Origin of the sequence: Halobacteriovorax sp. GB3, assembly GCF_028649655.1 — a bacterium.
In the GTDB taxonomy this organism is placed as follows: Bacteria; Bdellovibrionota; Bacteriovoracia; order Bacteriovoracales; family Bacteriovoracaceae; genus BSW11-IV.
The window spans coordinates 57,672-115,342 of the sequence record NZ_JAQSLN010000002.1 but is presented as its reverse complement, the minus strand read 5'-3'; the positions used below and the strand labels follow the sequence as shown (position 1 = coordinate 115,342).

The window sequence follows — 57,671 nt, the reverse complement described above, 5'->3', positions numbered from 1 at the left end:
CAACATTTGATACTTTAAATATTAAGGCAGCAATCTACGCTATAGAAAAGTTCTTCGACGACAAAGAAGAAAGACTTCCGGTAATGCTTTCTGTAACAATAACTGATGCTTCGGGAAGAACTCTTTCAGGACAAACAGTTGAAGCTTTCTGGAACTCAGTTCGTCATGCTAAGCCTCTTAGTGTGGGAATTAACTGTGCCCTCGGTGCAAAAGAAATGCGCCCTTACATTGAAGAACTATCACAAATAGCTGACTGTTTTATTAGTTGCTACCCTAATGCAGGACTTCCTAATCCCTTAAGTGATACCGGTTATGATGAAACGCCAAACGATACTTCTAGCCTACTTGAAGAATTCGCTGACTCTGAGTTTTTAAATCTAGTTGGCGGTTGTTGCGGGACGACTCCGGCGCACATTAAGGCCATCCGCGATAAATTATTTGATAAATCACCAAGAAAAATAAAGTCTATAAAAGAAGCCCTCTTTTTGAGTGGGCTTGAGCCTCTTAATATTTCACAAACAGAGAATAGACCATTCTATATGGTTGGAGAGAGGACAAACGTAACGGGCTCTCCGCGCTTTGCCAAACTTATTAAGAATAGTGATTTTGAGGCTGCGCTCGATGTTGCGAGAAGTCAGGTAGAAAATGGTGCCAATATCATTGATATAAACTTTGACGAAGGCCTGCTCGATTCTAAAGCTTGCATGATTAAATTTTTAAATCTTGTCGCAAGTGAGCCAGACATCTGTAAAGTTCCTATTATGATTGATTCTTCAAAATGGGAAGTCATCGAAGCAGGACTTAAATGTATTCAAGGAAAAGGAATTGTAAATTCAATCTCTCTTAAAGAGGGTGAAGAAGTTTTCAAGTATCAAGCTCAAGAAATTATGAGATATGGTGCAGCCACTGTCGTCATGGCCTTTGATGAAAAAGGGCAAGCGGCAACAAAAGAAGATAAAATAAGAATTTGCAAGAGGGCCTACGATATTCTTGTTGATGAAGTTGGTTTCCCTCCTACTGATATTATCTTCGATCCAAATATTCTAACTGTTGCAACAGGTATTGAAGAACACAATAACTATGCCGTCGACTTCATTGAAGCTGTTCGAGAAATTAAGAGACTCTGTCCTGGTGCTCTAACAAGTGGAGGGGTATCAAATATATCTTTTTCATTTAGAGGAAACAATGTCGTTCGAGAGGCCATGCATTCGGCCTTTTTATATCACTCAATTCAAGCTGGACTTGATATGGGTATCGTTAATGCTGGAATGCTTGAAGTTTACGAAGATATTGATAAAGAATTACTCACAAGAGTTGAATCAGTTCTTCTTAATAAGCACGACAATGCGACAGAAGAGTTGATTGAGTATGCAGAAAAAATCAAAGGTTCTGGTAAAAAGAAAAAAGAAGAAGAATCGACGTGGAGACTCAATTCACTAGAAGAGAGAATTTCACACTCAATTGTTAAAGGGATAACAACTTTTATTGAAGAAGATACTGAAGAGGCTCGTCAAAATCTTGAAAGACCTCTCGATGTCATCGAAGGGCCTCTCATGAATGGCATGAAAGTCGTAGGGGAACTTTTTGGTGCTGGAAAGATGTTTCTTCCACAAGTTGTAAAGAGTGCAAGAGTTATGAAACAAGCTGTTGCCTATCTCGAACCTTTCATGGAAGAAGAAAAGAAAAATAATGCCAATTCTCGTCAGCAAGGAACGTTTCTAATTGCTACCGTAAAGGGTGATGTTCACGATATTGGTAAGAATATTGTAGCTGTTGTACTTGCTTGTAATGGTTATAAAGTTATCGATTTGGGCGTTATGGTTTCTTGTGACAAGATTATTGAAGAAGCGAAAAAACACAACGCAACGATTGTTGGACTCTCTGGACTCATTACCCCTTCTCTCGATGAAATGATTCATATTGCCAAAGAATTTGAAAGAGAAGGCCTAGAGACACCTCTTCTTATTGGAGGGGCAACGACAAGTAAGGCCCATACAGCGATCAAGATTGCTAAACACTATAGTGGACCAATTGTTCATGTCGCCGATGCATCACTAGTTATAGAAGTATGTAATAACCTTGTTAATCCAAGTAAAAAAGAAAAATACATAAGTGAGCTGAAGGCTGCACAAGAAAAAACTCGTATTCACTTTCAATCAGGTACAAAAAAAGATCGAGTCATTGACTTTAACACTGCTCGTGAAAATCATTTCATTACAGATTGGAATAAAATAGAAATATCAAAACCTGATTTCACAGGTATTAAAACTTTAAAAAAGATTCCTCTAGAAGAGATCGTTCCCTATATTGATTGGTCTCCTTTCTTTTGGACTTGGGAACTGAAAGGAACCTACCCTAAAATTCTCGGTCATGAAAAATATGGGGAGCAGGCAAGAACATTATTTCAAGATGCTTCCAAGATGCTAGAGAGAATTATTGAGGAAAAGCGTTTTAACATAGAAGCAACTTACGGAATTTTTCCTGCTAATTCAGAAGGAGAAGATGTTCACCTCTATTTAGACGAATCGAGAAATTCTAAGATCGAAACGTTACACTTTTTACGTCAGCAAAAAGAAAAAGTTGAGCATGGACAAGCCTATCGCTGCCTAAGTGATTACATTGCTCCAAAAAGTAGTGATCGTCTCGACTATATTGGAGGATTCATTGTTTCCGCTGGTCGTGAAGTTGATGAATTTGCCAAGCACTTCGAAGATATGCACGATGATTATAACTCTATTCTAGTTAAGGCCATCGGAGACCGCGTTGCCGAAGCGACAGCAGAATATCTACATAAGAAAGTGAGAGATCATTTTCAATACGGTAAGAGTGAATCTCTCAGTAATGAAGAGCTCATCAAGGAAAAGTACAGAGGAATAAGGCCCGCTCCAGGTTATCCAGCCTGCCCAGACCATACAGAGAAAGAGATTTTATGGAAAATTCTAAACGCAGATAAAGAGAGTTCTGTCACATTGACTGAAAACTTTGCAATGAATCCTCCAGCATCTGTTTCAGGTCTCTATTTTTGTCATCCAGAGGCAAAGTATTTCAATGTAGGAAACCTAGGGAAAGATCAAATCACTGAATATGCCAAAAGAAAGGCCATGTCGGTTAGCGAAATTGAAAAATGGCTCGCACCAAATCTTGATTATGATCCGGAGTCCTAAGTGAATATTGAAGACGTTTTAAAATCGAAAGAGGAAAAAGAAAAGTGGGTTAATCTCTATGAAAAAGCTAGAGAAACCCTTCCTCTACGTGATGTTAAAGACGAAGAGCTTCTCAATCTTTTAAAAGAAAGTCAGACACTTGAACAATTTTCAACTCTCTTTCTCTATATCTTTCGTTATGGAAAATCGAATCCCAATGGAAGAAATGCCATCATTACCTTTTTTGAATACGTTGATAAATCTAGCTATTCCCTATCTGAATGGATTAAAACAATTCAAATATTTGATACATGGATAAAAGAGCAAGAACGATCAACAGATTTTTTAAAAATGATTGGCTACTTGCAATGTGCAGATCAAAGTCCCGACAATATCAAATTGACCCATGACTTTGATTATCTTGTGAGTGAAATGCTTGAAAGATATGGATATGATGGATAAAAGACTTATTACAGGAATAGGAAGTCTTAACTTTAACACAGTTGAAGAATCAATCCACTTTACAACAAAATTTGACATTCCCTTTCTCCCACAACTCCCTCACCTCGAAGGGAATATGATTGATCAAATGAATTCATTGACAAGTCTTTCTCTTATTGAATTTTCAAAGATTGAAGCACAGAAGGTTAAAATACAGATTCCAGGGCCGATTTCATCAGACCTAAATATAGATGCCATAAAAGAGTATTTCCTTTTTCTCTACAGAACTCTCAAGCATAAGGAGCTTATCATCTTTGTTGATGAACCCTATCTACCAGAGATAAATCAAGAACTTGAAGAACTGATTAGCTTTATAAGGCAATTTGGGGAGTGCGGTCTTCACAGTTGCTCTAAGCGCATAGTGGATCTAAAGAAATTAAATCTCGATTACTACTCTTTCGATGCCTCTCTTGAGGAAAGATTGGATTATGGGCAAGCTAAAACACTTGTTATTGGAATTATTCCTACAGATAAAAAGTATGATATTGAAAAGCTTAAAAAAATTAAGTTAGATGATAGAAGAGTCCTTTTAAGTCCAGCTTGTGGCCTAGCAGATAAAGGACTCGACTCCTATCAAATATTAAAAGATTTATTATATTTAAAAGCTAACATCTAGAGACTCTCCAACTTCTTTTAAAATCTCCTGATTGAATAAATTGAATTCATCATCAATAATAGAGTACTCTGCCTCATCATAATCGAGCCCGCGAATTTTGTTCTCTAAATCATGTGGTAAGCGACCTGACTCTGTAATTGCTGAGACGATTTCTTTTTTCCTAGAAACAAACTCTTTAATAATATCAATATACTTTCCTCTATACTTGTTATCGATCAAGTGAAGTCGCATTTCAACTTCTGTCTGATCTTTCCCTGTTAAAACATAAGCAATATCAGAAGCAATCTCAGGATGCTTAGGATTCAACTCACCTACTAAAGCAGAAAACTCATGAACAGCATTATGAGCATAATGAAGCGATAAAATAGAATTTGTTAGATTAAATAGCTCAGCCCCACGTACTTTCTTCTTCAAAGAAATCATTCGATGAGCATATTCTGTTACTTTCTTAATAACCTTAGGATCATTTCTAAATTGATAGCTATGGTCTTTAACCTTCGCTCTAGCTAGTTCAATTCCAACTTCTTCCTTAGCAAGTTCATTAAAACAAAGCATAAAAGAAAAAGATCTACCGCTAGCAGCACATTTCTCTTCGCCTAGGGTATAACCCTGATTTATAAAGCGTACAACTTTATTGAGGTTTATATTAGATTTAGCAGCTAGCTCAGCTAAACTGCCACCTGACTCTAGATAGCGGTAGGTAACATTTGTTGAAACTAGACCTAAGTTGGCAATGAGTAATGTCTTAAAGTGTTTTCCAACAAATCCAGTATTTTCAAATTGCTCTTTTGCTACACCAGTGAGTTTGAATTGCATCTTACTCAGTAGCTTCTCTTTTGATCTTAATCCTCTAATAAAATCTCTAAGCTCGGCCTTAAACTCTTTCTTCTCAAGACGATCAAGAGCATCTCTTCTAGGTCTTAATTTACTATCAGCAAGAAGTGATTCTGTTTTTACTAAAATATCATTTTGAGCTTTACTTAGTTCTGATCTACTACCTGCCTTTTTAAGTTCATCTCTTAAAAACTCTAGTCGCCTATAATCAACGGCCTGCATATCCATAACATCGTAGAGCCTACTTTTAGTAGAGAGTTCTTCAAAGCCATTTCTAGCAAACGAGTGAGTCGATACAGTTTTCTCTTTACGCAATTCTTCTTTGAGCTCATTTAATGATTGAAACTCGTATTTTTCTTTTATATCTAATCTCTTTCCATCTTTAAATTTAGTTAGATTTACAATTTGAGCTTTACCATTTTCAAATGATTCATAATTAAATTCTTCAAGGGCCTTTTCCAGTTCTTTTATCCGATCAAATGACTGCATTCCCTTATCCACAGTGACTGAAATTTCGTCTCTATAAGATGAGTAATCATCCATCCATTTTTGTACTTTCTTTAGTGCTTCAGCTCCATCTTCAGAATCGAGAAGCTCTTTATTTGAAACATGAGATAAAATCCCAAGAGTTTCCTCTCCAGATTCTCCATAGACATGAAATGCAGGGAGTTTAGATCTGTTCTTATCCATAAGATATGCAGTTTTTCTTTTTGTTTTGAATTTATCGACACGGAGCTCGTACGATTTTTCATAATACTCATGACGATTCCAAAGTCCTGTTAAATAAGCTTCACCGTCTTGTCTTATAATTAACTCTTGGTTTGTTTCTCCACGTTTTACACGAGAAAATTTAGTATTCATTGCTGATTCTTCAGCAGTATAGACTCTAGACTTAGCAGAATGCTTAATTAATTTTCCAATACCAGCTGTTGCGACAGTCAAAACGGCGTCTGTCCCACTATCAGAAAGAAGATCCGTTTTAATATTTTTCATTTCGATGACACTCTTGTAGTCTTCCCATCCACCGATATTAAGAACTTCTGATATTTTCTCTGACTTACTGGCAAGGTAAGCATTATGAATACTTTCACCTGTTAAAATAGCTCCACCAGTAGCGATGAGACCAGTTCCAACAATATTTCCTACTCCTACAAATAGTTGACTGATACCTCCAAGGGCCATCATAGAGAGACCAACACCAGTTTTCCAAGAGAAAGAACCGATCTCTTCGCGTGGATAGTTTTCAACGAGATGACAATATGCCCCCTGATCCTTTGCCATTTGAAGATCAAAATTTTTATCGTAAATATTGTCATCAAAAATGGCCTTAACTAACGAATCGTTGTGATGGAGGTTTTCTCCATTAGATTCACAAAGCTCCAGCATTCCTTCACGGATTCCATTCAAATAATCTGAAAGATAATCCTTAATCTCACTTTTAAATTTCTTTGAATTAATTAGGCCAAGAACATGATTATCTAAAACAACTTGATAAGAAGGACTTAAAATGACACTTGATAAATCAACAATAGATCCACTATTCTCAAGAGAATTCATAGCTTCACTTAGAAATTTTGTCGACAGACCGTCTAATAATCTCTTCGTCAATTCAGAAGCGACGATTTTAATATTCACCCAATCGGCAATATCAAAATCGTTCTCATATTCAAAAAGAAGCGGTGAGCTTTGAAAAATAGGAATCAATGTATCATTGATCACAGCTATTTTTGGATCAAATTCCTTTTCGATATCTTCTCTTCTTTCGGCCTTTTTATTGATTTGATAATAGCCCCTTCCCGAACTTCTAACGAGTAGATCTGAAAGTCTTTTCTTCTTTTGTAATTCCAATTTATTTCTCAAATCGAGAAAATACTTAACCCTAAGAGCATTGAAAAAGAGATTCGAGATAAAGGCATCACTTATTTCTTTGTCTTCTGTAATATCAGTTGGAAGAACAAGAGAGAGCTCTTTTAGTTTATTATTACTTTGAATACATTGATAAACATCTTTAACAATAGACTCATCTAGATCGAGATTGGAAACACCGTAGTAAGCTTCTTGTGCACTAGATGCTTTTTCAAGTGCTTTAATCGTAAGGTCACTTGAGAAGTGTTTAGAGTTTTCTATTTTTTTATATTTGAATGCTTGGTAGTAATTATCAAGTAGATCATTTACGCGAAACTGATGGGCAATTCCCTTACTTTCTAGTTTATGAAGAATCACCTCTCCATACTTTTCTCTAACACTTTCCCTTTGGGCACTAATCTCTAGGTTCTCATAGAACTTACAAAAGGCCGGTGTTGCCAGAACTGCCGTTTGGCTTAATGAGAATAGTAGAAGTGCAGAAAAAGTTTTCTTCAAAGACATAAGATCCCCCAAAATATTCATGGAAGATATTATGCAATAACGAAACCAACACTAAATAGCGAAAATCACGAAAAGACTATGTCTAAATAATTTACACTGGCTACATACGTGACATTTTGAGAAATCCATCTTTTGGCCAGATTTTATCGAGACTTGCGCTCTCTTTTTCAAGCCTTTCAAACAGATCTCCAACCTTAGCTTTATATCTCTTAGAAAAGTCTTCATTTGCTAAGATAAATTTTAAGGCCCTATCATGAAGAGATTTAACAATTTTTGGGTTATTCTCTTTAACAGACTTCTCTCCAATAAAAACATCTAAAAACTGAGAATCTTTCGAAGATTCATAGTAAGAATTAACTCTTCTTGAAACAAGGGTCGATTTTTTTAAATTAAGATATTCAGACTTCGCACTTTCAACCTCTAGATTATTTAAAGAGAGATTATATGACCCTTGTGACTTTTCATTCAAAACGAAAGTTTTGATTTTAATACTTGTCTCTAGATTCGATAATTGTGCACTTAACATATCATCGATATTCAATGAAAGAGAAGATATTGGATATTGCCCGATTGTTCCATTTACAGAAACGGCATTATTCTTACCTTTGTGTATAACCAATCGAAGATTGACTCCTCTAATGCCCTGATCAACGATATCACCTTGCATTCTAAAGACTGTTTTATCTGCATTTAAACTAGGATTAGATGTAAGGTTTTTGACACCAGCGACAAATTCTTTATTTTGATCTTTTTTCTTATCTCTAATCCAAATCTCTTTAAAAAGGATTTTGTGACTGATCTTTTTATCTGTATCAAAAAATGCTTTATGAATCGTTAGCATTAACTTATTCATCATACCGAGACGTTGGTCGAGAAGTGGTCTAAATGAAGCCGCTAAAAGACTTTCTTTTGTTGCAGAGATAGTAAAGAGACCTCTTCCACCTTCAGACATTGGTTTTTCAGCAATTTTTTTTATATCAATAAGCTCTAGAACTTTTGAAATTTTCTCTTTCTTAGCAAGTTTAATTTTTCGACAATTTCTCTTTGAGCGCTTACATGTTTTTAATTCACTCTTTGAGACCTTTAGTGATTCGATAATAGATGAAACTTGATCTCCATTAATTTCATTAATTTTATCTTGAAGCTCTAAGATAAACTTATCCATATTTTCTTTATTCAAAAGGTCTAGGTTAGCACTTACTCCTGGAGCAGCCCCTTCAAAGAAAGTTAGCTTTTTAATCCCTCTAAATTCTAAAAAATTAATTACTGTTTGGTCCTGCTCTTTCATTCCCAATCGAGCTTCACCTTCTTCAAATATAAGAAAAGGCTCTTCACCATGAAAAGCAATTGAAATGTCTTTCATCACTAAATGCTTACTCTTTTCATCAAGCTCGAATGAGCCAAGAGTAACATTGAGTCCAATTAGTGAAGATAGAGATTCTACAATTTGGCGATCGACAGGATCAGATTGAGTAAAGACTTTCTTTTCTGTCTTTAGAAAAACAAAGAGGCCAATAATAAGAATAAGAACCGATGCACAGATAAGTATAGTTTTGTTTATTTTCATAAACAAAGTATAACAAATCGCTTACTTGCCTGGGAACTGGACAGTTTTTACACCATTTTTATTTGTCACAATTTTGATCTCTTTTCCAGAGTTTGAAACGTAAAATCCTTTAGGATTTGTTGCTCCAACAACAGAGAGATCAAGTGTCCAATTTCCCTTATCAAATGTCTTCGCTACAGAATGAAGAAATTGACCATTTAGGTAGAGAAAGTCATCTCCAGAAGACTTGATATAACTAACTTCATCTTTTTTATTAAAAACAAGTCTCTCATTAAAAACTGGGTGTAAAGCAGGGTCTTGCTTTCTTGAATCCTTCTCTTTTTCAACCGAGAGAAGCTTCTTATTTACACCATCATTCAAATAGATTTCTTTACCATTTTGGCTAAAAGCAATTGAGTTAATCGGATTAATTTCTTTACCTGAAATAACCGACTGTGGTCGTATGTTTCCAGAGTATTTCGTTGAAAATACGAGAACTTGCTTACTAGAGCTGCCCCTATTGAGTACGGCAACCGTATCTCCTGAAGGGTCTACAGTGACAGCTTCAATAAACTTGAGGCCAGTTTTAGAACCGGCGTAGATATTTTCTTTACCGTCCTTTCTAACGACGAGAATATTTTCCAATGAAAAGACCTCAATCTTCTTTTCTCGGTTGATCTCATAATTCTTTGGAAAGGTATTATTTGAAAGAGATGCTGGAGCTCTATTGTTCTCATTTAAATTAGGAGCAATTGAATAGACTTGATCTAAACAATAAGATGAAATCGAATTGACGGCATCTTCACTTATTTGAGAAGAGTATTTTAACCCTTGATCATAACAACTCAGGGACTCTGCAAAAGCAGAGCCTGAGATAAGTATCGATAAGGCAAAAAGATTGATCTTACTATTCATTTTGTCTCCTAAGGATTCTTAGTTGCTTGGACAGTAATTGCACTTTGTCCCACATTAGCTCCACTCACTTGAAGTGATGTAGAGTATGTTCCAGCAGACTGGCTACCCGTCTGAGAGTTAAATCTTAAAACAATGTCACAAGTTCCTGATGCAGCAAGATTTTGACCTGTACATCCATCACTTGTAATCGTCCACATATCAGCAAAATCTGGCGTATTAGCAACAGTTAAACTACCAGAGCTCGTACCTGCTGTATCGGCATGTTTCACTCTAATCGTTACGTTATTATCAGAAGTATTTGAGAAAGCCCCCATATTAAGCGTAGTTGAGAGTGGGCTATTTCCACTATCAAGGAAGCTAACTGGTGGTAATTTCTCAGCATCGATCTGAATAGTCTGAAGACCAGCATCATTTGGCCCCTTAACTTCAAGAGTAGCACTATACGATCCAGCAGCTTCAGAAGAGTCAGCATGGAAGTTAACATCAACAGTACACGTTCCATTTGTTGCTAAATCTGTTCCAATACAATCAACATCAGTCAGTGACCAAATATTAGCGTTATCTTCAGTCAGTGTGAGACTTAAAGCACCAGAAGTAATTGAGCCAGTGTTTTTAATCTTCACAGTTCTTGAGAAAGTACCAGTATTTGTAATCTGACCAAGATCGTGTGGTGATCCCATTACAACATCAGCATTATCCGCATTTAGGAACTCAAATGTTGGCGTTGTCAGCGTCAGGTTAATCGTATCTGTATTCGATGCCCCATCAGCAATCACAATACTTTCAGCACTATTATTTGTACCTGCCGTATACTTCACACACTGAGCAACACTACAGCTTGGATCAGCACTTGTAACAATCACAGCCGTTGAAGTCGTCGTTGTCGTTAAAGACTGAACACTTAGTGGCGGCACACCACCACTTAACTCTATAATTCTCTCATCTTTAGAATTTACCGTAGCAGAACCAACAAGAGTTGTTGCTAATGGCTCATAGACAGAGAAACTATTTGTACAAACTGGAGAGATGGCCCCAGAAGAGTCTTTAATCTTGATCGACATTGTCTGACCAATTGCCGATTGAATTGCATTGAATGTTACAACTCCACTAGTTGGTGTTTTACCACCTGAACCGCCATTGTAAGAGAAGTTCGTGTTATCAATACTTGAACAACCAGCTCCTACGTGACCTTCTAGAGTAATTGTATTCGTAGCATCTGTTACTACATTTCCATCTGAGTCTCTTAGTTCAATCACAAGAGATTGAGATAGATTTGTATTTGTAACAACATTACCTACCGGCTGCTGAGTGATTACCATTTCAGATGGAGCACCACTTCCAAAGATCACTGTAAGTGTCGCAAATGTTGGACTTGGACCACTTGTAAAGACCTGACTGAATTCAATATCAACAGTTTGGGCCTTAGAAGAAGTAACTGTAAATTGTCCAACACCACTAGAAAGCGCTACGTTATCAGAACTATCATCGATTGAACCATCATTGATAACTGTTCCAGCACCATTTAACTTGTACGTAATGTTGTAGAAACCATTGAATGATGAAGCAAGCACACCATTTGACTTCTGCGCTCTCACATCAATTGTCACAGATCCACCAGCAACTGTATTTGAATCTGATCTAATGATGACATCAGGATCTGGTGCGCTGAAACTATAGTTATCACTATCAGCGGTTACACCAGTAAACGGTCCAACTGTTAAAGCATAACTTCCAGGCTCATTTGTCACAACATTAAGTGTTGCCACACCATTAGTGAACGCAATCTGATTAGAAGAAAGATTCGTAATTGTAGATCGCTTATCAACTCCACCGAGAGTAAACGTCACGTTAACATTATTGCTGAAGTTCGTATCAATGTTGTCGTTTGCATCCGTTGCATACACAGTAATCGTTTGAGTTGTACTGTCTGCAAATCTTGTTGTAGCAACGTCTTGATTGATGAACTTCGTTGCAGGATTAGGAACAAATGTCTTTGTTGGTTCATTATTTGTAAATGTCCAACCAGATGTTCCAGGATCTCTCATTCTAATCTTGATATCACCTGTTACTCTAGAGGCGATATTTACTGTCGCAATACCATTAACAAATTGAACAAGTTCACTTGTCGATTGACTGAATGAACCGGCATTATTTTTCTCTAGATAAACTTTCGATGTATCAATAGGATTTGCAACACCTGTAGTAATAATATCAACATAGATGAATCCATCTTCAGCTGTTGAAGTCGCTCCACTTGCCGTTTTCGCAGTCAGTGTCGCTGTAAAATACTCAGAGTTATCCTGCGTTGGATTAGGTGCAGCTGGGTTTTCAGTTACAGTCAACTCTACTTCAGTAGTTTGAGCTGGTGTAAAGTAAACCGTTTGAGTGTTTTGAATACTAATTGCACTAATTTGACCAGCGGTCCACGTACCACCAGTGTATTGGATATTTGCCATATTAATGACGACAAACTCTTCTTGTGTATTGTTAACAAAGAAATTTCGCTGACCGTCTGTTCCAGTTAGATCAAGTGTCCCACCAGAAGTATTAGCAGTTGCTTGATCGGCAGGATCAAAGATTCCATCATCATTTACATCTGTATAGTAGATTGAGTTAGGATTAATTGTTCCGCCATTATCACGTAACTCAATGTCGATAGTATAACCATCGGAATCATTGATTGCATTCCCCCAACTTCCAACTACTCCGCTACCAAAATTATCAGTTAATCTGTGATAACATCTTTCAACTCCATCAGTTGGAGCAACAGAATCATCTGGACAGTACAAATAAGCTCTAGTTGGAGTATTGTGGATTGTATTAAAGGTAATTGAATCCATAGCAATTGGTAATGCACCAGTGTAATCTTCGTGTTTAGAAACGGAGAATGTATCAGTAGCCTGGTATCTATCCCAACAAGACTTCGTACCAACACCATTTCGAACTTCTACATAACGTCCACCATTAAATCCGTAACAACCAGTTCCATATAAATCACCACGATAACTTGTAAAGACGTTGTCAGACTCATCATAAACAGTTGCAGTAAATGTAATATTATCCTGGCCGTTCGTAGAGTAAGCTCTAATCGTCGAAACATTACTTGTGAGCTTAACTTCTTTTGCTCTCGATCTCTTAACAACAAGAGTCTGCTGACAAGTATTTAAAACAGTACATTCAGCAAGAGTATCTCCTAGATTATCAGAAGATTGATCTTCAAGAGTAATCGTCACATCTTCAGGATATTCATTGAATAATTCAAATGATCCTTGACCACTTGTAAGACTGACAAGCTCGTTAGAAATTAATCTTCCGTTTCCAGAAACAGATACTTTAACAACCCCACCCCAAGTAGAAGCAACAGCACCTGTTACGTCTACGGCCTTTACTTGAACTGTTACAGGTACACCTGATACAGCGTGGGCAGCATCTCTATCTCCACTCGATACTGTCGAGTGGAAAAGAGCATCTGCTGGTTTTGCAGGTAGCTCAAGAGCATACTCAACTGGATCACCCGGCTGGAAGTGGAAATCGATTCCGTTAGAATTTTGCATACTCATTCCACCCGGAGGAGAAGGTACATAAACGTTAACGTAACCGTGAGTTGTCTTTCTAATTTTAAAAGTCGCTTGAGACTCATTTGTAAATGTAATTGCACGAGATGTTGGGTTCGTTGCAACATCATGATAACCATCACTTGCTGTAGGAGTTTGAGACTGAGATGCTCTAACATCAAAAGTGATTGTTCCGTTGTATTTCGACTCGTTACCAAATGAATCAAGAAGAATCGTCTGAACAGTCGTTGCTTGAGAAATAATCCCAGAACTTCCCGGAGGAGCAATAAAGATTTTAGATGGTGAAGCTGGTTCAACAACCATAACACCATTTGCATTTCCTGGACTTCCATCACCTGAAGCTTTAGAAGCTGTCAGCGTTAAGTTACCGGCACCATTACCAGAAAGGTTCCAAGCGGCTACACCACTTGAGAAGGCAACAGTTCCACCACCAGTAGGATCTGGTGGAGTGCTTCCATCAGGCTGAGTTGCACCAGCAAATGAAGTCGCAAGGTTTACACTACCACTATATTCAAGAAGAACGTTTGAGTTTGAATCCTCAATTTGAGCTTCAACCGTCCATACGTTTCCAACTTGAACAGGTGTTGGTAGAGTTTTCCAAGCAATTTTAAATGGAGCTCCCCAAACAAAGTTAATCGTTTGATTCGCAGGTATGGCATGACCGTCTCCAGAACTATCAACAACAGAAAGTTGAATATCTTGTCTTGTTGCTGACTTAACATTAAATCCAGCGACACCAGAAGCGAATTGAGTGGAAATTCCCGTTCCTGAAATTGTACCGGCAATACCACCAACACTTGTTCCGTTTAAAGTTACACTCTTAGAACTCTCTGAAGTACATGTATTTCCGTACTGGTCAGCAAGTCTAACATTTACTACTGCCGTTTGGTCCGTTCCAGGGTTTGTTGGAAGGGTTCCAAAGACATATTGAGAAGCTGCACCGTGAGCGAAGTTCAAGAAAATATTATGTGTAATATCAATAGAACTTGGAGTTGCCGAAGTAAATCCAATATTTGCATTTCCAACTTGTTGAGAAGTAATCTGTCTCGTTTGTGTTTCTGGAGTTGCACTTGTCCACGTAACAACCGTATCAGCAATGGCCGAGTCATTCCAAACAGCATTTGGACCAGAGTTTACACTCATTGTGACATTAACACTTCCACTTGAAGGAAGAGTTGGGTTGTCATACTGGTCAACAAGAGTCACGTTAACTGGAATACCTGGGTGGTCAACATTTCTACTTCCAACCGGAGTCGTTAAGTCTTCGATTCTAACTTTACTTGGAGGACCAGCTAAAACAGTAAGAACAAATGAAGTTGTCACATCAATTCCAGCAGGACCAACGAGAGAGAACGTTACAGGAGAACCACTTGTAGGTGATGTTCTTTGAATATTAACTGTTCCCTTACCACTACTCATGGCCACAAGACCAGTTGATCCTACAGCGAGATCTGTATTATCACTTGCTTGAACAGTAACAGATGTTCCAAAAGTTGGAGCAACGTTATCAAATTCATCAAGTGCGTGAATCTCTAGTGCAAATGAATCAGTCGTTTGCTGAGTCAGTGAGGCCGTTTGATATCTAAGTTTAGAAGCAACACCTGGCGTGAAGTTAAAACTTCTACCCGCTGATGGATTTCTAGGGAATCCCGTTCCGGCATCTGAAAGATTCAGAGTTGCGGCCATGGCCTTTGTCGATCTCATTTTGAGAACAGCTTTACCATTTAAAGCAGGTAGTGTTACAAGTCTTGTTCCTGAAGACATCGAACTTGAATCAATATAGATTTGAGCGTTGTCATCACTAGCAGCCGTTAAGTTAACATCATAACTTGAGGCCATTGTATTAGCGAAGTTACCGTATTGGTCACGAAGCTCTATTGTTACATCTTTTTCCGTACTATTACTAACTTGAGTGTCAGTAATTGGGTATAAGAAAAATTGTAAGTTTGTCTGCCCGTGCTTAATTGAAATTGGAGCAACAGCTGTCATATCAGAGACAGTTGTACCAAATCCATTTTCAACACCAAGCTGAATATCTCCAGCAACAGTACATTGAATGGCTTCAGCACCTGTAAATGTATAAGATCCTGAAACAAAATCAACTGTATCGTTCGGGATCGTACAGCCAGTACCAGAAGATTGCTTCAGCTTCACTTTCCCAGTAAAATCAGGAGTCGCGTTTCCAAAAGCATCTTGTGCTTGAAGAGTAACGTTAAAAGTTAAATCCGCTCTATTTTGTGTTGGAGCAGATGAGAAGATAATCTTACTCGTTCCACCTGGTTCAAATTCAATTCTCTTCGCACCATCATAAAGAGATGTTCCACCAAGAGTAACATTTAAATTGATGTCATACTGAGCAACCGCCTTAGATTTAATGTATGCCTTAGAGAGACCATTTGTGAATGAAATGATATCCATTGATTGTTCGTATGGCGTATTCTCATCAGAATAAGTTGATGACGTTGTAATATCAGTTTGAGTGATATCTGAAGTAGCAACAGACTGAACTTGCAACTGTCCAATGGCGACACCAGAAGTAAAGTTTGTAATTCTGTTATACCCTCTATCGAGAGCTTCAATATCAATTGCAACTTTTAAGTCCGTATTAGCTGGGTTTGAAACCTTACCAACATTTGGCTCAATAACTCTAAAGAATGTAATCGCACCTGGATCAATTGTCGTTGAAGCTGTTTGACCAATTGTCCCAGCAGATGCACTTTGAATTCTAAGTGTTAGTGGTCCAGAGTTAACTGTTTCAACACTTAAATTATAAGTACCACCAGACAGTGTGAGGTTTTGACCTGAGGCCAAGAAAGTCGTTGGAGAACCACTGATCCATGGATTTTGAACAGCTGAGTTTTGAGTCGACTGAACATTTACAGATCCATTGAAATCATTATTTAAGTTACCGTAAACATCAACGGCATCAATTGTATAACCAATAACCTCATCAATTGTGTAGTTTCCACCACCACCTCTCGGTGTCATTGTAAATTCGAAGTGATCTACAGCGCCGTGATCGATATCAAGGGCAAATGTTTCTGCAAGGTCTGTAATTGAAGCACTTCCCGCTCCAGAGACAGCTCCAAGTGAAAGAGAGACAGAGTGGTTCATAACAGATGAGTTAACATCTTGTGTACCACGCCCATTTGTGAACGTCACAGTCCCGTTAGCCGCCAAGTCCATCGTATGGTTAGAGTTAAGTGCAACGGTACCATTAAAGTTAGCAGTGTTCTGATACTGGTCACGAGCAACGAGATAGATTGAATAAGCCGTACCAGCGACAGTCGAACCACTTGTTCTACTTGTCGCATAATCAGCTGCTTTAAATTTAATATCTACAGGGTTACCTGGTAAGAAATTAAAATTTACACTCGACGGATACGGAGTAGATCCAGCAAGAGTGAAACTTGCATTTTTCATACTAAGGTTAACAATATCCGATTTCTCAGAATAGAGAGATAGAGTTACTGTACCATTTGTTAGAGCGGTAGTATTACCAGTTGGAGCAGAAGCACTTGCCGTCCCACCTGAACCACCGATTTTTACGTTAGAGTCTAATGTTGCCTGAGCATCAATAACAAGCTCTACGTTTCCAGAAGTTTGAGTACATAAGTTATTAAACTCATCTTCAACTCTTAAGATAACACTTGTAGAGTTACCAACAACAACATCGGAAACAGTGTTTCCAAAGGCCATATGGTGTGGATCACCTGGAGTGAAAGTCACACTATAGGTATCAGTTGCCGTTAAACCTCCACTAGCAGTAAGGCTTAAGTTCGCAGTATGCGTAATTGAAGATCGAATATTTTGAGTTGCACGCCCGTTAGTAAATGTCACAGTACCAGGAGCTGCAAGGTCCATATTTGCAGGAGCAGCAGCAACTATCGTTACAGAACCATTGTGATTAGCAATGTTACCAAATTGGTCAGTGGCCGCTAAATAGATTGCATGGTCAACACCAACCTTTTCATTACCAGGAGTTGCATCAGTTTCGTAATCAGACTGAACAAAGTTAATAACTTGAGCAGTATCCGGTAAGAACGTAAAGTTTCTCGTTGGAGTTGGAATAACCGGAGAGAAACCAGCAATTGTTGGATTAGAAATCGTAACAGTTACAGTATCAGCTCTTTGCGAGTGAATATTGTAAGTTCCTGTACCATTTGTAAATGAAACACTATTCCCAGGAGAAGGAGAAGTTGATGCTCCCGAAGACCCAGTAACAGGTGCAGTTGAAATAGTTTTTTGAGAGACACCATAAGTAGCACCATTAACATGAACATCAATTGTTCCGTTTGTCGTGTTACATAGGTTTCCATAAGTATCGACAACGTTTAAAGTGAAACTAGCATCGTTATCAACGACAACATCATTAATTGTTGAAGCATAAACGATACTTGCAGGATCCCCTGCTGTTACAGTAACACTATGAGAAAATGTTGTTGGACCAATTCCACCACTTTGATCAAAATCAAAAGTATCTTCAACGATAACAAGTTTGACAACATCACCAGCAGTATGACCTTCAAATCCTGCCAAACTACCGACACCATTTACAATTTCAATAACACCATTTTCGCGTCCACCATCTCCGGCAGGGAAAACAACGTCAGCAGGGAATCCCGCATCTCCAGGGAAAACAATTGTTCCCGGACTCGTTTCAAGTCCAACTCTAACAAATCCCGTATAATCAGTTGCGAGGTTATTAAAGTTATCTCGTGCTTCAATATTTAGAGGGAATGTCGCATCGGCCTTAACCGTTGAAACATTCGATCCAGGAAATGCTACTTGTCTAAACTGACCAGGGGCAAAAGTAATCTGCTTATTTCCAGCATTTTTCTCAGTACCTGTTACAAGACTTCCAAGGCTAAGGCTGAATGTACTGTCATCCTTACTTCTCATCTCAGCTTCAACAACACCTGTTCCATCTAAGAATCCGAGGATAATCGAAGACTGTCCATTGCCACCACCTGCATTCCATGTCGCTCCACCCGGAAGAATGAAGTCAACATTTGTGTTTGGAGAAGAAGTTAAGCTAAGAGCATTTGGTTGAGTATAACCAAGAGATCTATTTCCACCTCTATCTAGTGCTTGGATACCAATTCGAGCAAATTTATCTGTATTTAGTGTACTACCATCACTTGCTCTAATGATATTTATTGTTCCAGAAGATGTGTAAGGACTATAAGAACCATCAGTGATCTCATAGATCTCGAAATTGATAGGAAAACCAGGCTGATAGGCAATCGTGGTCGATGGACGACTTAGCGAACCATTACTATCAGAAGTTTCATCAGCAGCATCAATATTTAAATTGTACTGAGTAGACCTTAAGGCCATCAGATTTAATGTTAGTGAACCACCTGACATTGTTGCTTGATAACCACCCGCTTGTTGTAAGTGAGAATTATCACTTGGGTCAGTATCATTAGCATCACTAGAAATATAAGGTTCTCTAATAATAAGTGGATCATTTACAGCTTCAGCACCACTAAAAGTTAGTTGTCCTGCATAGTTATCATTATTGTTTCCATATTGATCCTGAGCTTGAACGACAACGTTAGCAACATTGTCAACAGTAAGACCAGTCGGGACGTTCCAAGCGAATGTGCTCGTTAGACCGTGATCAAAATCAATGTCGATATTATTTGTCGTAACAGATGAGTCTGCTCCATTTAACTTGTTGATTGTCAGCCTAACAACTTCATCAACCGTATGGCTAACTGTTACCTTACTTTCACCTGCAATGAAATCACCATAAGTTGATTCTGCAGTGTTAACTGTTGCACCTTTATTCGCTGAAATTGAAATACGATCATTCTCATTGAAAGTTGGAACAATGTTTCCACCTTGGTCAATGGCGTAGAGATAGAATTCAGCCGCATTATCAACAGTAATTCTCTCTGGAGTAGAGTCGTTTGTTACAGTTCCAACATTTGCACTACTTACAATAGAACCTGATGTTTGCTTACTCGCAGCAAATGCAAAGGATGTTACAGCACCTGGGCTAAAGAGTAAGTCTTGAGTTCTAGAATAATCAGTTGAAACAGGTGGTGCTAGCGGAGTTCCACTAATTGGTTCACTTCCTGCTCCAAGATTAAGGTTTACTGTTTCAGCAACAGTGTTAGTAACAGTTGCTGTACCAACACCATTTGTAATAGCAATCATTTCTGAATTCGAAGATCCATTAATAATAGCATTACCATCAACAGTGAGGTTTACTGTATTAATTGGTGGCGTTCCATGTCCAATATCTAAGTTACCATAAAGGTCTCTTGCCTTTAATCTAACAGTAACCGTATCATCGATTGTTTTATCAGCAAGTGGATCTGGATCATCAAGTGTAATAAAATTAGCTCCACCATTTTTAAAATAAATTTTTCTCGAAGCTATATTATTATAATTAGCTAGTGAGCTCGCTGATGAATCAATATTAACTGTAATGTGCTCCATCCCAGATTCACGACCAAGATTACTAATAGAAGCTGCATCATAGCGATCATTACCAAATTTTCTTAATTGAACCGTAAATGTTCCAACACCATTAGAGAAACTTTGTACTTTGGTCGTCATTCCTGGAGAACTATCGAAGTCCCCTGTAGAATTAGTTTCTAGTGTTAAAGAAAGATTCAGTTCGTTAGTAAGAGTACCCTCTGTAGCATCAGTATTAGGGTTTCCATAAATATCTCTTAATCTAACAGTAAATGTTTCATTTCCATCTGTGTCTAGAAGAGTTGTCCCCGGAGCTTCTGAAGAAGCAGGAACTTCAAGAGATACTTGTGAAACAGGACCAGGAGAAAAGACAACGTTTTGAGTTGCCGTTATATTGACTCCAGAAAACTGATTATACGTATCGTTAAGAGTTAGATTAACTGTTTCAGCTGTTTTATTTCTAACAAGTAGTGACGCCTGACCATTACTAAATGAAAGGTCTGTTGATGCCGTAGAATCGACAACCTTAATCATTTCCATATTTGCTGAGTCACTAGCAAGTGTTAAAACAGAACCTGTAAATGCGTTATTGAAGTTACCAAATGTATCATAAGCTCTTGCAACAACAGAAGTCGTACTCATTTTCGTATTATCACTAACATCTGCCATTGAGTTTGATGTCGTTGTTCGAATATCAACAGGATCATCAAGAGCAATAACTGTTACAGGACCAGGAGAAACTGTTACGTTAAATGATGTAGAATCAACATCAATACCGACAGGGTCAGGAGTTACTTCATCTTTTCTTAAAGATAGAGCTACCGTACCACTTTTAGTCGTTGTAAATTTAACATTACCAACCCCATTAACAAGATTAATAATGAGTGAACCTGTTCCACTTTGTGATTCATCAGAGTTATAAAGAGTAACAGTTCCATCTGCAATAGAGGCATCAACAATAACGGAACCATTAACAGTGTTCTTAAAGTTACCACCTCTATCGTAGGCCTTAACTTCAAAGTTAAATCTCTTAAGTTCATCTCCTTCCGCTGCATCATAAAGAGTTCCATTCGCTGGAGGAGAGATTTTATAATTATTTGGAATACCTGGAGAGAAGACAACAGTCTTTGTTTGTCCAGAAACTCCGAAGAATACATTAGAGTCACCATCATTAAGACGACTTGGAACTCCACCTGGAGCTGCAGTTAGACCAATATCAACACTTTCAGCTCTCGTAGACTCGAGGTTGAAAACACCAACACCTTTTTTAATTGTAATTGTATCCCCAGAAATAGTATCTGTTGTATCACTATCTCTTGGATCATTAGTCCCTTTTCCATTCCAAACAGGAAGGCCAGAAGCTGAACTTAGAGTAAAGTCAACGGCATAATCAGGAGCGGTTGGAACAAGGTTACCATTTCCGTTTCCATCAATATCGTGACCATCTTGAACTTCAACAGTTACTTCAATTGGATTATCAATCGAGTTATTTGTTGGCTGAACAATCCAAATTTTAGCAGGAACACCTGGATTAATCGTCGCAGTTGGATTTGATGTTACATCGATATTAACAGTGTTTCCGTCTTCATCTAATTGTGAAGAAGGTGTAGGTGCAGATAGTGTAAATCTAACATTCTCTGCTCTAATTAATTGTTGATTAAAGAGAGTCACACCATCATTAAGATAAGTTTTTCCCTCAGTAATTTTAACGTTCTCACTCCATCTTTCTTGAAGTGTCGCTGTATCAATGGCCTTCAGAGTCACGTCATACGTTTTCCCTGCACCTTCGATATTATTAACGTTACCGTACTTATCTCTTGGCTCAACTCTTAAGATATCTGTTGGCTTTGGACATGGAGCTGCACCTGGGACAGCGGCGCCACAAGCAGGTTGTGTGTATGTATTGTCCGAAATAAGAAGAGTATCCGCAGTAGTTGAAGCTGGGGCAACGATAGCAAGAGTACTTACTGTACCTGGATCAATTTTAACTTGTCTTGTTGCAAGTGATAAGCTTGAATCATAAAGAGCAGGGTCAATACCTAGAGTGATATTACCTGTTCTTCTACTATCAAAGAAAAAATCTGCCGTACCATTAGTTACACTAACCTTACCTTCATCAGCTCCATCATCACCAGTAAAGTTAGCATCGACACCATTGTGAGTCATACGAACATCGTGAGTCGCATGATTAAGAACGATGTTTCCACCTTGGTCTAGTACTTGAAGCTGAACACCTCTTTGCTTATCCGTTGTAAATGTCGGAGTCGTAGCAGCAGGCTGAGCAACAAAAATGATATTATAAGTAGTACCTACACCGTGCATGAAATCGATTTGTGCTGGTGTTAAGGTAGAAATTGAACCACCTACAGGAGTATTGAGTCCTAGAGTTACTGAAGTTTCAGCAGTTAGATCGGCAACTTTAACAATCTTTGCTCCACCAGTGATGGAGATATTCTCAGATTGAATTGTTCTATTTTGGCTCGCCCAAGATACAGAGTCTTGATAAATCCATGAGTCTTTATTCGATGTAAAATTAACTGTTCCTGTATACTCGTCATTAAAGTTACCATAGGCATCTCTAGCTTCAAGTCTAACAGACACATCTGAATCAATTGAAAATGGTCCCGCTCCTTCAGTATTTAGAGTTGGATCGACGACAACGATAAGTTCAACAGGATCATTTGGAGTGAACGTAATACTTTCAGTATCCGTAACATCCATCGACCCATCACTAGCAGTAAGGAAACCTAATTGGATTGTTTCATCTGTATTTGGATATGAAGTTGCAGCAAAGGCCTCTTTCTTAAGGATTACTGTTGCACTACCAGCACTTAATTCATAAGTTAATGGCCCACTTACAAAGCTGGCACCATCTTTAATCGTACCAACCCCATTTCGATATTCAACTTGAACATCTTTACCTGCTCCACCATAGCTTAATGCTTTGTTACCGTGAACATCTTGCGCTTCAATTGTAACCGCGATTTCCTCACCTGCACGAATTGGAGGAGTTGGAGCTAAGAAAGCAAATTTATTAGGAAGACCGTGAACAATTGTAATCGTTCTTTGCGCAGATGGATCAGTATTAAGCATCGTTGGAGCATCTACGTGATCTTGAACTTCAACAGTTACATCTCCAACGACAGTTTTTGTAAATGCAATTTGCCCTACACCATTTGTCCAAGTAGAGATTGTCTGTCCAGATGGGAATGAAGCTCCTGCTGTACCAGAAATAAAAGCTAAGTTCGCTTTTCCAGCAAAGTTTTCAACAGTGTTTTGGAAAGCATCACGTGCCGTAACTTCAACATCAATTTCAACATCTGCTCTTGTTGCAAGTGTTGGGTTTGTTCCAGAATCATTTGACCCGAGAGCATTTGAAATTATGAAGTCGTAAGCATTACCGTGACGAACTTTAACCTGAACAGTATTTCCTGTATATCCACGACCGAGGTGGTCTGCAAGAGTGAGATCAATTGTCTCTGCTACTGTGTCACGAATTTTAATTCGACCAACACCTTGTGGGAAGCTACCACCAAAATCAATTTTATCATCTGCAATCGGAGTAATGTCATCAGCTCCAACAACTCTACCACTTAGAGAAAGCTGAAGTTGAATAAGATCTGCGGCAGTTAAATCATTTTTAAAGTTACCATACTTATCAAATGCCCTTACTTCGATAACAAGAGAGTTATCAGCAGTCACATGATTTCCGTCTCCATCAATAGTTGCCGGAGTCTGAATTTGAAAATCTTTCTCTGCACCTGGAGCGAAGTATTGATTTTTAAGCTCTGCAGGGTTTTTGGCATCAACAACAGCAAGAGAGTTCGTCCCTGGAGCTGTCTCAGAACCATTTGAAAGTGAAAATGTAACTGTTTCAGATGTTCTATCGTAAACATTGATTGATTCAACACCTGTACTCGTTGGTCCAAATGTAATTGTTCTTGTTTTCATTGGACTGGCCACTAGCCCAGTCGTTGGATTGATATCAGAAGCGTCATTTAAAAAGGCACTTCCATCAACAGTAAAGTCAACGCTTCCCTGAAATCCACTAGTAATAACGTTGTGTCTTTGGTCGCGAACTTCTACATTAATTGAAGAAGGATTATCTACAATAGCATCCACTCCTGGCTTAACAATAGCAAAGTAGCTTGGAGCACCAAATGTAAAGTTGATAAGACGAGCATGACTAGTGTCTAAATTTCCAGCATTTGTCCCTAAGCTTCCACTAAGAGTTACTGAGACACTATTTTCAACTTGATAGTCATAGATATCAAAGACAGCTGTTCCGTTAACCATAGTTAACTTAACATTTTTCGTATCAACGTAATTCGAAGAAACGGGAATAGAAGTACTATCAATAATTGCGTTTTTATCAACAGTTAAAGTAACATCTCCACCAAAGCTAGTCGCTAAGTTGTGATAGTGGTCATAAACATTAACAGCAACAACAACGTCGTTATCCGTATTTCCAGTATAAACACCTGATGGAAGAGTTCCTAATTGCCCTGGTGTCATTGGAATATCAGTTGGAAGATAGATTCCAAATCTTTCTGCAGTTCCGTGTTGAACATTGAGGGTAATTGGAGTGTCCACAGATGATGGAACCATCGTAAGCCCTGTGGATGCAATAGAATCGTCAAGATGTAGAGTAACAGCTCCTACAGCTCTTGAATTCACATATAATGTTCCCACACCACTTGAGATATTTACTCTTCTCGTTTGATTGAGACCAGTATTTGGAATATCATTTTGCGCCGGTGCTGAAGCAACGAGTTCAGCATTCCCACTTCTAATAACAAGATTCACATCATCAGTAAAAGTATCTGCAATGTTTCCATTTTGATCTCGAATTTCAACAGTAACAAGACCAGGAGTATCAGCATTAACATTAGATGAAATTAGCGACGGATAATTGAATTGAGTAGAATCAACTTGTGCAATATTAGCTGTTACAGGTTGACCATGTAAGAAGTCCACGTCAATTGATGGAAGAGTAAGAGTTCTTCCCAGCTCATCGATCATAGACATTGTTACTGTTTCTTTTACTGGATCATAAACATAAATTGTCCCAACACCAGAAGAAATATCGACAACACGATTCGTAACAGTTGTAAAGTTCGTTGGATCAGTCTCAGTTGGATTTGTTAGAATACCTGCACTTTTGTTTACAGAGACTTTAATATCATCTTCATATGATGTATTTATATTTCCATACTGATCAAGAGCTCTGATATTAAAAAGGACCTTATCATCAGTTGTAATTGTTGATGGGTCACTTGGTGGAACAATCGCAAAGTTAGTAACAACACCAGAATTAAATAGAATTGTCGCTGTTTTTGACGTTGTATATCCAGACTTAAGTTCGAGACCGACTGTAATCGATTCAGAAACTGTATCACTTAAATAAATATAACCTTCTCCTCTATCACCAGAGAGGAAGTCTACAAAAAGATCACCTGAAGCTCTATTATCAGCTGTTGTCGTTGGATTATTATCTGCATCTAAATTAATATCTGCATTCTTTTGATCAACCCATCTAAAAGTAACAGCATCATTTTCAACATAAGTAACGGCAAGGTTTCCAAATTGGTCAACAGCTTGAACAGGTACTCTAATTGGAGCATCAACAGTACCAACACTATCTAAAATATTATAAGTCGTATGCGTTCCAGGAGCGAAGTTAACTGAGATAACCCCTCCAGTAGGAGTTAAACTGTAACCTGTTCCATCAGAATCACTCATAGTCACACCGACAGTTTGAAAGTCGCTTCCAAAAGGTGCAATACTTCTATTAAAGAGGAATACATCTCCATAAGAGGCATCACTTGTAGTATTAGTGATTGGACAACTTCCCGTTTGTAGTTTGATATCTACAAATTCGGTCTGAGAAAGTGCTGTATAAGTTGGATCATCAGTATGATTTGTTGTCGAAGCCTGACTTAAACGAGCAGTACCGTTAACAGCAATAGCAACATCTTGAGTGTCTCCACCACATCCATAATCACGAACAGGGTTGTTAAATTGGTCAACAACCTGAACTCTTAAACGCGCGAATGTATCAACATTCGTATCTGGCGGATCAGTGATAACAAATTTTCTTCCAACAGTACCCCATTTAAAATACACATCTTTATTGGCCTTAACGGCATCAGTAATATTGATGTCTTGACCTTTAGAGTTCTTGTATGAAGTTACACCTGATCTAAAATTAAGAGAAAGATTAACCGTTTCTTCAACTGTATTAGATACATTAACAGTTGATTGACCACCAACAAAACTAACTGGGCCATCAAAAACAGCAGTACCACTATCTGCAACAACTTGAATTTCAGAAATAGGTGTTCCAGCAGTTCCATAGTCGTTAACTTGGTTCCCACCGTAGTCGTATGCCGTAATAGTCAAAGGAATTGCAGCATCAACACTACCATCTGTTGGCTCAACGATTTCAATATAACTTGGGATACCCCACTTGAAATATAAACTAGAAGTTGAATTACCTAAATTATCAACAGGGACGTTTTCAGAGTTACCCGTTGTAAATCTCATTCCAGCAGGACCATTTGTAAACTTTAGAGTTACTGTTTCATTCTTCAGACCCCAAACAGTCGCCGTTCCTTTACCATTGGCCGCAATAGAAATCGTTTTAGGGTTTGTTGATCCGTCTGCATCTGTTGTTGAAATTTCAGTTGTTCCATCTGATTCAATATCAACACCACCACCACTATATGTTGTGACAGGGTTTCCATAAGTATCAAGAACCTCTACATCAATAGTTGTAGGATTTCTTTGAGAAGCAAGTGTTCCCCATCCAACTTCACCTGTATAATTCGTTTGAACGAAAGCGAATTGCTTAGGAAGACCAGGAGTGAAGTAAATCTTTTGCGAAGATGTTAAATCGATACCCGTCGTATCAGTTGTTGAGGATAACGAAACAGTACATTCTTCAGTAGGTTTTCTATCAAGATTTGTGTTTGATACTCGTACTGTTTTAGTACCAAGATTTAAGCTAGCTTTATTCGTACCGTCGTGATCAGCAATGTTAATTGTGGCCGAACAAGCCGGATCAAATTCGATACCAACTTTTCCATTGTATGAAGAAACAAAGTTACCACCCGCATCGGTGGCCTCTAGTAATAGTGAAATTTCCTCAGTTGTCCTCTTGGTATCAGGAACAGGTGCTCGAATTTCAATTTTTGCAACTTGTCCAACATCAAATCGAACATCTTGCGCAGTACCATAGTTAGATAATCCACCACAACCAAGAGTTACATTATTAATTGTGATTGTTACTGTTTCAACATTAGTATCTTTAACATTTACTTGTCCACGACCACCATTAAATGTTGCAATACCAGTCTGGTTTCTAGCACTTGGATCTGCTGAATCTACAATCCATGCTTGATTTAAATTATCACCAGCAACTGTATAACGCGCCTGACAAGCATTAGAGTAGTTGTAAGCAAAGTTATCATATTGGTCATAAAGTTTACCGACAACAGCAATAGTGTCATCAGTTGTCCCGTCAGTTGGGTCGTCAAGTTGCATACGAGTTGGACTCGAAGGTACAATTCTCATCGTCTTAACTTCAGAGATATTCATTGCCCTTTGAGTAATCGCCTCAAGCTCAGGAATCTTCCCGTGATCTCTTAAAGTAATTGTTAAATCTTCTGCTGTTGTATAAGTAACGGCAGTTAAAACCCCTACACCTTCAACAAACTTAACAATACGATCAGCAGGATTCGTCTTATTGAATCGCGATGAATCACTAATATTTCCAGAAATAGAACTGAAGTCCACAGAGATCTCTGTGTTGAAGTCCGGCTCTTCTGAGACTCTCCCGTTGTCATCAACGAGTCTTAACTGAAGGTCAAATGGGATCCCTGCAACAACATTGGCAGGAGGGTCTAAGATTGCAATCTTAGTTGGAATAATTTTATTACGAATAGAAACAACAACAACTTCTTCTAATCCTGTACCTGTTGCAAGTACTCTAATGATTGCTTTCTTACCAAAGTCATCTGCACCCACAACTTTAGTTTTTGCAATACCAGCACTACTTGTAATAGCTGAAGTCGTTAAAACTTTTGCACCTGAATCTGCATTTTCCAGAACGAAAGAAATACTGGCGTTAGCAACAGGACTATCGTCTGAAGCGTTCGTTAATTTAACGACTACCTCGTCAGCTAGTGATGATGGATCTTCTAGAACCTGGCCATCACCGGAAAGGACAGTTAGCTTCAATCCAAATGTTGCTTGCTCTAACTCAGTATTCCCCGCACCCATACAGGCGGTAAAGAAAACTAAGACTGAACTTAACAAAATTAACTTTAATAGTTTCATGTGCAATCCAAATACGTCTTTCTTTAAGTTGTTATTTCTTTCGTTCTTAACGTTATGCGACTCAATAATGATAATATAAATTCACAATTCTTCTCTATCCGGCAGTTATTACATCTACTTATCGGCATAAACCAAAATTACTTAATTATTTCCGCCACAAAAGCATGGCTTTTTACTCAATTTTTTTAAATTAGTTCCAAACTATTAACCAATATTGAAGATTCCTAAAAAAAATACCTCTTTATAAAGTTGTCTTTTAATACTCAAGAAACCTTGAGAGGCAAAAAATTCCACTAACTTAAAAATGTGTAATAAAACCAACATTTTTTTTTCGATCACCGAATAAGCGTATGAGAAAGAAAAATATAAGGAGTTTATATTTTGAAAACATACTTTTTATTACTATCAATGATTTTATTGGCCTCGTGCTCAAGCTCGACTTCAATTAAGGTCACAACAGAACCTGCAGGAGCGAAGATTTATGTTCGCTCGATGGGGACAAAAAGTTATGAGGAAATGGGAGTCACTCCCCTTACGATAAATAGTGATGACCTTGAAAAGAAAAAGATTAAAGATGGTCCACTCTATATTGATCTTCAAAAAGAAGGCTACAAAAAGAGTTCAGTATTACTCGCTGAAACAGAGGCAGTTGATATTGAAGTTCAGATGAACCTAAAGCCAGAAGATAAACTCGATAACGCTAGAAAATATGATGAGCTCTCCAATCAACTATTTGAAGTTCAACGTCTTATTAGAACAAAGAGTTTTGAAGAGGCCCTGAAAATTACGGCAACAATCAAAAAAGATTTTCCAGAACTTTCTGTTCCAAATGAATTAGAAGGAAGTATCTACTACCTTCAAAGTAAATTTAAGAAATCACTAGAAGCATTTAATCTTGCTTATAGTAAAAATACAGATAACGCATTTGTACTGAAGATGAAAAAATTAATCATCGAGAAAACTAAGTCGGGTAAGTAATGAAGAAAAGTACTAACAACACATTTAAACTTTTTCTTGTTTTGTTTTTTACGCTTTTTGCTCAAAACATCTATTCGCTTTCAACAGTGAAATTTGACAGGCAATCACTTGAAAATCAAATCAAGACAAAAATCGATAATGCTCTAGCTGTATTGATTAACAAAGATCAGTATATTCTAGATGTCAAAATCGACACACAAGTTGTTAAACCTAAGGTTGTTCAACCGAAGCAAGAAAGAACGGTCGCATCAAACAGTGAAGGTTTTGACCTAACTGATGATAAGATCGCTAAAAAGGACTACCTCCTCTTTCATAAGCTTGGGATTGAAGTTCCTATTGATAAAATTGCAAAGGATATGAATCCAAAGCAAAAGACAGTCATTACAAAACTTGAAGAAGCTCCATACGAGAAACTAAGAAGTGTTAAAATCACAGTACTTCTCGATGAACTTCTAGAGAAAGATGTTGTGGCCAATATTCAAACAATTCTTAAAAAGCTAAGCTTCAATGCAGAAGTCACTCCGACAATGACTTTCGCAACAGCTAAATTCAAAGAAAAAGTGGTTGTTATACCACCGCAAGAAAAAACACTTAAAGACTACACTGTTCCAGAGCTACTTGAACTTGGAGCAAAATACTCAACTTCTCTAGGCTTTTTAATCGCTACTCTCTTTATGAGTTTAGTTGTGATGTTTCTCTTCTCTAGATATTCAAAATTATCGAGAAGCCAAACAGAAGCCGTGATTGAAAGTAATAAAGAAGTAGCCGTTATGGCCCAAGCATCATCTGAGCAAGGTGGAGGATCACAAGAAGTTGAAGTTGCGGAATCTAAATCAGAAGGCACAGCTAGTGCCGGAGCTGGTTCCCCTGGAGACTTCCAAGGAATGTCAACAACTGCTGGAGCAGACTCGAGTTCATCTGTTCAACGATTTGAAAGATATTTCAACGAAAGTAAGTCTGAAGCGGCAACTCTACTTAAAAAGTGGATCAGCCTTAAGTCTCCAGAAGCGAAAAGTGCTCTTATCTTCTTATCTCAAGAGCTTGAGCCAGAAATGCTTCTGCAAACATTTGAACAGCTATCACTTCAAGAAAGAAAGACTTGGAGAGGATTTATCAGTAGCTCTTCTGAAGAGTACGACCAGACAAAAGGTGCACGCTTTGTTGATGAGCAGATTCTAGAAGAAATTATTGTACCAACAGATCTCATCTCTGAAGAAACGAAGAGCCTTCTTTACAGCCTTGATGTTGAATCTTGTGTGAGAATCATTAATGAAAGTCCAGAACTTGGACCTCTATTAATGAACACTCTATCGAGCTCATTTATTGTAAAAATCATTCCACAGCTTGATAGTGAAGTTGTCGAAAGACTTACAACAGGAAGTATGAAGATCTCTCCTGAAGAAATGAAGCAAAACGATGCTCTTCTACAGAGTAAGATTAAAGAAAACCAAGTATCAGAAGAAGAATCACCATTTAGTGATAAGATTATGGAAATTCTTCCTCACATGGATATTGCTAACGAAGAATATTTCTTCAAGGCCTTTGGTATGAATGGAAATAAAGCGAAGATGAAGGAACTTTTAAAGACTCTTCTTCCAGCAAAAGCAATTTTCAACCTGCCAGATTCAGTCTTAAAGGTTGTTCTCTCTAAGATGAAGCAAGCGACTCTCGTAGAATTCCTCGCAGTATCTGATGATGAAATTAAAACGAAGATGCTTGAGATTATCGCTCCAAATGGAAGTAAGAAAAGAGAAATCTTTGATCTTGAGTTAAGTAACGTTGAAACAGATGAGCTTCAGCTTGCAAGACTTAGAAAGAACAAAGACAAGATCGATAGCGTTTTCATCAGCTTTGCTAGAAAACTGATTAAATCTAGCGCTCAGCTCCAAGAAGAAGTTGAAGGGACAATTGATGAGCTATGCGAGCAGTACGTGCAAAAGGATGGGCAACTTGAACAAGCAGCTTAATTTTAGATACCTCTTTGCTTTCTTAGCAATCATCTCAAGCTTTGCTGCACATGCGAAGCTTGATAATATGCAGTTTACGATTAGAACAGGTATGGTTCAAGGTTCTTATGCCAACCCTCTTACAGACAGTAGCTCTGGAGATCAAGGTGGAACAGGTGGACAAGCAAACGCTTCAAGTGATCTTGAAAATGGTGGTTTCTCAGTAATGCCATCTTTTGATGCTGACATCGAAATCTTTGATAACTTTAAGCGCTCTTACTTCGCCAGAACAATCATCGCCCTCTCTACAGCAACAGGTAAGATGCACTATAACTACTTTGGTCTTGGAACAAGAAACTACTACTCTGGAACGGGGATTCAAAGAGTCTTTATCGGAGAAAAAGAGTCGGTTAAAATGGTTCCTAAAGTTAGAAAATACTATGGTGTTGACCTAGGATTCTCTAGGGTTTCAGTTGTAAGCTTCGGTACGGTTCTGAGTGCCGTGAGTACGGGGATAGACTTCGGTGGACACTGGGGTTACACGAAACAAATGGGTAAATCTTGGGGTCTTAATTTTGAAGCTGGACTCTCTTACGCCTATGGTATTAGTACAATTTCTTCTTCAGGGATGAACATCAAAATCCTATTTGGAGCAACATTCCCACTATAATGTAAGTTCATTTATTTATCTTTTTACAATCAATTACACTTTATCCTAGAATTTAAAGGTAATATTAACATTTTCGTAGAAGGATTCTATGAACTTTTACTCTTTAATTGGATTTGCAGCAGCAACGACTGTCCTTGTTCTAGGACTATTTCTTTCAACTAGTAATGTAATCATCTTCTATGATTCAGTAAGTTTATTTATCGTTATTGGTGGGACAGTTGCGGCGATCTCTATTTCCTTCCCCCTCCCTGTACTCTTTAAACTCTTAAAAGTTTTCTTTACTCGAGTTATTAAAGGTAGTCAGGTTAATTACGCCAAAACAATTGCAACAATTATTCAGACTTCTGAAAAATATCGAACAGGTACTCCAATAGAACAACTCATTGAAGAATGTGATATTCATTTTTTTAAAGAATGTCTAAGTCTTTATGCAGATGGGATTGTCGACGAAAGATCTCTAACAACAATTCTCAATGAGAGAATTGAAAACGTTCACGAGCTCTATATGAGAGACACGGAAAAATTTCAGGCCATGGGTAAATACCCACCTGCAATGGGAATGATGGGAACAACAATTGGTATGGTTGTACTTCTTGCAAACCTTGGTGGAAAAGATGCAATGAAAACAATTGGTCCGGCCATGGGTGTTTGTCTTATTACAACTCTCTATGGGGTTATTATTGCCAACCTTATGATTGTTCCAGTAGGTGAAAACCTAGAGGACTCTGCTAATGAGCGATACCTTCAAAATAAGATTGTACTAGAAGGCTTTAGACTTATGATCAAGAAGACAAGTCCAATTGTGCTAGCAGAGAGACTAAACTCTTTTCTCCTTCCATCTGATCGCCTTGATTGGAAAGAAGTACTGGGTAAATAGATGGTTGATGATAACGAAGAAATCGAAAATACAGACTTTGAGGACGATCTTCCCGTCATAAGATCTGTTCCCAAAAAAAGTGGTGGAGGAGATGATTCAGGATGGCTCATGTCTTATGCCGACCTCATGACTCTACTTGCTTGTTTCTTTATTCTTATGATGGCCTTTGCGAACTATGACCCAGCAACTTTCCAAAGAAAGGCTGAGCTCATGGCAAAATATTTTCATGGAGATAATGATATCTCAGAAGATAAAATGACAAAGCTAGCAGTAGAACTCTCAACGATTAGTAATATGGATAATGTTACAAAGGTCCTTCAGCATGATGAAGGTCTTGATGTCATTATGAATGTTCAAACGTTCTTTGATCTCGGTGAAGCAACTCTAACCTCTGATGCCGATAAGTTTGTCCAAATTATTATTGATAAAATTAAGTCCACACACAAAGATGTTAGAATTCTTGTAGAAGGGCATACAGATGATATCCCAATACACTCAAGAAAATTTCCTTCAAACTGGGAGTTAAGTGCAGCAAGAGCCTCCACAATCGTAAGAAAGTTTGAATCAAATGGTTTTGATAGAAATTATCTCGTTGCAGTTGGTTATGGAGAGACAAAGCCTGCTTATCCAAACGAAGATAAAGATGGAAATCCAATAAAAGAAAATCAAGCAAAGAACAGAAGAATCGTTCTTAGAATCTTACATAAGCCAGAACAAGAAGTTCAGATGGGACTTGGTGTTCTTTTCAAAGCTCAATCAAATGTAGAAGAAATAAAGCCTAAGGCAGCGCCCTCTAAGTAATTAGAGGGAGCTGTTAGCTTGTGATTTTTTCTTTTTAAGAAGTTGAATACTATATTTATACTCATGACCTACTAGCTGTCCGCTAGCATTTTTTAGATCACTGAATGCATCCTTGCTACATTCAAACTTAGTATCTCTCGCTCTAAAGTAGTGAGTTTTACCTGGAGTTTTTCTCGAATGATCGACCGCTTCACTCGTCAATCTATTAACAAGTTTAATCGACAGTGTCTTATCAACCATTTCAGATCGAATAGTTAAAAGCTTCTGCCCCTTAACCATTTTCGATTTTTTCAATGACTCTCTTAGAATATCTTCAAATGTTTCTTTAATTTTCTGCGTCGATTTCCCGAGGTGGATTCCACCCTTAACATCGACGTCACAAGTTACACCTGCGGCAAAAAATAGTGATGAAAGATCATCAACGGCTTCTTCAAGAACAGAACCAAGGTCAGTAGGATTTGAAACAGCTTTCTCAGGATTCTTAGAAACGATCTTCGTGGCCGCCTCTTTCAATTCAGACTTTGTCTCTTCACTCATATCCATTGAATCAATTCTCGTAGAAAGATTCTTCAGTTGATCTGAGATCATATCCATTTTCTTACTAATTGCTTGTTCTGAATTTTTAGTCTCTTGAGAGAAATTACCAAGATATTCAATCCCAGATGAAAGCTCTGAAAGTCTATTAATTACTTTTTGATAGCTATCATCAACTAGGAATGTATCGAGAACTGAGTTTGTCTCTTCCTTAGCTTTAGCAATTGAATCAATTTTATCAAATTTCATTTTCACAGCGTTCATTGTCGCATTTCGATCAAAGTAACTCTCAAATAGCTCTTTTGAACTTGATGCCTTTAATGTGCTCATCATATCGATAAATAGAGCTTTTACCTCTTCTTCATTCAAGTAATCATTTTCAGATTCTGAAGCTTCATTAAGGATGGCCTTCGCTCTCATTTCAATTTCAGAAATTTTCTCTTCTCTTCTTACTGAAAAATTCATTCCAAAGAGGCTTAGGATTGAAAGAACAAAGATTCCAACAGAGATAGCGAGATATTCTGATTTTAAGTATTTTGAAACTCCACTCTCTTTCAAAAATTGATTTGAAATAATTCTATAAGTTCTTTCAAAAGCAAATTCCACTGTTCCAATTTGATTCGTAAAGTGAACTTGATTATTTTTTTCTTTTGAGAAATTTGAGTATTTGATGAGGTCTTTTACTTCAGAGGCATAGTTCTTTAACTCAGAAACAATTCCAGGACTAGCGGCTAGGCCTTTTGAAAGTTCCCCAGTAACCTTTTTTACACAATTAGAATTTGCAGCAAATTGCGTCGGGTTAATTTTAGACTTCAGCTTTGAATCAGCTAAATAAGTCTTTGCATTTTGAACTACCTTCGTATGACAAGGTCTAAACTTTGAATAAGCATTTTTCATTCCGTCAAAATTTGCTTTACCAACAACTAGGTTTCCAACAACGAGACCAGAGAAGAGAAATGAAGTTACGCCTAAAAGGCCAAAAGTTTTGTTAGCGATTATCTTCGCTTTGATGTTCATAAATACCTCTTTAATTTTGCTACTCACCTTTCTAGCAGTAGCCAATTATTTTTTATTTTATAATATTGAGGTACTTAAAATGTATGAGGAAAATTTTGTCATCCCAAGGTAAGATTCATTACTCTTGGGATGCGTAATTCTTGACTAATCTACGAGAATACAGACACCTGCGTCTCTTACGCAGTTTATCTTACCTGAGAAGTTCTTGATCTTTTTTCTCAAGTTTGAAAGATGAGTGTTCAAAGTTCCATCTCCAACCACCTTATCAGGCCAAACTTTCTTAACAACTTCTTCTCGAGGAATAAGAGAACCATTTTCATCTATTAAACAAAGAAGGATCTTCATCTCATTGTGTGTCAATGGTATCTCCTCTCCATCTATAAAGACTTGATAAAGACTTCTATGAATTGTCATATTTCCAATATCGAGAGTACTTCGGGAGTTATTCCCATTGAAGTGCTCTACTTTATTTTTAATTCGAATAATTATTTCTTCAGGGGACATGGCCTTATCAATGATGTCATCAACTTCAATCTCGAGACCTTTGATTTTTTTTGCGACGTTCAAGTCACTACTCATTAGAATAATCGGACAACCATTGTACTTAGGCTGCGACTTGATTCTCTCAATTACAGAGTATCCATCCCAAATAGGCATATGAATGTCGACAACGATAGCATTGAACTTATCTGCACCAACATAATCAAGACAACTCGTTGAGTTTGAGCATGATGTTATCTTGTAATAATCATCAAGAATATCTGCAAAGCCTTCTAGAAAATACTCATTATCATCAATAACTAAAATTTTATCCATTTTATTCCTTTGGTCATAATAAAATTGTATTTCTAGCCTTTTTAGATGTCAAAAAATCAATAATTATTTCGCAAATAATCTTCCATTAAATTTCCATAGGTGGAGTTTGCCCAAAAAACCACTTGGTAATCTGATGTTTTGCTCGTTACCGCTGGCTTTAGTCCCTCAATGAATTGCTCTAGGTTTGCTAGTAAAGTTGAGTAGATTGCCTGCTCATGATTATTCATATGTACTTTTCTTAATTTTATTCCAGTTTTTGACTCAGAGCTAAAATGACCATCAACGAGGGAGTTAATTAGTTCTTTTATCTCTGATTTCAAAGACTTTTCCTGATTAACGATGGAAAACTTTTCTTTTCTCGCTAGACAATAATTGTTGCCATTAAATTCAAGTAGTCCTTTCTGACAAAGGCCATGCAAAAGAGAGGAAACCCAGGAACTAGACAGGTCGAGGTCCTTAGAAATTTTTTGAGCTGTTTTGTTTCCTTTTGCAATTGATTCAACAACTGCTCTTTCTAAAAGTAGTAGTGTGTTCATTTTTTAGGCCTCTCTCTTTATAAGGTGATCTTCATGCTTTTTTGCTTGAAGCTCTTTGAAGAAAAGTTTTCTCTCACACAACTCTCCAATCTCTTTTAAAGCTTGTTCACTCAATTCCATAAGACAACGTTCAGTTAAATCAGATAGCCCACCATTTAACTCTGTCGACTTCTTTCCAATGAGCTCTTTGAGTTTTAAATATTCACTATATTTAAGTTCAGCGCCATTAAGAATACGAAAACACCTCGTTTGCTGAATGCCAGTCATTTGACTCATGAGAGCAAGTGTCGGTTTCTCATAGAGAGACATAAACTGATCAAGTACTTTCTTTTGTTCCATTATTTCCTCCTTTTCCTCGTCTTTAGAGCAAAGAAGATGCCAACACTGGCTTATCGTTAACTATCTGTTATCATATTTATCTAATAGTTTAGATGTTCTCGTTTGAGAACAAAGTGTTCTCAATTTAAAACAGAGGCAAAAATGAATTTTAAGATCGCAAGTTCAAATATTCGCTTTGATAATCCACAAGATGGTTCCCATGATTGGAATGGAAGAAGAGGTATTCTGGCTCAATGCTTAAATGAATTTGCACCTGACCTTCTTGGGACGCAAGAAGGAAGAGAACCACAACTAAAAGATCTTGAAAATAATCTCATAAAACTAGAACTCGTCGATTCTCACAGAGAGTGGATCGATGAAAGAATGTACCCTTGTATTTTTGTAAACCCAGAGACTATTGAAGTTCACAATAGCGGAGACATCTGGTTAAGTGAAACTCCTTACGAAGCAGGCTCAAAGTCATTTGAAAGTGCCTTTCCTAGACTTTGTACTTGGATTATTGCAACTCACAAAGAAAGCCAAGAAAAGTTTTTCTATGTAAATACACACCTAGATCACGTTCTATCGCAGACGCGAAAAGAGCAAATAAGAGTTTTAATTCAAGAATGTGACAAAGTTAATAAAGAAAATCTTCCCGTTGTTTTAACTGGAGATTTTAATGAGTCTCCTTTTGAAGATGTACGAAAAGTGATTCACGACCAATGGTCTGATCTTCGAGACTGTTGGTTTACATTGAAAAAAGAAGAAGAAACTTCACATCACAATTTTAATGGAACAAGAGAAGATGGAACGAGAATTGATTGGATTCTAACCTCATCTAATTTTCGTGTTTATGATCTTGAATTATACAAAGAAAATGTTGATGGGATTTACCCATCAGACCATTTTCCTGTTTTTGGTATTTATTCTATAGGGCATTAGCCACTGGAGATCCAAGCTTGATATAGGTTTCAATTCCTTTACCAGTTAGATCCATAATGTCTTCGCTTGGCCTCCACTTTCCTTTCTCACCAATAACGATGACCGTTGAGCCTCCAAAGAGAAAAAATCCTTTTTCATCCCCACGATTAAAATCTTTTAAATCTGTTGATTGAATGATTTTTCCAACCATAATCGCGCCGACTTCAACATAGGCGAGCTTGCCAAAGTTTTCTGTTTCTAGAATTGTCACTTCTCTAATATTTGTAGAAAAGATATCCGCTTTTTCTTTAAGAGCGACAGGGTTTACCGAGTGATACTCTCCCCCAACTTTATAATAGTCGATAACTTTTCCATTATCTGGATAGTGATAGCGGTGATAGTCGACTGGACATAGACGCGCTAAAAGAAGTGGTCCATCTTGGAAAGTAGAAGTCCACTTTTCATTGGCCAGAAGTTCTTTTGAATTTAGATACTTTCCTTTAACAGGAATAACTTCTTCGTCTTTAATTGATTCATATCCAAAGTATCTTGCTTCACTAAAGGCCGGCATTATATTTGGAGTTTCAACAAATGGTCTTGATCCATCTTTAAAACGACGAATAAAGAATGCATTGAAACTTGAGTAAGGATCTCTAGAATCACGTCCTTCTTCAGGAAGATATTCGCTCATATTGATATTAAAATCTTTGATAAAAGAATCTACTTTAGATTTCGACCATGCAGTACTTTGAAGTGCACCATAAGCGACACTCACAGGTGCTTTTACCAATAAATTGGCCAGAACATTACCAGAAGAAGTGGCGTACATCCATTTTACCGCTTTATCACCATAGACTTTTTCTATCTCAAAATCTTGTTTTTCTCTATTAAAGTACTTTATTTCCAAGGACTTAACTCCATTTTTACAAAAAATTTACCGACCCTTTTCTTGAATAAAAGATCAAGCGATTATATCTATATAATAACAGTGGAGCAAATTTCAGGAGGATTTTAGGTCATGAAGAAGCTCGTAGCATTGGTAGCGATCACTCTACTTCCCTACTCATCTCTTGCCCTCTTTGGAGGATCAAGTGAACAGGTCAATAACTTACTCGAATATGAGAAAAATACCGTCGATGTTTATAAAAATAATGTCGCCTCTGTTGTTAACGTAACGAATATTAAAAAAGTAAGAAGAGGCTTTCTCTTTGACTCCTATGCTCACGAAGTACCTGCAGGATCTGGAAGTGGGTTTCTTTGGGATGAAGAAGGTCACATTGTTACAAACTTTCATGTTATTGAAGGTGGAGATAAGTTCACGATTAGTTTTCACAAAGATAAAAAACAATACAAAGCAGAACTTGTTGGTAGCGAGCCACTTAAGGATATCGCTGTTTTAAAACTCATTGAAAAGCCTAAAAACTTAAAGCCAATCATCTCAGGAGACAGTGCAAAATTACTTGTTGGCCAAAAGGCCATGGCGCTTGGTAACCCTTTTGGACTAGATCACACGATTACAGCAGGAATTGTCTCGGCCATAGGAAGAAAGATTAAAGGAATTGGAGGAGTCACAATTACCAATATGATTCAAACTGATTCATCAATTAATCCCGGTAACTCGGGAGGTCCGCTTCTTAATAGTCAAGGACAAGTGATCGGAATGAACACAATGATCTACAGCCAATCAGGATCTAGTGCAGGAATTGGGTTTGCTGTTCCCGTTAATACAATTAAGAGAATTGTTCCTGAGCTAATAAAATTTGGAAAAGTAAAAAGACCTGGCTTTAGAATTGGAATTGCTCCAGAGTATTGGAGAGAGCGCTATGGAATGAGAAAAGGTGTTGTTATTAGCTATGTCGATGAAAATGGTCCCGCAGCAAAAGCTGGCCTTCGTGGAATGAGTAAAGATGATTATGGAAGAGTTTACATTGGCGATATCATCACTAAAGTTGATGGCAAGGAAGTAAATAACTTTGATGAAATTTATAATGTCTTAGAGAATTATAAAATTGGAGACGAAGTTCAAGTTGAGTATCTTCGAAATAAGAAAACGAAGAAAGTTAAAATGAAATTAGCTCCAACGGGTGAAATTGAATGAGACTAGGCCACTTTAAAGTGGCCTTTTTTTAACCTTTAACAGTAAAGCCTTTCTTCTCTAAGAAGGCCCTGATCTTTTCGCGCTGATCACCTTGAATTTCTATTGTATCATTTTTAAAACTTCCACCGACTCCACATGCGGCCTTTAATTCTTTTGAAAGTTTCTTAAAATATGTCGGGTTTTCAGGAATTTCATAGACGACACTTACAGACTTACCTCCACGCCCCTTTTTCTCAATTCGAAGCTTTAATATCGTCTCTTTCGGATTGATGTCGGCATACGTTTTCTTCTTATCTTTTTTGGCAATATTCTTGCCTGATCCATCACTTGAATAAACAATGACATAGTCGTCTTTATTCATAAAATCACCCTCGTTTTCCTGTAATAAACACCTATTGGCGAGAAAGTTAATTTACCACAATTTATCAAGCTGATAAGAAGTGGTAAAGGGAGTTTAAATGACTAAAAACACATTGATTTTATTGACGTTTTTCCTATCTTTACAATCTTTTGCAGCAACAGTTGTAGGGATCGTTCGCTCTGTCCATGATGGAGACACTATTCGTATTATTGAGCCAGGAAAAGTGAAAGAAACACGAATTCGTTTTCTTGGTGTTGATACACCAGAGATTGATTTTCAAGGTCACGGACAAGGACAAATTGCCTATGATGCTCGCGACTTTCTAAAACAACTAACACCAATTGGATCTGAAGTTAAAATCGTTACCGGGCCAGAAACGCACGATAAGAATAATAGAGTTCTAGGTAGAGTGATGTCTAATGGAGTCGATGTAAACGGAGAACTTCTAAGACAAGGTATGGGTGCGATGTACTTCATTGCTCCTTACGATGATGAAGTTGTAAAAAAGTATGTTCAATATGCTAAGGAAGCCTACTTTAATAAAAGAGGTCTCTTTTCATACGATAAAGTTGAAGCTCAACTTCCATATAATTTTAGAATGAGTGTTCGTGGATATGTTGGAAATAATTTTGTAGCCAATTACGAAACGAAGAAACTCTATCATCCAGAAGAAGTTGAACAAGTTCCTCCATACGCACGTGTCTTCTTTAAGTATGAAGATATGGCCCTTAAAAAGGGCTTTACTTGGAGAGAGTAATTACTTCTTTTTTAAAATAAGATATAAAAAGAATGGTCCTCCTAGGAGGGCCGTGATTACCCCAACAGGTAATACTAAAGAATCAAAAAAGACCCTTCCAATTAAATCACAAAGAATTAAAAAGCTTCCACCAGCGAGTAATGAAAACCAAAAAAGTTTTCTATGATCTGCTCCAACGACTTCTCGACCGATATGGGGAATCATCATCCCAACAAAACCAATCGGGCCACATTCACTGACGATTCCAGCAACAAGAAGTGATGTCATTAAAAAGAGATGCTTTCTTAATCTCTCAGTATCGACACCTCGACTATAGGCGACACTCTCACCCATTGTAATAAGATTGAGCTCAACACGCTTTTTATAAATAAAGAAGATACCCACAAAAAAGAAAGGTGCTACCGCATAAACACTTTCCATACCAACAACATCAATAGATCCCATTAGCCATCTAATAATACGAACTGCATCCATTTCTTTTACAAGAACCTGAATGAGCATAATGAAAGATGAAAAAGTCATGGCCATGGCCACACCTGCAAGTAAAACGACATTCATGTGCATTTTTGCTTTCGTTTGGCCGATACCATAAACAATCATCACAGAAAGAAGTGCCCCTAAAAAAGCGAAGAGGCTTGTCCCACCAGAGAGATAAATACCCGATGCAATAAATAGAGAGACTCCAAGAGAAGCTCCCGTAGAAACACCTAAGGTATAAGGTGTTGCAAGATCATTTCTAAAAAGAGACTGAAAGGTCATACCACTGAGAGCTAGTCCAGCTCCCGCCATGAAAGTGATAAGAGACCTTGGAATTCGAAGTTCATAGAATAAAAAGGCTGCATCTCCATTTAAGATTCTTTCAAGAGAAATAAACTCCGGCCCAAAAAAAGGAGATACAATTAGAACGAAAAAAGCAACAAAGGCCAACACCCAAAGTTTCATTTCGCCCTACCTTTAATAACATAGACCTCATTTTCATGATTGAGTTTCGTAAATTTAAAATCAAATAGGTCATCGACAAGTTCAGTTTTTAAAAGACCTTTTCCTTCTTTTAAAAATTGGACCTCACCATTTTTAAGTCCAAGAACTTTGTCACTCAAATGACAAGAAGAATTAATATCATGAGAAACCATGATTATAGTCTTTCCTTCTTTTTTTTCTTCTAAAATTACATCGAGAATTTCTTGATGATGTTTAGGATCAAGTGAACTCGTAGGTTCATCGAGAAGAATAACTTCGCTGCCTTGAAAAAGAGAACTTGAAACGAAAACTCTTTGTCTTTCACCGCCACTTAGTTCATTAATTGAGCGATCAATTAAATGTGCGACATCTAGTTTCTCTAAGTAGTGATTCATCAAACGAATTTCTTCAATTTCTAAGCTTCGATATTTATTCATGAAAGGATAGCGAGAGAGGTGCATAAGCTCTTTCACACTAAAAGGATTGTTAGAATCCATATCTTGAGAGACATAAGAAAAGATTTTAGCAATTTCTTTGGTCTCATAACCCTTAATATCTTCATTATTATAGAGAACTTCTCCAAAGAAATCGTCATTGATTAAATTAAGACATTTAATCATGGTCGATTTACCTGCCCCATTAGGGCCAATAATAGAAAGAACTTCACCCTTATTAACATCAAAACTGATTTCTTTTAAGATTTGATTCTTTCCAATTTTTAAAGAGAGATTATGAACGGAAATCATAGGACCTTCTCCCTTAAAACAGTTACTAAATCTACAATATGATGGTCAGGAATATTAAGTTTATTATCCAAAAGAGCATGAACTTGCTTATTTTTAACTGCAGATAAGAAAGAGAGCTTCTGCCAAGCTTTAACATAACTATCTAAATTTTCTTTCTTAGCAAAGTAGAAGATCACATCAGGATTTAACGCCATTAGCTTCTCAGTATTAATCGCTGGATATCCACCCTTTAATCCCTTTGTCGCAATCTTAAATCCTGCTTTGCGAATAAGGTCACCGTAAAGGCTTTCTTCTCCAGCACTATAAAGGTCACGAATCTTCCCGTGAGAGAGACTACTACTCACGACAATAAGAACTGACTTATTTGACTCTCTATAATTGGCCATAAGCTTTTTATCAAACGTCTTAAGCATGAGCTTTGCTTTTGATTCATAACCGAGTTCTTTACCTAGGATAGAAATGCTAGTACGTATTCCATCAACACTATCATGATCAAGTTCTAGATAGTGAAAATTTAATTTTTTAAAATTTGAAATTAATTTTGAAGAGTTTGTCTTTGGAAGAATAATTAAATCTGGCCTTAAAGAAAGCGCCTTTTCAAATTTAAATCCAAAATTAGTTCCCGTTATAGGTAATGATTTTTCATTCTCACAATAAGGAGAGACTGCAACGAGTTTATCACCTGCACCGAGTTCCCTAATAATGTTAGTAACACTTGGAGACGTTGAAATAACCCTCTTTGAGAAGGCCATTGTTTGAAAAGAAAATAAAAGAAAAAAAAGTACTAATTTCATTCTATCCATTTGTTCGAGATTCCTCTTATTTTACGATTGCTCAATATCTCTGTCCCCGAGAAGAAATAATTGCTGATTAAAATTTGAAATCCGCCGAAAGAAAGTAATTTCGTCCAGCTTTTCCATAAGTACGAACTTCTTGATAACTCTTATCGAAAACATTTAATACTTTAGCACTTAAAGAAAGCCTCTTAGAAAGATCATAGCGAGTCGAGAAATCGGTAATGAAGTAAGATGGCATCACCTGCCCAGTGCTTTCATTTCTCTTACCTACATTTTTAAAACTTAAATTGATTAGAGTTTTACCAAATCCAAAATACTCAAGAGATAATGATTCATGATGTCTCGCTCTTCTTGCCAAATAGCTCCCATCCTCTAAACTATAGGCCCTAAGCACTGTTGCACTCCCTATAAGACGAAGAGAATCAAAGATGTAAGATTCAAAAGTTAACTCTAATCCCTTTGTTTTTGTTTTCTTTAAATTTTCGTAGCTACTTGTTGATGAATTATAAGTTATCTGATCTCTATACTCTGTATCGAAATAGGTTAGCTTGAAATCAAGTTTTTCAAAATCGGCCTCAAGCGATAAATCAAAGGATTCAGATTTAGTAGGATCTAAGTTCGGATTGCCACCATAATTTGTATAGAGTTCATCGGTTGTAGCTTCTTTAATCGAAGTTCCATAACTCCCTTTTACAATGACGTTGCTTGATAAGTAATAACCTAAGCCCAATTTATACGTTGCCTTTGAATCATAGGCCTTATGATAAGCTAGTCGTACTCCTTGATCAGAAAATAGTTTTCCATATTTGCTTTGATTTAATAGATAGAATGATTTTTTATTATTCGTTCTTCCCTTGAATTCAGATTTCGACGAGATCTTATCTCTTTCAAACTCTCCGCCAAAAATGAGGGCCTGCTCTAAAGAATAACGATAGATATTTTCTAACTCGACTTGCTGCTTTTTCGCTCTCCACTCAAGAGAGTATTGGTCATTTGTTCTAAAAATCTTGTTTTCACTCAGAACTATTTTTGAAGAAAAATGATCAGACCAATTATATCCAAAATTCAAACTACTTAAAAATTGATCATATTGATCATTGTCATCATCAACACGGTCTTTCGAACTTCCGCTGCTATAAGCATCAGTCTCTCCTGTTGATTTAATCGTAAAAAGACTGAGTCCCAGATCATAATTATTTACTGAATATGAAAGACTTCCGTTGAATGAATTTCTCATGAACCCATCCGCTTCTCGTGCATCCCCTTCATTTTGATCAGCAGCAGAGATCCCTTTCGTTCGGTAAGCAGATCCAGAAAAACGGTAGCGAAGCTTCCCTTCAACTCCACTAGTAGAAGCACTAACATCTTTTGTTTCAAAAGATCCAACTCCAAAAGATAGATTTGACTCTTTTCTCTTTGATTTTCTTGTCGTGATTTTAATAACACCAGCAACTGCATCAACTCCATAGAGAACAGTTTGTGGACCTTTTAATATTTCAACTGTTTCAATAGAGCCAAGAGGAATTTGTCTAAGATCAAATTGTGCTCCAATAGCAGAGGGATCATTTACCTTGACCCCATCAATAATAACGAGAGTGTACTCCGTTTTAGCTCCACGAATATAAAGAGATGACGTTTGTCCTGGACCACCACTTGTTGCAGCTTGAATTCCCGCCTTCGTATTTAATAGCTCTGGGAGATACATCTCGGTTGAATTTTCTATATCTTCTTTGGATAAATATATTGTGGAACTTGTGACCTCAGAAAGTGGCTTACTTAACCTCTCTGCCGTTACATTAACAGTCAGATCATTTGTGGCGTAAATAGAAAACGGAATAGCAGATAAGAGAATTATTTTTTTCAAATTTCCTCCTCGGGAATGTCAAAAACCTATTCAAGATCGGACTTACCTAAAAGGATTACCGTTGCGGGACAGTGCTGGAATTTCACCTAGCTTCATCAAATAAGTTTGTAAGTATAAATTAAAAAAGGGCCCCGAGAGGCCCTCTTAATATTAAGCTTGTGCTTTTGGATCCATTGCGTTTCGAACCCCTTCTCCCACTAAGACAAACATGAAGAGTGTCGAGAAAAGTGCAATTGATGGATAAACGGCAAGCCACCATGCAATTGTATAGTTCTTTTGAGCTTGAGCAAGTAACTCTCCCCATGAAGGCGTTGGAACAGGTAGACCAAAACCAAGGTAATCGAGAGATGCTAAACTCGAAATTGCTCCAGCAATAACAAATGGAGCAAACGTAATAATTGGTGTAAGCGAGTTTGGTAGAATGTGCTTAAAAAGAATTGTCGGAACAGACGCTCCCATACTTCTTGCAGCTTCTACATACTCTTGCTTTCTATTTTTTAAAAACTCAGCTCTTGCGTAGTAACTAATTCCAACCCAGCTAAACAGTGATGTAATAATAATCAGTAGAGTCAGCGATGGTTGAAAAATCGATACAAGAATAAGCAACAGAAAGAAATATGGTATTGTAGAGAAGATCTCAACAAGTCTTTGACCTAATATATCAAAGAGACCTCCTTTAAATCCCATGATCCCACCAATGATGATTCCAATGATGGCCGAAAAAAGCCATACGAGAACAGCATAAGTGATCGAGTATTTAAACCCATAGAGAAGTCTTGTTAATACATCACGACCTCTATCATCAGTACCTAAAACGTTTTCTTCCGAAGGAGGTGCTGGATAGTAATCGAGAGAATCATTTGACTCATACGGGTCCCACTTAATCAAAGGCCAAATAACAAGTTCATTTGAGTTCTCAGTAATCTTTCTATAATCAACAGTTAAAGAAGTCGTAATCCCAAATTCTTTTGGATGGTAATCATTAAAGATTGGAAAGAACATATTTCCTTTATATTGCATAACTAATGGTTTTGAGTTTGCAATCAAAGGAGCTGAAAAAGTTAAAACAGTACAAAAGATCAAAGCGACTGAAGCAATCACAGCTGACTTTCTGGCCTTAAACCTTCTCCATCTTTTTACAGTAAGTTCGTTTTTAAAATATTTTTCTATCATGAGAAATCAATCCTTGGATCAACTAGCGTGTACAAGATGTCACTAAACAGGTTACCTAACAACATGAGCACGGATTGAATGAAAATAAGGCCCATAATAACGTTGTAATCCCTTTCAAGAATAGACTGGAAACTGAGTAGACCCATACCATCTAAACTGAAAATCTTTTCAAGAAGAATCGACCCAGCAAAGAAAATTGTAAGGAAACCACTAAGCCCAGTAACGATTGGGATTAGAGCATTTCTAAGAGCGTGCTTTAAATATACTTTCTTATCTGAAAGTCCTTTAGCTCTTGCTGTTCTAATATAGTCATTAGAAATAACATCAAGCATAGAGTTCTTCATAAGAAGTGTTAAAACAGTAAATGAACCTAACATGTAACAGATACCTGGAAGGATAAAATGGTGAACTCTGTTCACAATTTTTTCCCAAGTTGTCATATCAAAGTACATATCAGAATAAAGCTCCCCAACAGGGAACCAATCAAAATAAAGTCCACCGGCAAAGTAAACAATTAAAAGAATACCAAACATGAACGGTGGAATCGCGTAGAGCGCTGAGAGAATAAAGCTGGTTGCAAGATCAAACTTTGACCCATTCTTCACTGCTTTTAAAACACCCAACGGAATACAAATGATGTAAGAGAGAAGCAATGATATTGCCCCAAACTGTAGAGAGACAGGCAACTTTGACAGAATAACGTCAATGGCCGGTTCTTCATAAGTAAAGCTCTCTCCAAAATCAAGACGAGAAAGGTTTTTAAGCCAAATCCAGTAACGGACGTGAACGGGCTTATCGAATCCATATTGTTTCTTCAAAGCTTCGATAACTTCTTCAGAAACCCCAGAACTATCAGCACCAGCTCCACTCATTCCTCCGCTACCAGCACCTGCGCCAGCACCAGCGAACTTCATCTGTTGAATCTTTTGTTCAACAGGTGAACCTGGAGCGAGATTGATAATCCCAAAAACAATAACTGTGACCCCGAACAATGTCGGGATCATCAGTAATAATCTTCTAATAATATAATTAAACAATTTAGCCTCCTAAGGCTTACTACTTATCTAACCACCAATAACTTGTACCAACTTCATAAGTGTAGGAGTCTTTTGGTCTTTTCAGATCTTTTGTGTGTCCGTAGAAAACATACTTTCTATTGAAAAGGAAAGTATACGGAGCATCTTCAGCAATTAGCTTAAAAACTTGATTTAGCTTTTGAATTCTTTTTTCTCTATCAGAAATCATTCTCGCTTCATCAATTAGCTTATCAACTTTTGGGTTCGAGTAACTTACAAAGTTAGAACCTTGGTTTTCAATTGAGCTTGAGTGCCAAATTTGTTTTGGATCCCAGTCAACCGAACCAGATCCCCAAGCTAGACGAACAGCTTCAAACTTTCTTTCGTTAAGAAGTTTTACAAATGTGTTCCATTCGATGAATTTAATGTTTACATCAATACCAGCTTGCTTAGCATCTTCTTTGAAAATTGTAAGATACTTAACAAAGTCTTGTAGTGGCTCAAGGATGGTGAATGAGAATTTTACTTTCTTTCCATCAATCATCTTATCCAGAATCATGTCACCATCAGTATCTTTCCATCCTTCTTTTCTAAGGATTTCAAGAGCTTTCTTAGGATTATAATCAATTGGCTTAACACTTTTATTCGCGTATGGAGAAGTCTTATAAAGAGGTCCCGTAGCTTGTTCAGACATATTGTATGAGAACTTCTCAATCATCTCTTTCCTGTTGAAAAGGTGAGTTAGAGCAACACGAACATTTTTAGAAGCAAAAAGTGGATTAGCAATGTTCCAACCAACAAACCCATAACCTTGTGGTGCTTTGTTTGTTGTCTTTACTTTAAAAACAGATTTTCCCCAACGTGATGAATTAGTTTTCTTAACAAACTCTTCTGGAGTTAGCTCTAGAAAGTTAAGGTCACCCTTCTCTAGACGCTGAAGAGCAATTGTTGAATCTTTAACAAAACGAAGAAGAACGTTATCATAGTTATACATTCCTTTATATTCAGGAACACTATTTCCCCACCACTTCTCATTCTTAACAAGACGAATAAACTTTCCTCTTCTCATTACTTTGAAGATGTAAGGACCTGTACCAATAAGAGTCTTATTAAGTTTTTTCTCTTCTTTCTTAGTAGGGTTTTCATAAACATGCTTAGGAACAATTCTTAGTCCGTTGGCAACAACGTTAAAGTTATTGAAGTAAGGCTTCTTAACAGAAAACTTAACTTTATTTGGAGCTAGAATTTCAACACCTGCGATATTTTCAAAATAAGGCTTCTTTGGTGCTGTCTTATACTTATTTTTTGGGTGCATGATTGCATCAAAAGAAAATTTAACATCTTCAGCAGTAAGTGGTTTTCCATCATGCCACTTAACACCTTCTCTTAGAGTAAAGATAAAAGTTTTTTCATCTTTAGAAACTTCCCACTTCGTTGCAAGTGCAGGAATTGTTTCTAGAGTGTCAGGATGTTGCATCGTTAGATATTCCATAACATAGTCTTGAACTTGTCTTGCTGGAACATCTGAAGAAGATAGTGCGTTTAGAGTTGTTGGTTGTGACGAAAGATTGTACTTATACGTCCCACCTTGTTTTGCATCAGGGCTTCCAATGGCCGCTTGAGCATTCGAAGAAAAGGCCAGTGATATAAGGGCCAATCCTAGAAGCATCTTAAATTTTGTCATAGTCTTTCCTTTGCTACGGATCTACAAAATACATTTAATTTCTTCAATTTAATGAAGTAAATTTGTACAGAATTTTAGTCAATTTGACCAGTAGCAAAACGACACCACTATTTTTTATAGTACAGGCGGGGATCCAATGACCATCGATCGGCCTTGAGGTTTTCATCTTCGACACGATACTTTTCAAGCTTATGACTCACCTCATCAAGGCGAATTTCGATTCCTTTATAATTACGCATCGAATTAACGCGATCCTCTTCTAAAGACTGAATCTCTTTTTTCCACTCCAATAATAGTTTTTGTCTCAAAACTTCGTAGCGAGAATTCACGGCATTTACTTTTTCAATATGACTGTCCAGATCACGCTGAACATGGGAGAGCTTACTCTTTAAGGCCAACCTCTTTTTTAAAAGAATCTCGACCACCTCTTTTCCCATCTTCAAATTATTAACAAGGTCTTGAGAAAAGAAATTGAGATAAACACCTCTATCCAATGAAACCGATTTAGAGCACTCATACGGGTTCGGAATTTTTAAGAGAATATAATCACTTGTTCTTCCTGCCACGTAAGAGCGACAACGACGCAAATTAGCTTGTTGATTCCAAAACTCAACAACATCTTTTTTGTTCACATATTTTATATTGGGAAAGTCGGCCTTAATCTTCAATAGGCCCGCCTCAACTTGAAAAGAACTAATACGACCAGAGAAATATCCCTCTGTGGCATCAGCAAAAGAGATGTCAGAAAATAAGAGAAAAAAAGTCAGGAATTTTATAACAACATTACGCATTAATCTTATTTCAACCTAAAATGGCTAATTTTGTAAGCCAGAAGAAGATTCCCTAGGCTTTTGTAAAATGATACTCGTCGTGAAATCTTTGCGATGAAGTGGCTCTTCAAACTTAAGTGTTCGCATCTTAGGAAAGATTTTTAACAATTCCCCCTCTTCAAAAACTTCACCTAAATCAATTTCCTTATCTTTCGAAATAGACTCTTGTCTTTTAGTAAAGGCCTCAAATATGAGAATTCCACCAGGCTTTAACCATTCGAAGAATTTTTCATTAATGGCCTTATCAACAAAGTAAAAACAAATGATCGCATCCAAAGAGTTCTTTTCAACTTTATAATCTTCAATTGATGAAAGTACTGGGTCAATTCTTACGTCAAATTCTCTAGCTAAGAGCTTAGCTTTTCGAATAGCGATGGGACTAATTTCCACTCCTGTGACTTTATATCCCTTTGTCGCGAGGAAAACCGCATTACGCCCTTCTCCCATACCAATATCGAGAACACGACTCCCATGAGGAATATAGTCATAATTCTCTGCTAGAAACTTTGAAGGTGCCTTTCCATAGACATATCGTTCTTTATTAAACTTCTTATCCCAAAATAATTGAGACTTTGAATTATTTCTAATCCCAGAGAGCAGCTCAAAACGATTTCCAGAAACAGCTTGTCTAGCTAAAGAAAAATTTGAAATGAGTAAGAGTGAAAGAACTAAAAATATTCGCATTAAAGATCCTTTAAATCTTCCTTGTTGAAGACACCTAAAATAGTGTCCTCTCCTGCGAGGTTTTTTGAAGGATCTCGATCGTTGAAAACTTCATCAGAGCTCTCTTCACTACTTTCTGGTAGCTCAGTCTCTTCTACATCAAAATCAATATCCGGAAGATCGATCAAATCCACTTGTTCGAGATCAATTATTTCCTCTTCATCTTCACCTTCTTCACCACCCTCTCCATCATCATTTGGGTCGAGTTCTGCTTGAAGATAAAGCATCAGATTCGAATACAATTCTTTGAGTTCTCTTAGAAAGTGACGAACATTATCATCAACTGTCACAGGCATATCGTCAGTATGATAGAGGTACCATCTCATATCATCAACTTTTGTATAAAAAGCATCTAAGCTAATAATCACATCTTCACTACAATACTTCAGATCGCCCATTGAAATGGATGGATACTTAGAGATAAAAATTTCTTTGAAATGATCTCTTGTGCGCTTTTGAGAAAAGATCGCGAGGTATTCACTTTCTCTACTCTTTAAACGATTAAAGAGATTATTAGCATCTATTTTAAGAAGAGTTAAAATCCTTGTCGTAAAAACATCATCACGATTATTCATCAATCATCCTAATAAGGGAGTTTTGCTCTTCTCCCTCCAGGCCATTTCCCTGACTTATTAATACTATCTTTATATATTGTAAGCGATATTTCTTCGACAAGCTCGTAAATATCTACCGGCAAATTTAGGTGGTGATAACATCCCTTACGATGAACAGATGAGTCGACATGTTGTGGACCAAATGAGCTTGCATCGAAAACAACTAAGCGCCCCGATTTCATCGCGAAATCGAGAAACCTTCTCTTTGCCACAAGAAATTTTGATCTCGCTTCCATGCTTTTTACAAGACAAATGATATAGTCGCGATTTTTCAACTTCATCTGAATGAGATCTTGAAGGCGAATTGGAATAAGCTTAACGCCATATTCATTAAGAACTCTTGTGAGATAGAAAAACTCACTATTTAAATTCTTTTCAAACTGAAGATAGAAAATATGCATACAAGCCTCCTAACAACTTATCGGAGACTAAAAAGCAAAGATAACCTACTGAAATTAAGTCGGAACTTTTTGCCATTTTTCAGTAATTCTTACAGGGGGTATTTGTGTAAAATCCCGATATCACATATTAAAAAGTATGAAAAAAATCGTCTTTTTTACTCTCCTTTTATGCCTTCAAGCACGCGCCGATATTTTCGGTGAAGATAATCGTAGAGAAGTTCTCCTCGATGCACCCTTAAAAGTTCAAGAGATCGCAAGATCCGTTGGAGCTTTTGTAGCAAATGAAAATATTAATTTCGATACTTATCAACTATCTGGCTACAAGCTACAAAAGAAATACTTCAACTTTTGCTCTGATGAATCCTTTGCCCATCAGCAGTCGATTGCAAATTGTTCCGGCGCCCTTATCTCAGAAGACCTCTATTTAACAGCGGCTCATTGTATTGGTGAATATTCAGAACAAGAAGAGACATGCAAAAACTATTCTGTCGTTTTCGATTATCAAAATAAAACATTCGATCAAAAAGAATACTCCGTAACAAAAGACGACGTATATCGATGTAAAAAAGTTGTTTATGTTGATGCTGGAGAAAATTTCTTTCCAAGAGATGTCGCAGTAATTCAGCTTGATCGAAAAGTTAAAAATAGAAAACCTCTAAAACTGTCGAATAGAAAACCCCTACTCAATGAACTCATCTATATGATTGGCTTCCCTCTAGGAATAAGCCAAAAGTACGTTGAGCCTTCTCCAGTTCTCGAAGTCAAAGAAAATAAAGCAAGCTTTCGACACCAGCTCGATACATTTAGCGTGAACTCGGGTTCTCCAATTTTCGACGAAGATCACAATATTTTAGGAGTTCTCGTACGAGGAACAGGTACTAATTTCAAAAAGGATCCCCACAAGAAATGTAACCGCTGGGGACGCAATAAAATAGAAGAGGGCTATGGTGCGGCGAATTTCTCTAACCTTATTGATCTCGATTTGATCAAAGGAATTAAAAAATGAATAAAAAACTAGTTTTAGGATTAAGTGCAACTATTCTCATTGGTAGTGCTTCTACTTTTTTATTCAAATCTGACTCTGAAGAGTTAACATCTGATATCTTTGAAGAAAAGAAGGCCTTTGAAGTTGATAAAGTGACAAGTCAATTAAGTGCAATAAAAAAAGCATCTTCAAAAGAACTTGTTGAAGATCAAAATCTTGACGAGCTCAATGAAAGGTTTAAGGCCGCACTTAAAATCGACAAGACAGATGATAAGATTGTTGCTTTTCTTTCTGTAAAAATGCAACAGAACAAAGAAAATAAGAAACTTGAAGAATTTGTAGGTTTTTTAAAAGAATATAAACTTTTTAAAAAGATTCAAGATGAAGTTCTTTTAGAGCTTTCTGAATTAGAAAAAGAAAACCTCATTGAATTTTCAACAGCACCTCTTGTGCAAAAAGTAACAGAACTCGCTCAACAAGCAGCGATGTCTGCAGCTGAGAACGAAAAATATGTTGAATACCTTTCTGAATTTGACGAAGAAAATGAAGACTCAAAAAAGATTCAATTAACAAAAGAAATATTAAAAAAGGGAGATCATCTCAAACAACAAAAAGCACAAGTAGAAGCCGTTGTTACAGCGATGATGAAGCCTCTCTTTCTTGGACTTATGCCAGATCAATCTGAGCAAGAAATTGATAGTAAAGTTTCGAATGTAGTAACAAATGCAAAAGAACAGTTGGAAGAACACTTTCTTGCAACAAACTTTTATACTTATCGAAATCTTACGTCCGAAGAACTTGAAGAGTATAGAGATCTTTATACTAGACATCCTCATGAGCTTTATACAGATAAACTCACAACTGCGATGAAGAAAGTTCTTTCTAATTTCGGTTCAGACTTCGCAAAATTCATTAAAAAAGAAAAATAAAAAAGGCCCCTATTAACAAAGACTCATTGTTAATAGGGGCCTTAATTTTGGTTGCATTAGATAGGAGAAATTTTCAAAAGGGAGAGAGGGAATGGAAATTACTCTTTTTTGCAACCAGTTCATTCATCCTTGAATCATTTAAGCTACTCTTCGGGTTCTTCATCCTTGAATCCCCCTTACTTCTGTCTATATACATTGCGAATACGGTGCCAAGTTTTTACCGGGCTAACTGTCTAATTCCTCATGGCCACTGTCAAATGAGTGACAAAGTGATCTGGGCCATATTGCCTCTACTCCTGTTTACAGGGCATTAAGTGGGATCATTTTAGCTTCACCCTTTTTTTGTTTTCAAAAAAATGACGTATAAAACGACTGTTTTACTCCAGTCTATTTTCATCTGGAATACAGTTCCCCCCTATATCCCGCTCCAGTTTGAGGTAAGAATAAAATACGAATAGTTACAGGAGGTAACTTATGAAATCTCTCTTTTTAGTTCTTCTAAGTCTACTCACGACGAGCAGTCTTGCAGCAAGTCCCAAGTTCGATACCATCGATCAAGATGACTTCAATAAAATAAGTAAAGAATTTGGAGCCAACGCTGTCCACGCTCTCGTTGCACCGGCCAACCCTCTAGGGGAAATTTTTGGTGTCGAAGCGGGTATAAATGCAGGAGCAACTAAGACTCCAGAGATTGAAAAATTAGTAAAAGAACAAGACTCAAGTGTGTCCATTGGAGCGATCCCCCATGCAAACCTCTTTGCTGCCGTTTCAGTTCCCTTTGGAATTACATTTGAACTTACATACTTACCTAGTGCTGACTTAGGAGACGTTAGTGTGGGAGGTAACTCTCAAGCAATCAAGTGGAACTTCGATCGAATTCTCTTTCCAAAGGTACCGATTTTAAATATGGCCCTTCGAGTTCACCGATCGAGTTTTAATTTAGATTTCGATCAAACAATTAACAACTCTTCAACAGGAAATATTGATGTTAACTCTACCATCGATTTAGACACTACAACTTGGGGTGCTCATCTCATGGCAGGTGCGAACCTCTTTATCTTTAAACCCTACGCCGGCTTTGGTTACGTTAGCACAAAAACAGAACTCGACGTTGACGCATCAACGGGAACGATCTTTGATACGAGCTTTTCAACAAATCAAAAAGAATCAAAATCGCACAGTGGAACACATTACTTCGTAGGATCAGAGTTAGATCTTCTTCTCCTACATATTGGAATTGAATATGCGAAAATCATGGATATTGATCGCTATACAGCTAAGTTCAGTCTTGCTTTTTAAATAAGATTTTGATTAATAGAGAACATGGAAAATAATCAAAATACACAACAATGTTTTATCATAACTCGCCAAGGGATGTTTATGTATGGCTCGAGGGCCGGACTTTCTCTAGAAGACTTCTTGAAGAAGTTACAACTTTCTGAGGAAGACTTTCATCAAAAATCCAACGGCTACGTACTTACAAGAAAACAGTATACAGCGATGCTTTATAAAGCGGGTGTATTGAAAATCATGAGTGAGCTAACAGATGAAGAGCAAGGTGTTCTTGGAAAAGTTGCGACAACTGATTTGATTCAAGAATTAGAAAGAAGAACAAGGAGAGGTTAAACCTCTCCTTTTTTTTTAAAGAAGCTTACCGATTCGCCAAGGTCTGAAATGAAAATCTTCTTCTGACCAAGGATAAACCATATTAAACCAGACCATGAATGCACGACCGTGAAGGTGTGAATGAGGAACAGTTCCCCACTGTCTTGAATCTGATGAATAATCTCTATTATCACCCATAAAGAAGTACTCTCCCTCTGGAACTGTAAATTTAGAGATATTTAAATGCCTCGGATATGTTACATTTTCAGCTGTAACAAATTCCTTACCATTAGAAAGCTTGTACTTATAAAACTCTAGGGCAGAACGATCATACTTAGGCTCATCATAAAGCTCAACATGATCCTTTCTCTCCTCAGCGCTTACTCTTACCTTCTCCATTGCTACACCATTTAGGTAAACAGTGTTGTCGATAACTTCAATTTCGTCTCCAGGTAGCCCTATAAGTCTTTTTACAAAGAGAATAGATCTATCCTTTGGAAATTCGAAAACAATGATATCTCCTCTTTCTGGAACTGACGGACCTGTTAAGTAAACAGGGTCACCAAAAAGATCAGAGTATGGAAGTTTAAATCCATAGGCCATTTTATTAACAGCAATAAAATCACCAATGGCATTTGTTGGCAAAAGAGAACCTGATGGGATGTGGTTTGGTTCTAGAAAAGAAGATCTAAAAGCGAAAACAGAAAGGATGATAATCACGTATGACTTAAGTTCCTTTATAAATTTCTCTTTCTTTGTTAAATCATCCACTGGAGTTTCTTCCGCTTTTTTTGTCCAAAGCATTTTTATTTTTCCTTAGCTAAAATAATCTATTTGATAATTTTATAAGATTGTCTCTAGAATAAAAAGGGGGGATTTTTCAATCCCCCCATTATTAAGTACTTTTAGTGAAAAATGAGTGTTTATTACATCATTCCTGGCATTCCGCCCATTCCACCCATACCACCAGCTGGCATACCTGGAGCAGCGTCATCTTTTGGAAGATCTGCGATCATTGTTTCAGTAGTAAGCATTAGACCAGCAACAGATGCAGCATTTTGAAGAGCTGATCTTGTTACTTTTGTTGGGTCAATGATACCAGCAGCAACAAGGTTTTCGTACTTGTCTTCACGAGCGTTGAAACCAAAAGTTACATCACCTTTGTTTTTAACTTCGTTAACAACAACAGAACCTTCAAGACCAGCATTTGAAGAGATTTGTCTTAGTGGCTCTTCAACAGCTCTTTTCACAATTCTAATACCAAATTCCTCTTCAGCATTTGAACCTTTTAGACCATCAAGAACTGTTGCAGCATGAATAAGAGCAGAACCACCACCAACAACGATTCCTTCTTCTACTGCAGCTCTTGTAGCATTAAGAGCATCTTCAACTCTGTCTTTTTTCTCTTTCATTTCTGTTTCAGTTGGAGCACCAACGTTGATTACGGCAACACCACCAGCGAGCTTAGCAAGTCTTTCTTGTAGTTTTTCTTTGTCATAATCAGAAGTTGTTTCTTCGATTTGCTTTTTAATTTGAGCAACTCTAGCTTCAACAGCATCTTTATCACCTGAACCATCTACGATAGTTGTATTTTCTTTATCAATAGAGATTCTCTTAGCAGAACCAAGGTGAGTTAGATCAGCCGTTTCAAGGCTCATTCCAAGCTCTTCAGAAATCACAGTTCCACCAGTTAGTGTTGCGATATCTTTAAGCATTTCTTTTCTTCTATCACCAAATCCAGGAGCTTTAACAGCTGCAACATTTAGTGTCCCTCTTAGCTTGTTTACAACAAGTGTTGTTAGAGCTTCACCTTCAATATCTTCAGCGATAATAAGAAGTGGTCTAGAAGTTTGAACAGCTTTTTCAAGAAGTGGAAGAAGCTCTTTCATGTTAGCAATTTTCTTATCAGTAATAAGAATATTTGGAGCATCAAATCCAACTTCCATCTTTTCTGGATTCGTTACGAAATATGGAGAAAGGTATCCTCTATCAAATTGCATACCTTCAACAACGTCTAGAGTTGTTTCAGCCGTCTTTGATTCTTCAATTGTAATAACACCTTCATTACCAACTTTTTCCATCGCTTCAGAAAGAAGTTTTCCAATTTCAAGGTCATTGTTTCCAGAGATTGTTCCAACTTGAGCGATCTCTTCAGAAGTTTTAATCTCTTTAGACATCTCTTTAAGTTTAGTAACAACTTGCTCTACTGCTAGGTCAATCCCTCTTTTAAGATCCATAGGATTGTGACCAGCTGTAACAAGTTTTACTCCTTCTCTATAAATAGCTTGAGCTAGAACAGTTGCTGTCGTTGTTCCATCACCCGCATCTTCATTTGTCTTTTGCGCAACTTCTTTAACCATTTGCGCACCCATGTTTTGGAAGTTGTTCTCTAGTTCAATTTCTTTTGCTACAGAAACACCGTCTTTAGTGATGTGTGGAGCACCA

At 37.3% G+C, this 57,671-nt stretch carries 38 protein-coding genes (2 of these 38 cut by a window edge); 15 read left to right on the top strand and 23 right to left on the bottom strand.

The features are described from left to right. The 3 genes in view from metH to HBN50_RS05155 are tightly spaced (each overlapping or abutting the next) and all read left to right on the top strand, a layout consistent with a single transcriptional unit that may run on beyond the window. Window positions 1-3,164, top strand: the 3' portion of a protein-coding gene (metH, locus tag HBN50_RS05165; protein ID WP_273868453.1) for a methionine synthase. Its footprint begins 553 nt before the window's first position; 3,164 of the gene's 3,717 nt are visible here — the last part of the coding sequence; the start codon falls outside the window, past its left edge; the stop codon is at window positions 3,162-3,164. Continuing rightward, window positions 3,165-3,605 (top strand): hypothetical protein, encoded by a 441-nt coding sequence (locus HBN50_RS05160; RefSeq protein ID WP_273868452.1) that lies wholly within the window; start codon window positions 3,165-3,167, stop codon window positions 3,603-3,605. Beyond that, window positions 3,595-4,260: a hypothetical protein gene (locus tag HBN50_RS05155; protein ID WP_273868451.1), complete on the top strand. Its 666-nt coding sequence runs from the start codon at window positions 3,595-3,597 to the stop codon at window positions 4,258-4,260. Before HBN50_RS05160 ends, HBN50_RS05155 begins: the two co-directional genes overlap by 11 nt. On the opposite strand, the gene HBN50_RS05150 is transcribed toward HBN50_RS05155, so the two are convergent. From HBN50_RS05150 to HBN50_RS05135, 4 genes are all read right to left on the bottom strand, one after another. Then, window positions 4,243-7,461, bottom strand: a complete 3,219-nt coding sequence (locus HBN50_RS05150) for a hypothetical protein (protein ID WP_273868450.1) — start codon at window positions 7,459-7,461, stop codon at window positions 4,243-4,245. The genes HBN50_RS05155 and HBN50_RS05150 overlap by 18 nt on opposite strands. 100 nt (window positions 7,462-7,561) lie before the next feature. Beyond that, window positions 7,562-9,028, bottom strand: a complete 1,467-nt coding sequence (locus HBN50_RS05145; RefSeq protein WP_273868449.1) for a hypothetical protein — start codon at window positions 9,026-9,028, stop codon at window positions 7,562-7,564. A 21-nt stretch (window positions 9,029-9,049) separates the two neighbouring features. After that, complete coding sequence (locus HBN50_RS05140; protein ID WP_273868447.1) at window positions 9,050-9,922, bottom strand: hypothetical protein; 873 nt, start codon at window positions 9,920-9,922, stop codon at window positions 9,050-9,052. 8 nt (window positions 9,923-9,930) lie between these two features. After that, window positions 9,931-28,269 carry a hypothetical protein gene (locus HBN50_RS05135; protein ID WP_273868446.1) on the bottom strand — a complete coding sequence of 6,113 codons (18,339 nt, stop codon included), beginning with the start codon at window positions 28,267-28,269 and terminating at the stop codon, window positions 9,931-9,933. Window positions 28,270-28,650: 381 nt separating this feature from the next. Here HBN50_RS05135 and HBN50_RS05130 point away from each other — a divergent pair, with 381 nt between their 5' ends. From HBN50_RS05130 to HBN50_RS05110, 5 genes are all read left to right on the top strand, one after another. Beyond that, window positions 28,651-29,247 carry a hypothetical protein gene (locus tag HBN50_RS05130; RefSeq protein ID WP_273868445.1) on the top strand — a complete coding sequence of 199 codons (597 nt, stop codon included), beginning with the start codon at window positions 28,651-28,653 and terminating at the stop codon, window positions 29,245-29,247. Continuing rightward, window positions 29,247-31,214 carry a hypothetical protein gene (locus tag HBN50_RS05125; protein ID WP_273868444.1) on the top strand — a complete coding sequence of 656 codons (1,968 nt, stop codon included), beginning with the start codon at window positions 29,247-29,249 and terminating at the stop codon, window positions 31,212-31,214. The genes HBN50_RS05130 and HBN50_RS05125 overlap by 1 nt, the downstream gene beginning before the upstream one ends. After that, window positions 31,198-31,863 (top strand): hypothetical protein, encoded by a 666-nt coding sequence (locus tag HBN50_RS05120; protein ID WP_273868443.1) that lies wholly within the window; start codon window positions 31,198-31,200, stop codon window positions 31,861-31,863. The genes HBN50_RS05125 and HBN50_RS05120 overlap by 17 nt, the downstream gene beginning before the upstream one ends. Before the next feature lie 88 nt (window positions 31,864-31,951). After that, complete coding sequence (locus HBN50_RS05115) at window positions 31,952-32,740, top strand: motility protein A (RefSeq protein WP_273868442.1); 789 nt, start codon at window positions 31,952-31,954, stop codon at window positions 32,738-32,740. Next, window positions 32,741-33,541 carry an OmpA/MotB family protein gene (locus HBN50_RS05110; RefSeq protein ID WP_273868440.1) on the top strand — a complete coding sequence of 267 codons (801 nt, stop codon included), beginning with the start codon at window positions 32,741-32,743 and terminating at the stop codon, window positions 33,539-33,541. Here the strand turns inward: HBN50_RS05110 and HBN50_RS05105 are convergent, their stop codons facing one another. From HBN50_RS05105 to HBN50_RS05090, 4 genes are all read right to left on the bottom strand, one after another. Continuing rightward, on the bottom strand, window positions 33,542-35,092 hold the full coding sequence (locus HBN50_RS05105; RefSeq protein WP_273868439.1) for a hypothetical protein: 1,551 nt from the start codon (window positions 35,090-35,092) through the stop codon (window positions 33,542-33,544). 144 nt (window positions 35,093-35,236) lie between these two features. Continuing rightward, a complete protein-coding gene (locus HBN50_RS05100) occupies window positions 35,237-35,908 on the bottom strand; it encodes a response regulator transcription factor (RefSeq protein ID WP_273868438.1) in 672 nt (223 codons plus the stop codon). Window positions 35,909-35,964: 56 nt separating this feature from the next. Further along, window positions 35,965-36,444, bottom strand: a complete 480-nt coding sequence (locus tag HBN50_RS05095; protein WP_273868437.1) for a hypothetical protein — start codon at window positions 36,442-36,444, stop codon at window positions 35,965-35,967. 3 nt (window positions 36,445-36,447) lie between these two features. Next, complete coding sequence (locus tag HBN50_RS05090) at window positions 36,448-36,783, bottom strand: hypothetical protein (RefSeq protein WP_273868436.1); 336 nt, start codon at window positions 36,781-36,783, stop codon at window positions 36,448-36,450. 141 nt (window positions 36,784-36,924) lie between these two features. Here HBN50_RS05090 and HBN50_RS05085 point away from each other — a divergent pair, with 141 nt between their 5' ends. Further along, complete coding sequence (locus HBN50_RS05085) at window positions 36,925-37,704, top strand: endonuclease/exonuclease/phosphatase family protein (RefSeq protein ID WP_273868435.1); 780 nt, start codon at window positions 36,925-36,927, stop codon at window positions 37,702-37,704. Here HBN50_RS05085 and HBN50_RS05080 read toward each other — a convergent pair. Then, window positions 37,691-38,590: a phosphatidylserine decarboxylase gene (locus HBN50_RS05080; protein WP_273868434.1), complete on the bottom strand. Its 900-nt coding sequence runs from the start codon at window positions 38,588-38,590 to the stop codon at window positions 37,691-37,693. The genes HBN50_RS05085 and HBN50_RS05080 overlap by 14 nt on opposite strands. Before the next feature lie 111 nt (window positions 38,591-38,701). Here HBN50_RS05080 and HBN50_RS05075 point away from each other — a divergent pair, with 111 nt between their 5' ends. After that, window positions 38,702-39,781: a S1C family serine protease gene (locus HBN50_RS05075; protein ID WP_273868433.1), complete on the top strand. Its 1,080-nt coding sequence runs from the start codon at window positions 38,702-38,704 to the stop codon at window positions 39,779-39,781. Between the two features lie 28 nt (window positions 39,782-39,809). Here the strand turns inward: HBN50_RS05075 and HBN50_RS05070 are convergent, their stop codons facing one another. Then, window positions 39,810-40,142, bottom strand: a complete 333-nt coding sequence (locus tag HBN50_RS05070; RefSeq protein WP_273868432.1) for a translation initiation factor — start codon at window positions 40,140-40,142, stop codon at window positions 39,810-39,812. Window positions 40,143-40,239: 97 nt separating this feature from the next. Here HBN50_RS05070 and HBN50_RS05065 point away from each other — a divergent pair, with 97 nt between their 5' ends. Further along, window positions 40,240-40,899 (top strand): thermonuclease family protein, encoded by a 660-nt coding sequence (locus tag HBN50_RS05065; protein WP_273868431.1) that lies wholly within the window; start codon window positions 40,240-40,242, stop codon window positions 40,897-40,899. Here the strand turns inward: HBN50_RS05065 and HBN50_RS05060 are convergent, their stop codons facing one another. The 11 genes from HBN50_RS05060 to HBN50_RS05010 form a co-directional block, all read right to left on the bottom strand. Continuing rightward, a complete protein-coding gene (locus HBN50_RS05060) occupies window positions 40,900-41,841 on the bottom strand; it encodes a FecCD family ABC transporter permease (protein WP_273868430.1) in 942 nt (313 codons plus the stop codon). It lies immediately after the preceding gene. Continuing rightward, the gene (locus HBN50_RS05055) at window positions 41,838-42,605 is read right to left on the bottom strand and encodes an ABC transporter ATP-binding protein (RefSeq protein ID WP_273868429.1); all 768 of its coding nucleotides are present in this window, start codon (window positions 42,603-42,605) and stop codon (window positions 41,838-41,840) included. Before HBN50_RS05055 ends, HBN50_RS05060 begins: the two co-directional genes overlap by 4 nt. Further along, entirely contained in the window at window positions 42,602-43,399 is a 798-nt protein-coding gene (locus tag HBN50_RS05050; protein ID WP_273868428.1) for an ABC transporter substrate-binding protein, read from the bottom strand. The genes HBN50_RS05055 and HBN50_RS05050 overlap by 4 nt, the downstream gene beginning before the upstream one ends. A gap of 76 nt (window positions 43,400-43,475) precedes the next feature. Then, window positions 43,476-45,266: a TonB-dependent receptor domain-containing protein gene (locus HBN50_RS05045; protein WP_273868427.1), complete on the bottom strand. Its 1,791-nt coding sequence runs from the start codon at window positions 45,264-45,266 to the stop codon at window positions 43,476-43,478. 150 nt (window positions 45,267-45,416) lie between these two features. After that, window positions 45,417-46,439 (bottom strand): ABC transporter permease subunit, encoded by a 1,023-nt coding sequence (locus tag HBN50_RS05040; protein WP_273868426.1) that lies wholly within the window; start codon window positions 46,437-46,439, stop codon window positions 45,417-45,419. Then, the gene (locus HBN50_RS05035; protein WP_273868425.1) at window positions 46,436-47,476 is read right to left on the bottom strand and encodes an ABC transporter permease subunit; all 1,041 of its coding nucleotides are present in this window, start codon (window positions 47,474-47,476) and stop codon (window positions 46,436-46,438) included. The genes HBN50_RS05040 and HBN50_RS05035 overlap by 4 nt, the downstream gene beginning before the upstream one ends. Before the next feature lie 19 nt (window positions 47,477-47,495). Next, window positions 47,496-49,139, bottom strand: coding sequence for an ABC transporter substrate-binding protein (locus tag HBN50_RS05030; protein ID WP_273868424.1), 1,644 nt, complete (start codon window positions 49,137-49,139; stop codon window positions 47,496-47,498). A gap of 107 nt (window positions 49,140-49,246) precedes the next feature. Continuing rightward, on the bottom strand, window positions 49,247-49,930 hold the full coding sequence (locus HBN50_RS05025; RefSeq protein WP_273868423.1) for a hypothetical protein: 684 nt from the start codon (window positions 49,928-49,930) through the stop codon (window positions 49,247-49,249). Window positions 49,931-49,954: 24 nt separating this feature from the next. Then, window positions 49,955-50,653, bottom strand: a complete 699-nt coding sequence (locus HBN50_RS05020; RefSeq protein ID WP_273868422.1) for a class I SAM-dependent methyltransferase — start codon at window positions 50,651-50,653, stop codon at window positions 49,955-49,957. Then, a complete protein-coding gene (locus tag HBN50_RS05015; protein WP_273868421.1) occupies window positions 50,653-51,267 on the bottom strand; it encodes a hypothetical protein in 615 nt (204 codons plus the stop codon). The genes HBN50_RS05020 and HBN50_RS05015 overlap by 1 nt, the downstream gene beginning before the upstream one ends. An 8-nt stretch (window positions 51,268-51,275) precedes the next feature. Further along, entirely contained in the window at window positions 51,276-51,707 is a 432-nt protein-coding gene (locus HBN50_RS05010; RefSeq protein ID WP_273868419.1) for a hypothetical protein, read from the bottom strand. Between the two features lie 136 nt (window positions 51,708-51,843). Here HBN50_RS05010 and HBN50_RS05005 point away from each other — a divergent pair, with 136 nt between their 5' ends. The 4 genes from HBN50_RS05005 to HBN50_RS04990 all read left to right on the top strand — a co-directional run bounded on the left by HBN50_RS05005 (window position 51,844) and on the right by HBN50_RS04990 (window position 55,247). Continuing rightward, the gene (locus HBN50_RS05005; protein ID WP_273868418.1) at window positions 51,844-52,713 is read left to right on the top strand and encodes a trypsin-like serine peptidase; all 870 of its coding nucleotides are present in this window, start codon (window positions 51,844-51,846) and stop codon (window positions 52,711-52,713) included. Then, entirely contained in the window at window positions 52,710-53,621 is a 912-nt protein-coding gene (locus HBN50_RS05000) for a hypothetical protein (protein ID WP_273868417.1), read from the top strand. Before HBN50_RS05005 ends, HBN50_RS05000 begins: the two co-directional genes overlap by 4 nt. Before the next feature lie 474 nt (window positions 53,622-54,095). Continuing rightward, a complete protein-coding gene (locus HBN50_RS04995; RefSeq protein ID WP_273868415.1) occupies window positions 54,096-54,920 on the top strand; it encodes a DUF6588 family protein in 825 nt (274 codons plus the stop codon). 24 nt (window positions 54,921-54,944) lie between these two features. Next, window positions 54,945-55,247, top strand: coding sequence for a hypothetical protein (locus HBN50_RS04990; protein WP_273868414.1), 303 nt, complete (start codon window positions 54,945-54,947; stop codon window positions 55,245-55,247). 15 nt (window positions 55,248-55,262) lie between these two features. On the opposite strand, the gene lepB is transcribed toward HBN50_RS04990, so the two are convergent. Continuing rightward, window positions 55,263-56,030 (bottom strand): signal peptidase I, encoded by a 768-nt coding sequence (lepB, locus tag HBN50_RS04985; RefSeq protein WP_273868412.1) that lies wholly within the window; start codon window positions 56,028-56,030, stop codon window positions 55,263-55,265. Between the two features lie 122 nt (window positions 56,031-56,152). Beyond that, a protein-coding gene (gene groL, locus HBN50_RS04980) for a chaperonin GroEL (protein ID WP_273868411.1) crosses the window boundary here: on the bottom strand, window positions 56,153-57,671 show its 3' portion. It continues 128 nt past the right edge of the window; the window shows 1,519 of its 1,647 coding nt (coding positions 129-1,647); its start codon lies off the right edge, out of view — the gene reads right to left on this strand; its stop codon occupies window positions 56,153-56,155.

Coding starts and splice junctions, on each gene's coding strand:
- HBN50_RS05055 (WP_273868429.1), bottom strand. CDS start 42,605: ATGATTTCCGTTCATAATCTCTCTTTAAAAATTGGAAAGAATCAAATC.
- HBN50_RS05010 (WP_273868419.1), bottom strand. CDS start 51,707: ATGCATATTTTCTATCTTCAGTTTGAAAAGAATTTAAATAGTGAGTTT.
- HBN50_RS05015 (WP_273868421.1), bottom strand. CDS start 51,267: ATGAATAATCGTGATGATGTTTTTACGACAAGGATTTTAACTCTTCTT.
- HBN50_RS04995 (WP_273868415.1), top strand. CDS start 54,096: ATGAAATCTCTCTTTTTAGTTCTTCTAAGTCTACTCACGACGAGCAGT.
- HBN50_RS05020 (WP_273868422.1), bottom strand. CDS start 50,653: ATGCGAATATTTTTAGTTCTTTCACTCTTACTCATTTCAAATTTTTCT.
- HBN50_RS05065 (WP_273868431.1), top strand. CDS start 40,240: ATGACTAAAAACACATTGATTTTATTGACGTTTTTCCTATCTTTACAA.
- HBN50_RS05000 (WP_273868417.1), top strand. CDS start 52,710: ATGAATAAAAAACTAGTTTTAGGATTAAGTGCAACTATTCTCATTGGT.
- HBN50_RS05070 (WP_273868432.1), bottom strand. CDS start 40,142: ATGAATAAAGACGACTATGTCATTGTTTATTCAAGTGATGGATCAGGC.
- HBN50_RS05040 (WP_273868426.1), bottom strand. CDS start 46,439: ATGATAGAAAAATATTTTAAAAACGAACTTACTGTAAAAAGATGGAGA.
- HBN50_RS05050 (WP_273868428.1), bottom strand. CDS start 43,399: ATGAAATTAGTACTTTTTTTTCTTTTATTTTCTTTTCAAACAATGGCC.
- HBN50_RS05155 (WP_273868451.1), top strand. CDS start 3,595: ATGATGGATAAAAGACTTATTACAGGAATAGGAAGTCTTAACTTTAAC.
- HBN50_RS05145 (WP_273868449.1), bottom strand. CDS start 9,028: ATGAAAATAAACAAAACTATACTTATCTGTGCATCGGTTCTTATTCTT.
- HBN50_RS05135 (WP_273868446.1), bottom strand. CDS start 28,269: ATGAAACTATTAAAGTTAATTTTGTTAAGTTCAGTCTTAGTTTTCTTT.
- HBN50_RS05085 (WP_273868435.1), top strand. CDS start 36,925: ATGAATTTTAAGATCGCAAGTTCAAATATTCGCTTTGATAATCCACAA.
- HBN50_RS05110 (WP_273868440.1), top strand. CDS start 32,741: ATGGTTGATGATAACGAAGAAATCGAAAATACAGACTTTGAGGACGAT.
- HBN50_RS05115 (WP_273868442.1), top strand. CDS start 31,952: ATGAACTTTTACTCTTTAATTGGATTTGCAGCAGCAACGACTGTCCTT.
- HBN50_RS05140 (WP_273868447.1), bottom strand. CDS start 9,922: ATGAATAGTAAGATCAATCTTTTTGCCTTATCGATACTTATCTCAGGC.
- HBN50_RS05025 (WP_273868423.1), bottom strand. CDS start 49,930: ATGCGTAATGTTGTTATAAAATTCCTGACTTTTTTTCTCTTATTTTCT.
- HBN50_RS05075 (WP_273868433.1), top strand. CDS start 38,702: ATGAAGAAGCTCGTAGCATTGGTAGCGATCACTCTACTTCCCTACTCA.
- HBN50_RS05060 (WP_273868430.1), bottom strand. CDS start 41,841: ATGAAACTTTGGGTGTTGGCCTTTGTTGCTTTTTTCGTTCTAATTGTA.
- HBN50_RS04990 (WP_273868414.1), top strand. CDS start 54,945: ATGGAAAATAATCAAAATACACAACAATGTTTTATCATAACTCGCCAA.
- HBN50_RS05150 (WP_273868450.1), bottom strand. CDS start 7,461: ATGTCTTTGAAGAAAACTTTTTCTGCACTTCTACTATTCTCATTAAGC.
- HBN50_RS05100 (WP_273868438.1), bottom strand. CDS start 35,908: ATGGATAAAATTTTAGTTATTGATGATAATGAGTATTTTCTAGAAGGC.
- lepB (WP_273868412.1), bottom strand. CDS start 56,030: ATGCTTTGGACAAAAAAAGCGGAAGAAACTCCAGTGGATGATTTAACA.
- HBN50_RS05095 (WP_273868437.1), bottom strand. CDS start 36,444: ATGAACACACTACTACTTTTAGAAAGAGCAGTTGTTGAATCAATTGCA.
- HBN50_RS05125 (WP_273868444.1), top strand. CDS start 29,247: ATGAAGAAAAGTACTAACAACACATTTAAACTTTTTCTTGTTTTGTTT.
- HBN50_RS05005 (WP_273868418.1), top strand. CDS start 51,844: ATGAAAAAAATCGTCTTTTTTACTCTCCTTTTATGCCTTCAAGCACGC.
- HBN50_RS05030 (WP_273868424.1), bottom strand. CDS start 49,139: ATGACAAAATTTAAGATGCTTCTAGGATTGGCCCTTATATCACTGGCC.
- HBN50_RS05105 (WP_273868439.1), bottom strand. CDS start 35,092: ATGAACATCAAAGCGAAGATAATCGCTAACAAAACTTTTGGCCTTTTA.
- HBN50_RS05090 (WP_273868436.1), bottom strand. CDS start 36,783: ATGGAACAAAAGAAAGTACTTGATCAGTTTATGTCTCTCTATGAGAAA.